Raw genomic sequence first — 57,671 nt, 5'->3', positions numbered from 1 at the left:
AGTTCAGGACATTGGGCACCGACGTCTGCGGCTCCACACACACCGCGTCCTCGGGTACGGAGAACACCGTCGCACATGGCGCACTCGACTCCATGCGCATCGTCACCTCATCCCAGTCGATGCGGCAGGACATGCCCGAGTCGAAACCGAAGCAATCATCCCAAGGCTCGGGCTGGGGTGGAATGCGAACCCCGGTGGGCAGCCCGTTCGCACCGCGCTGAGCCTGCCATGCGGGCGTCATCGTCATCCGAGCCGCGCCGTCCGCCTCGTCCTCGTCAATATGACGGCGGAACCACGGGTGCAGGCCCAACTGGGCGGGGAAGGACTGCGGGCCGGCCGTCACGGTCTGCGTGAGGCGCACCGTAGCGCCATCGACCGCGACGCGGAATCCCGCCGTTGCCGGCCACGGCCACCATTCCCCCAAATCACATCCGAACCCGCCATTGTCGAGGACGGTCCACGAGCCGAAGCAACCGAATCCGTGAAGGGCATGCGGGGCGTTATTGACGGGCATCTGATAGGTGCGGCCCTGCCAATAGAGCAGGCCCCCGCCCAGTCTCCCGACCCACGGCACCATGGGGAATGCGCCATATTGGTAGACGGCCCGGCCCGGACTCCACTGGCGCAGCAACTCGCGGCCGAAGGCGCGCAAGGAGACGATTCGGCAGCCGTCGGCGGGACAGACCTCGACGGCGACGGGTCCCTCGCCGCCGAAATGCACACGCTGCCCGCGCGGGCCATCCCACGGCGTCATGACGTGGATGGGAACTGATTCATAGCCGGTGGATGTCGTCATCACTGGTCCTCCTTGGCCTGTCATGGCGATTGTCCCGCGTCATTTTGTCGCCTCCAATCGGCAGAATCTCAGGCAAAGAACCAGCCGTCCCACGGGGAGCCGTGATCTTGATGACAAAATTGGGGTCATTTTTGTCAGGTCAGAACAGCAGAAAAAGAAGTCCATACATTGAACGCCATGGTGACAGGGAAGTCGCAGCAAGCGATCGAGCGCATTCACGAGGCAGAGATCATCTGCGCCCTCGCGAATGCCGGGGAGGTGTCGCGGGCAGAGCTGGCGGAACGCGCCGGACTCGGACGCTCGACCGTCTCCCAGGTGCTGGCGACCCTCATCGAGCGCGGCACCGTCGGTGCCGGCGAACACCAGAAACAAGGCGGACGCGGGCGGCCCAGCGAACTCGTCAGCCTGGATCGAGACGCAGTGAGCGCCATCGGCATCGACCTGGCACACGCATGGGTGCACATCACGGCCCTCAATATCCTCGGCGACGTCATCGCCACCACCGGGCGCCCCGTCGAGGATGCGGCACCGTGGCCCGAACGCATCGCCGTCGCGCAGTCCCTGCTGGCGGACCTGGACGTGACGCCGGAGCAGATGCGCCCCCTGCGCGCGCTTGCGGTCGGGCTGTTCGGGCCCATCCATATCGACCACCAGTGGGTGCATGCGGGTGAATCCGGCAACGGCCCATCGGCCTACGCCGACGAACCCTGGTACCCCTACGTCGAGGGTCTCTCCGCCCGCTACGCCTGCCCCGTCATGATCGACAACACCATCCGCTTCGCCGCCTACGCCGAACACCTCGCCATGGTCCAACACCCCGGCGACGCCACCCTCCACGTGCGACTTTTCCACGGGGTGGGCGGCGCCGTCGTCGGACCTGAGGGCATTGAGCGCGGGGCCTCGGGCATGGGCGGCGAGATCGGGCACATGACCGTGGAACGTGACGGAGACTTGTGCCGCTGCGGGCGACGCGGATGCCTGGAGACCTTCGCCTCCACCTCCGCGGTGCTGCGCGCCTGCCGATGCTCCGGCCTGGCCGTCGATACGGTCGCGGACCTCCGGATCGCCGTACAGGCAGATGATCCGCGGGCGATCAACGTATTGACGAGGGCGGGCCGTGCCCTTGGGGAAGCCCTCATCGAGGCCTCCATCCTGGTCGACCCGGCGCGCATCATCGTCTCCGGTGACATCGTCCAACTGGACGACACTGTGCTTCGGGTGGCCAGCGAGACCTGCCGAGCGGGCCTTGGCCCGCGCTTCACCCCAGCTCCCGTTACGCGCGGAGTCCTCGGGGAGGTGGCCGCCTCCCGCGGGGGCGCACTCGCCGTCATCCGCCAGGAGCTCCCAGCACTTGATTCATTGCGAGTAGACGGGGCCGGTGACACAGCTGTACCGGACCCGGATCCCTATGAGGAAGGACACCTCTGACAATGTCAGTGTCAACCACGTCGGCGAAGATGCACCCTGCCGTGCGTCGGGCCCGCCACCGAGCAGTTTGGGCCTCGGTCGTTGCATCCATCTCGGGCCTGATGTTCGGCTGGGACGCCATGGCGCTCAACGTCATCAAGAACGCCCTGGCCTACCACACGAAGGCCGGCAATGGCCTCATCGGATTCGCTGTCGCCTTCGGTGTTCTCACCGCCGTGCTCGGCGCATTCATCGCCGGTCGGCTCTCCGACAAGATCGGCCGCAAGATCATCATGGAGATCGCGGCCATCCTCTTCATCATCTCCTCGGTGGGCACTGCCTTCATCGGATCCTCGATGGGGCTCTTCTTCTTCTGGAGGTTCTTCTCCGGCCTGGCGATGGGCGCCGCAATGACCATCGCTCCGGCCTACATCTCTGAGATCGCACCAGCCGATCTGCGTGGAACACTGGTGTCCCTGCGTCAGTTCATGCTCATCATCGGCCTGTTCGTCTGCGGCCTGTTGGGTGACAACCTGCTGGCCGCAGCAGCCGAACCCAGCGGCGACGCCCCCAAGTCCACCAGTGTCCTCCACTTCATGGGGATCGGCCTGGAGGTCTGGCAGTGGGCCTTCCTCTCCGTGGCCGTCGGCGGCATCATCTACTTCATCTCCGCACAGTTCATCCCCGAGTCCCCGCGCTACCTCATCTCCGTGGGCAAGCTCGACGAGGCTCACAAGGTCCTCTCCGACACCATCGGTGATGTCGACGGATCCGTGGATGTGCGCGTGGAGGAAATCCACAAGTCCTTGGGAAGCGACGACCATCGAGGCTTCGAGGTCCTGCTGAACAAGTCGGGGCGCAACCTGCAGCGAGTCGTGTGGATCGGCGTCATCCTCGCCGCCCTCCAGCAGTTCGTCGGCATCAACGCGATCTTCTACTACTCGACGACCATCTTCGCGACTCTCGGATTCGGTGAGGCAGCTGCCCTTCAGCAGACTCTCATCCTCACCGGCTGCAAGGTCGCAGCCATCATCCTCGGCATGATCCTGGTCGACCGCGTCGGACGCCGGCCCCTCCTCCTCTTCGGATCCATCTCCATGTTCCTGGCGCTCCTCGCCACCGCGGCCATCATGCTGAGCGCCCCCAAGGTCACCGGCGCCGACGGCTCCACCACCCCCGATCTGGCCAGCCACCCCGGACTCGCGGTCCTCGCCCTCATCGCGCTGTGCCTCTACGTGTTCTCCTACGCCGGAACCTGGGGCCCGATCATGTGGGTCCTCATCGGTGAGATGTTCCCCAACCGCATCCGCGGGGCCGCGACCTCCGTGGCCGGTGCCGCCGAGTGGATGTCCAACTTCGTCGTCACCCTGACCTTTCCGGTGCTTGCAGCCTGGTCGATCGGCACCACCTACGCGATCTACGCGGTCGTCGCATTCGTCTCCATCATCTTCGTCCTCAAGGTCGTGCCCGAGACCAAGAACATGGAGCTTGAAGAGATGGACAAACTCGGGAACTGAGTCCCGAGATCGTCCTTTCGTCCTCGTTTATCTACCCACCAAGGAGGCACTCATGCCCGCAACAGGGGCCGACGCCGTCGCGCCGGACAAGAAAATGAACATCCTCATGCTGATGACCGATCAGCATCGCGCCGACACCTTGGGCTGCTACGGCAACCCCATCTGCCAGACCCCCACCATCGACTCGATCGCGGAGAACGGCACCCGCTTCTCGCAGTGGTACACACCCACCGCCATCTGCACGCCTGCGCGCGCCTCTCTGTTCACCGGCTACGCGCCCTTCCGGCACAAGCTGCTGGCCAACCAGGAACGCAATGTCGGATACATCGAAGACCTGCCTGCCGACCAGTGGACCTTCACCCAGGAGCTGCGCGACAACGGCTGGAACTGCGGACTGGTCGGCAAATGGCACGCCGGCACCGTGCGCACCGCCAACGACTTCGGCATGGACGGGCTGAACTACCCCGGATGGCACAACGCCATCGACCACCCCGACTACCTCAAGTACCTCGAGGACAACGGGTTCCCGCCCTACGAGATCACCGACCGCTACCGCGGGACCTTCCCGAACGGGGAGACCGGCAACCTACTGGCCGCCCGCCTCCAGCAGCCCGTCGAGGCGACCTTCGAGCACTACCTGGCCAACAAGACCATCGAGATGATGGAGAAATACGCTGCCGACCGTAAAACCACAGGTCAGCCGTTCTTCCTGCTGGCCTCCTACTCCGGCCCGCACCTGCCCTACGTCATCCCCGACGAGTACTTCGACATGTACGACCCTGCGGACATCCGACTGCCCGCCTCGGTGGCCGAGGACTTCTCGGACAAGCCGGCCATCCAGCGCAACTACTCCCAGCACTGGGCCTTCGACACCATGAGCGAGGAGCAAGACCGCAAGCTCATCGCCATCTACTGGGGCTACGTCACCATGGTCGACATGGAGTTCGGTCGCATTATGGACGCCATGAGGCGCCTGGGACTGGCCGACGAGACCGCTGTCGTGTTCAGTTCCGACCACGGCGAGTTCACCGGGTCCCACCGCCTGCACGACAAGGGCCCAGCCATGTACGACGATATCTACCACACCGGTGGCATCATCCATGTCCCCGGATGCGCGCCCCAGGTGCGCGACGAGTTCGTGACGCTGCTGGACCTGCCCGCCACCTTCCTGGACTTGGCCGGATTGGATCCCTCCCCGGCTGTCGACTCCCGGTCGCTGATGCCGATCGCGCGTGGCGAAGACGTCGAGTGGGATCCCTACGTGTTGGCGGAGTTCCACGGACACCACTTCCCGGTCGCCCAGCGCATGCTGCGTGGACGCAAGTACAAGCTGGTCGTCAACCCCGAGTCCCGCAACGAGTTCTACGACCTCGAAGCCGACCCGAACGAGCTGCAGAACCGCTATGAGGACCCGCTGCTGCGGAGGCCGCGCAACGAGATGCTGCACATCCTGTACACGCGGCTACGCGACCGCGGTGACAACTTCTATCACTGGATGTCTTCCATGTATGAGGTGGGGGACCTTGACTACGACCCGACCATGTCAGGCCTGGATGAGTCGACCTATCACCACGACGAGGACGGGGCTCAACTTGGGGCTGGGGATGAACCTGGAGCCTTCTGAGTCGAAAGTGATGTGAATATGAAGGTGTGAGGCCCGCTGTGCTGGCTTGAGATCTGTACCCGCCCGGGTGAGTGTGTGCTCGGGCGGGCATCGAGCCTGTCAGGCATGTTGCATGCAGCGCGTTGCATGGGCGGAAGGGTGGGCACATGTCCTGACATACTTACAATTCGTGTGTCTGAAGGGGAGAAGCGACGTGAGGAGAACCTCGGTATGAAGGACGCTGTTGTCGACGATGACGCGGAAAAGGCACCCAACGCTGCAGTGGGGTCCGTTCCCGCATCGGACAATACCGCGCCCGTGCCGGATTCTCAGCCGAAGAAGCGGACCCCGCGCTGGATCTTCGCCAATGGCAAGGAACCCGACCCGCGATTCTCCCTGGCCAACGAACGCACCTTCCTGGCGTGGATCCGCACGGCTGTTGCATTGATCGCCGCAGCTGTCGCAATCCACGCGGTGACGCTCCCGATTCCCGACTGGGTGCAGATGGCGGTGTCCATCGTGCTGCTCGCCGCGGGCGCACTCATTCCGGTGGGTGCCTGGCTGGGACGCTGCGTGGCGGAACGCGCCATGCGTGTCAGTGACCCGCTGCCCAACACCTTGATCGCAGAGGCCATTCTCGCGGTCGCGTTGATCGCCGTCGTCATGCTTTTCGCCCTCGGTCTGTCGCTGGAGTGAGTCGCATGAGTAACCGAGTGAGCGACACGTCCGATATGACAGAGGCCGAGATGCCAGTGAACCATGTCGGCGAGCCTGGCCTCGTCGACGACGGCCTCCAGATTGAGCGGACGACTTTGTCCTGGCGACGCACCTGCCTGTCAGGAGTCGTGCTTCTCTTGGGTGTCCTCAAGGTGACGGTCAAGCTCTCGATCCTGCGCACCATCGTGGTGGCCGTTGTCGCCTTCGCCGTGATCGCCGCGATCGCGGTTCTCGTCGCGCGCTCGCGGGCTCGGGTCGCCGGACGTTTCGTATCTGTGGATGCTCAGCGTGAGGACAACGTCGATTGCTCCGGGGCACTGGGGGTTCTCAGTGTCGGATGGGGGCTGGCCGTCACGCTGCTTGTCGCGGGCGCTGCAGTTGTCGCGCTGATCACGGTCATCCTCGACCAATTGCCGTGAGCTCCTGCAGAGTCTTCGATCCCCAGACCGCGGTTGTTCTGTACTCGCTGGTTCGTTCCCGGTGCGGCGTCAATTCACCCCACCGCAGCGCTAATCCTCGGCCTCTCAACAGCGACCTGCGAAAACGGATCGACCGGGGTGTTGCCACGTCGATAAGTGCTGCGGCGGGGTGGCTCGGGTCGCTACATCGTTGCGAAGAAGAGAGCGGTGACAATAGGCGGCGCCATCACGGCGACGATCGCGGCAACAAGGTCCTGGTCGAAAGATCGGCCCACACGCCGACGGGCGACCATAACCGCCCGAGCTTCAGGGTTCTCAGCTTGCTCCGCCTTGCGCATCCACCTGCGCAGGCACGACTCAGCGATACCGAAGTCCCTGGCAACCTGACGCAACGGGGCATCCCTGGTCGGGCCGCGCGGATGACGTCCTCGCGGAACTCTTTGGGAGAGGCCTTAGGCATGGTGATCATCCTTCCAGAACGCACCCACGTGCGCTCACATCAGGTGCCACCAATCCCCGCACCAGACCCCGGTACTGGGCCGTGAACCTCCGACACCGCCTCAGCGTCTTCTCGTTCCCTGCACCCATGACAACACCTCTCCCGCAGGACGATCCGGCCCCACCACATCAGGTGCCCGAAACAACAGGGCAAGCCCAGCCTGGCATCATTCTTCTCGACGACAGCTCGCGGTTCCGCCGGGTCGGGCGGGGCGGGCGCCCCGATCTGGCTGATGATAATGTTTCTCAATAGTGGGCGGATGGGACGGAGCGAGACGATGAGCGATCGGCGGGTGCCGGTGGTCGCGGTGACGGGTTTCCTCGGAGCGGGCAAGACGAGCCTGCTCAACCACCTCCTACGTCGCCCCGGCGCGCGGCTGGGCGTCGTCGTCAACGACTTCGGGGCGATCAACGTCGACGCGGCGCTCGTGGGCGGGCAGGTCGAGCAGGCGGCGGCGATCACCGGCGGGTGCCTGTGCTGCCTCCCCGACGCCGGCGGCCTCGACGACGCCCTGGCGCGCCTCGCGCGTCCCCGGCTGCGGCTCGACGCGATCCTCGTCGAGGCCTCCGGGGTGGCCGACCCCCTGACCGTCGCCCGGCTGATCCGCGCGAGCCGGGCGCGGCGCGTCCGGCCCGGCGGGCTCATCGAGGTGATCGACGCCCTCGAGTACTTCGCGACGGTGGACCGGTGGCCGCAGCCCCCCGCCCGTTTCGCCGCCGCGACTCTCGTCGTCATCGGGAAGACGGACCTCCTGGCCCCACAGGAGCGGGAGGAGACGGCGGCACGCATCCGCGCGCGCGTGGCGCGGCGCAACCCGAGGGTCCCGGTCCTCATCGCCCGGCGCGGCGGGATCGATCCCGCCCTGATCTTCGACATCGCGGCCGCAGAGGACCCCGCCGACGAGTTGCCGATCGCGCGCCTGATGCGAGAGGAGCACGGCGACCGCCACGAGCACGCCCAGTCCGTCAGCCTCCCCCTGGACGCCCCGGTGGCACCGGGCCCGCTGGTCGACCTGCTCGAGGATCCCCCCGAAGGCGTCTACCGTCTCAAGGGCAGGGTCCGGACGCGCGGCCCGAGGGCGCAGCACGGGTGGCTCGTGGACACCGTCGGTCCCCAGATCCACGTCGCCGCGTTGCCGGCGCCGCCGCCGGTCGGCGAACTCGTCGCGGTCGGCGCGCACCTCGACCGCGCAGAGGTACGGCGCCGCCTGCTGCACGTGGCGCGTGCCGCCCCGGACCGGGCCGACCCGGCCGGGATGGGGCGGCTGCGCCGCCACGCCCGGCTCAGCTCGGGCAGCGGACAGCCGGTTTCCAGTGAGCTGGCGCACAGGGAGGACTAGGCTCGGGACCGACTGATCGACCGACCGGGGGGAGGACGCCGTGACGCTGTCGGTGCGGCCGCCCGCGGTCGCGGGAATGTTCTATCCGGCGCGCGCCCCGGAGATCGTGGCGGAGGCGGACCGCCTTCTCGAGGCCGCCGAGCGCAGGCTTGCGGACATGCCCGACCGGCCCCACCCCAAGGCGCTGATCGTCCCCCACGCGGGATGGATGTGGTCGGGAGACCTCGCGGCGCTCGGCTGGCAGACCCTGGCCCCGCGCGCCGGCGGCATCGGCCGCGTCGTCCTGTTGGGCCCGACCCACCGGGTCGCGATCCGAGGCGCCGCCCTGCCCGGGGTCGACCTCTTCGCCACCCCAGCGGGAGCGCTGCGCATCCCGGCGGACGAGGTCCTGGAGGCGACAACGCCGCTCGCCCGCCCGGTGGGCGTCGACCCGCTCACCCATGCCGAGGAGCACGCCCTGGAGGTCCAGGTGCCTTTCATCCAGAGGGTCCTCGGCGATGTCGACCTGGTCCCCCTCAATGTCGGGCTGGCGCGTCCCGACGAGGTCGCCGACATCATCGACGCCCTGTGGGACGGGTCCGGCACCGTTGTCGCGGTCTCCTCCGACCTCTCGCACTACCACACGTCGGAGCGGGCGCGGGAGGTGGACCGGGCCACGATCCGGCAGATCGTCGACCTCGACGGACCCATCCCCGCGGACCGCGCCTGCGGGGCCAGCCCCCTGAACGGCCTGCTCACCTGCTGCGCGCGCCGGGGCCTGCGCCCCAGGCTGCTCGGCGCCCACAACTCCGGCGACGTCGCCGGTGACCATGACCGCGTCGTCGGGTACGCGGCGCTGACTGTCGAGGAGACCCGCTCATGACACTTCCCACCGATGCCGGTGACCTGCTGCTGCCGATCGCCCGGAGCGCCGTCGAAGCGCGTCTGGCGGGGACGCGCACGGGGCAGATCCCCGTCGCCGATCTCGCGGCGCGCGGGTCGCGTCCGGACTGGCTGGCCGGCCCTGGAGCCAGCTTCGTCACCCTGGAGGCGCTCGGGCGCCTGCGCGGATGCATCGGGACGCTGACCCCGCACCGCCCCCTGGGCGAGGACGTCGCGCACAACGCGATCGCCGCCGCCTTCCACGACCCCCGCTTCGATCCCCTCGCCGAGGCGGAGTTCGACGGCGTCCTCATCGAGGTGTCGGTGCTCTCCGAGAGGACGCCCCTGCCGTACTCCTCGGAGCGGTCCGTGAGCGACGCGCTGCGACCGGGGGTCGACGGAGTGGTCCTGGAGGCGGGACCGTTCAACCGGGCGACGTTCCTCCCACAGGTGTGGGACGAGCTGCCGGACCCCGCCGACTTCCTGCTCCACCTCAAGCGCAAGGCCGGCCTGCCGGACGGCTGGTGGTCCGATGACGCCCGGTTCGAGACCTACACCGTCGAGTCCTGGCGGGAGGGGCCCGACCGGCGATGAGCGCGACGGCGTCCCCTAGGCGCGCGGCGCGCGCGTGCACGGGCCGGTGGCAGCACTTGCTCGCCGACGGGCGCCTCCAATGCGATCTGTGCCCCCGGGCCTGCCGCCTGCGCGAGGGCCAGCGGGGCTTCTGCTTCGTGCGGGAGCGCCGAGGGCGCTCGATCGTGTCCACCACCTGGGGAAGGAGCTCGGGGTTCTGCCTGGACCCCATCGAGAAGAAACCGCTCCACCACTTCCACCCTGGCACGCCCGTGCTGTCCTTCGGCACGGCCGGATGCAACCTGGGGTGCCGTTTCTGCCAGAACTGGGACATCTCGGCCGCGCGCGAGTGGGACCGTCTGGGCGCCTCCGCCACGCCCGAGCGCATCGCGTGGACGGCGCAGCGCTGGGGCGTCCCCCAGGTCGCCTTCACCTACAACGATCCCGTGGTCTACGCGGAGTACGCCATCGACACGGCGCGCGCCTGCCATGACGCGGGCGTGCGCGCCGTGGCCGTGACGGCCGGCTACGTGGCGCCTGCCGCGCGCGCCGACTTCTTCGCCCCGATGGATGCGGCCAACATCGATCTCAAGGGGTTCACGGAGGACTTCTACTGGCACACCACCGGCGCGCATCTGGCCGACGTGCTGGACACGATCGCCTGGACCGTCGCCGAGGGATCGACCTGGGTGGAGCTGACGACCCTGCTGATCCCGGGACGCAACGACGCGGAGCGTGACATCCGCCGCGAATGCCGGTGGATCCGGCGGGAACTGGGGCCCGACGTGCCGCTCCACCTCTCCGCCTTCCACCCCGCCTTCAAGATGCCCGACGTGCCCCCGACGCCGCCGGAGACTCTGCGCCGAGCCCGGGAGATCGCCCTGGAGGAGGGCCTCCACTTCGCCTACACGGGGAACATCCGCGATCCGGCGGGGGAGACGACCTCGTGCCCGGGGTGCGGAGCGGCGCTCATCCGCCGCGATTGGTACCGCATCCTCGATTATCGGATCACTCCGCGCGGCACCTGCCCGCAGTGCGGGCAGGGCGTGCCGGGGCGGTTCGACGCTCAAGCCGGCGCCTTCGGCGCCCGCTCCGTCCCGGTGAGGGTGTGAGTCTCCGCGCGGCGTCGGGGCTCCGGCCGGATGAGGCGTCCACCACGTGGCCGCGGTGACAGGATCCGGCGCCGTGGTCTAGGTTGGCCCCATGTGGACGGAGCGCCTGCTGCTTCTGTGCCGCGACGGGGCCTGACAGGCCGGATCCTCGTCGCGGCGCTCGTCATGCCCGGCCGATGCAGGCCAGACGCACAGGAACCAGAGGCGAGACCATGAAGACCACCGCACACGTCCCCACACCCGCGACGAGCCCGATGCCGGCCCACAAGTACCGGGCCTTCCTCGACACGAACCCGATCTCCCTGCCCGACCGCCGGTGGCCGGACCGGCGCATCACACGTGCCCCCAGATGGCTGTCCACGGACCTCCGCGACGGCAACCAGGCCCTCATCGAGCCCATGGACCCCGCCCGGAAGCGCGCGATGTTCGACCTGCTGGTGCGCATGGGCTACAAGGAGATCGAGATCGGCTTCCCCGCGGCCTCCCAGACCGACTTCGACTTCGTCCGCTCCCTGGTCGAGACGGACGCGGTGCCGCAAGACGTCACCGTCTCCGTGCTCACCCAGTCGCGCGCCGACCTCATCCAGCGCACGGTCGAGGCCGTCGTCGGGTTCCCGCGCGCCACGGTCCACCTGTACAACGCGACCTCCCCCCTGTTCCGGCGCCTGGTCTTCCGCGCGGATCGGGCACAGACCGTGGACCTGGCCGTCTCCGGCACCCGCGAGGTCATCGCGCAGGCGGAGAAGATCCTCGACGACGACACGGTCTTCGGCCTGGAGTACTCCCCGGAGATCTTCGTCGACACCGAGCTCGACTTCGCTCTGGAGGTCTGCGAGTCCGTCATGGACGTCTGGGAGCCGGGGGAGGGCCGGGAGATCGTCCTTAACCTGCCGGCCACCGTCGAACGCGCCACCCCGAACGTCTACGCCGATCAGATCGAGTGGATGTCACGGCACCTCTCGCACAGGGAGCACATCGCCCTGTCCGTCCACCCCCACAACGACCGGGGCACCGGGGTCGCCACCGCAGAGCTCGCCGTGCTCGCGGGCGCCGACCGCGTCGAGGGCTGCCTCCTGGGCCAGGGGGAGCGCACCGGCAACGTCGACCTCGTCACGCTGGGCCTCAACCTGTTCAGCCAGGGCGTGGACCCGGGGATCGACTTCTCCGACATCGACGCCGTGCGCCGCACCGTGGAGCACTGCACCTCGATGCCGACGCCTCCGCGCACGCCCTATGTCGGGGACCTCGTTTTCACCTCCTTCTCCGGCTCCCACCAGGATGCGATCAAGAAGGGGTTCTCCGCCCGGAAGAAGGCGGTCGCCGAGGCCGGCTCCGAGGACGACGTCATCTGGGAGCTCCCGTACCTGCCCATCGACCCGCACGACGTCGGGCGGTCCTATGAGGCGGTCGTGCGCGTGAACTCCCAGTCGGGCAAGGGCGGCGTCGCCTACCTCATGTCGACCGTCCACCACCTCGAGCTGCCCAGGCGCCTCCAGATCGAGTTCTCGCGCATCGTCCAGCGCCACACCGACTCCTTCGGCGGGGAGATCGACGCGGACAAGCTGTGGACGATCTTCGCCGACGAGTACCTCCCCACCTCCGCTGCCGAGGGACTCACCCCGTGGGGCCGCTTCGAGCTCGGGGCGACGAAGGTCTCCAGCCACGGGGACGACGAGCATGTCGACCTCCACGCGATCCTGCGCGACCACGGGGAGCCTGTCGAGATCGACGCGGAGGGCTCGGGCCCCATCGACGCCTTCGTCGGGGCGCTCGGCCAGTTCGGGGTCGACGTGCGCGTCCTGGACTACTCCGAGCATGCGATGAGCCAGGGGCGCGACGCCCTGGCGGCCTCCTACGTCGAGGCCGCCGTCGACGGCCAGATCGTGTGGGGGGTGGGCATCGACCCCTCGATCGCGCGTGCCACCTACAAGGCGGTGATCTCCGCCGTGAACCGCGCGCTCCGCGCGCGCTGACGGCCCGCCCGGCGCCGCGGCGCCGGGCGGGCCCCTCCGGGCAGCGGGGCCGCTCGGTGGGACAATGACTCCATGCTGAGGACCTACCGGGACGAGGCGGTCGTGCTGCGCACCCACAAACTGGGTGAGGCCGACCGCATCATCACGCTGCTGACCAGCGGGAACGGGCAGGTTCGGGCGGTCGCCAAGGGAGTTCGGCGAACCTCGTCGAAGCTGGGGGCCCGCGTCGAGCCGTTCAGCGTGGTCGACGTCCAGCTCCACCGGGGACGCACGCTGGACGTCATCACTCAGGCGGAGACGATTGCCTCCCACGGCCGGGATCTCGCTCGCGACTACGACCTCTTCACCCCGGCGACCGTCATGGCGGAGACCGCGGAGAGGCTGACGGCGGACTCCCCTGAGGGCGCGCACGCCCAGTACCTGCTGTTGGTCGGCGCCCTGTTCGCGATGTCCCACCGGCGCCACGATCCGATGCTGGTCCTCGACTCCTACCTGCTGAGGGCCCTGGCGATCGCGGGCTGGGCGCCGTCGTGCTTCGACTGCGCGGTGTGCGGGGCCCCAGGCCCCCACCGGGCCTTCTCCATCCCCGAGGGCGGGGCCGTGTGCGAGGCCTGCCGGCCGGCGGGCTCCGCCGCTCCCGCGCCGGGCGCCCTGGCCCTCATGGGCGACCTGCTGTCGGGGGACTGGGAGGCCGCCGACGCGTCGGAGGGCTACTGCCGGGGGGAGGCCGCGGGCCTCGTGTCCGCGTACACGCAGTGGCATCTGGAGCGCCGTCTGCGCTCGCTGGGCGTCCTGGAGGACGCGCTCGCGGCGGGGGCCGCTCGGTGAGCGGGCCGGGGACGCCCTCGTCGGGCGCGGGGGGGCGGCCGACGCCGTTTGACCGGGCCCCGGCCGATCCCCGCGCCCCGCTGCCCGGACCCGGCGACCCGCGATGGACGCCGCCCTCGTTCGGGAGGGGGGACGTACCCGCCCACGTCGCCCTGGTCATGGACGGGAACGGGAGGTGGGCGAACGCGCGCGGCCTGCCCCGTACGGAGGGCCACCGCGCCGGCGAGTACGCGCTGATGGACACCATCGCGGGCGCCATCGACGCCGGGGTGCGCTACCTCTCCGTGTACACGTTCTCCACGGAGAACTGGCGGCGCTCGCCGGCGGAGGTCCGCTTCATCATGGGGTACGCCTCGGGTGTGCTGGGGCGGCGGACCCCGCAGCTCGACGACTGGGGCGTCCGGGTGCGCTGGTCCGGCCGCCGGCCCCGCCTGTGGAAGTCCGTGATCCACGCGCTCGAGCGCGCCGAGGAGCGCACGCAGGACAATGACACGCTCGATCTCGTGATGTGCGTGAACTACGGCGGGCGCGCGGAGATCGCCGACGCCGCGCGCCGGATCGCCCGCGACGCCGCGGAAGGGCGGCTCTCGCCGGAGGGCGTCACCGAGCGGACCTTCGCCCGCCACCTCTACCTGCCCGATGTCCCCGACGTGGACCTCATGGTGAGGACCTCCGGGGAGAAGCGGCTGTCGAATTATCTCCTGTGGGAGTTGGCCTACGCCGAACTCATGTTCGTCGACACGCCGTGGCCGGCCTTCGACCGCCAGGAATTGTGGGACTGCCTGCTGGAGTTCGCGGGCAGGGAGCGGCGCTTTGGCAGGGCGCGGGACGAGGTCAAAGGTTTTTGAGCAGAGATTCTCATCGGTGGACGGGGACCTCCGAGGGCGATAGGGTGGCGAGGTATTTGCCCGTCTTTGACATTGAGGAGAAGGAATCCCGGACCGCTGGACGTGCACGGACGCCGTCCACGGGCCTGGATCTGATACGTATCCATGACTGGACCACACGGGACCCCCGAAGCCACCTGCACCGATGCGTCGACGTCGACGCCCGACGCGAGGGGAGGTGAACAGGGAACCGGGCTGGACCGATGGGTGTTCGGCGTCGCAGGAGCCGTCGTGGTCGCCTTCCTGGCCTGGGGGATCGCCGACGCCGAGGGGCTCGGCGCCTTCGCCGCGGCCGCGTTGGACGTCGTCATCACGGACTTCGGCTGGCTCTTCGTCATCGCTGCCACCGTCTTCGTCGCGTTCGTGCTGGTCGTCGCCTTCAGCAGGTTCGGACGCATCCCTCTGGGATCGGACGACGACGTCCCGCGGTACTCGACGTGGTCGTGGGTGTCGATGATGTTCGCCGCCGGGATGGGCATCGGGCTGATGTTCTACGGCGTCGCCGAGCCGCTGTTCTTCTACGTCTCCCCGCCGCCGGGCACAGCGATCCCGGAGTCCGCCACGGCGGTGCGCACCGCCATGGGCACGGCGATGTTCCACTGGACCCTCTACCCGTGGGCGATGTACGCGATCGTCGGGCTCGGCATGGCCTACGGGACCTACCGGCTGGGACGCGCCCAGTTGTTCTCCTCGATGTTCGCCGGGCTGCTGGGACAACGGGCCGTCCGAGGAGTCGGCGGACGCCTCATCAACATCCTCGCGATCGTCGCCACCCTGTTCGGCTCCGCCTGCTCCCTGGGATTGGGCGCCCTGCAGATCGGCGGCGGCCTGGAGCACAGCGGCGTCATCGGCCAGGTGGGCTCGCCCCTGCTCATCGGCATCATCGCGGTGCTGACCTGCTGTTTCATCGCCTCAGCGGTCTCCGGCATCGAACGCGGCATCCAGTGGCTGTCGAACATCAACATGGCGCTGGCCGTGCTGCTGGCCCTCGTCGTCTTCGCGGCCGGGCCCACGCTGTTCATCCTCAACATCATCCCGACGTCGATCGGGACGTTCATCGCGGATCTGCCCGAGATGGCCTCGCGCACCGCGGCCGCGGGCGACGACTCCATGGCCGAGTGGATGTCCTCGTGGACGATCTTCTACTGGGCCTGGTGGGTGTCGTGGAGCCCCTTCGTCGGCATGTTCATCGGACGCATCTCCCGCGGGCGGACGATCCGCCAGTTCGTCACCGGCGTGCTCCTGGTGCCGTCGATGGTCTCCGTCCTGTGGTTCGGCATCTTCGGCGGCGGGGCGATCGGCGTTCTCGAGCGCGCCCGCTCCGCGGGCGGCGGCGCGGCCGGCCTGGTCGCCGACCAGCCCGACGGATCGGTCGCCGTGGACTTCGACACCGTGCTGTTCCAGTACCTGGGATCCCTCCCGGTGCCCGCCTGGCTGTCCCTCGCCCTCGTGGGCCTGTGCGTCGTCCTGGTGGCGATCTTCTTCGTCACCGGCGCCGACTCCGCCTCCATCGTCATGGCGGGCCTGGCCGAGGACGGGGCCGGGGAGCCCTCGCGATGGAACGTCGTGTTCTGGGGCGCGGCGACGGGAGGCGTCGCCGCGATCATGCTGCTGGCCGGCGGGGACCATCCCGACACGGCGCTCAACGGACTGAAGAACGTCACGATCGTGACGGCCCTCCCCTTCGTCGTCGTCATGCTGGCGCTGTGCGTGTCGATCTGGCGGGACCTCTCACGCGATCCGCTGGTCATCCAGAACCGGCTCGCCCGCGAGGTCCTGGAGAAGAGCGTGGCCTCCGGCATGGAACGCCACGACGGCCCCTTCGAGCTGAGGACCGGTCCCGCCCAGGCGGACGGGACCGGACGGGAGGACCCGGAGAGCCGGGCGGGCGGTCAGGCCTGCACCGCCTCCGAGCCGTCGGGCGACCCGTCGGCGGGGGAGTGACGCCGGCGGCGGCGCACCGTGAGGACCACGCCCGCCACGACGGCGGCCAGGACGAGCCAGGCCCAGGGATTGCCGGCGGCCGCCTGCAGCACGGCCATCCAGATGGCGAGCATCCCGGCTCCGTAGAGCAGCGCCCAGGCCACGCATCCCGGAATCATCGCCAGGGTATACGTCCGCCAGCGCAGGCGGACCAGTCCGGCGCCGGCGTTGACGGCGGTCTGGATGCCCACGGTGAGGAAGCACAGGGGGATGAGGATCAGTCCCCAGTGCTCCAGCAGAGCCGCTCCCTTGCGGGGAACGGGGCCGGCGAACCACCGGGCCAACCCTCCCCGCCAGCCGTCGCTCCCACTGCCGGCGAGGGCACCGGCGGCTGCGGCGCGACCGAGCCAGTACGTGCCCTGTGCCCGGGAGAGGACGACGCAGAAGAGGAAGATGAACAATGGCGGGCCGGAGGCAGCCCAATCCGGAGTCGGCACGGGAGGTCCTTTCTGATGTCGCGTCTCCGGACAGCGTAGGAGCGGGCGCGGGGGCGCCCGCGTCACAGGGTGTCAGGAAACGGCCGCGCTGGACCGGGGCGAGCCGGCCCCCTCGTCGCCCAGCTCGGCGGTGCAGGCCTCGCACAGCCCGAACAACTCCATGGAGTGCTCGACGGCCGTGTAGCGGTGGCTGCGGGCGACCTCAGCGACCCAGGACTCGATCGCGTCCATGGAGATCTCCTCCGTGTGCCCGCAGTTGCGGCACACGAGGTGGTGATGGTGGCCGCGGCCGGTGCACAGGCGGTACAGGGACTCGCCGTCGCCCGAGCGCAGCACGTCGACGTCGCCGGACTCGCTGAGGGACTGGAGGTTGCGGTAGACGGTGGCGAGGCCCACGCGGTGCCCCTGGCGCTGGAGGTCGTCGAAGATCTGCTGGGCCGAGCGGAAGTCGTCGAGGCGTTCGAGCTCCTCGAACACGGACTGGCGCTGGCGCGTCATGCGCTGCACGGTTCCTCCCCTCCCCGGCGTGCCCTTGCGGTCGCCGGGCCGGGCCGCCCCGTTCGGGGCCTCCCGCGACTGGCCCGCGGGCGTGAGAGCCACGTCACTGCGGGCGGCCGGCCACCAGTCTACACAGGCCATCCTTCGTCGTCCGTGTGAGTAGAGGCACGCGGGGCGTCCGGGTTCGGGGTGGGGAGCGCGAGGCTTTTGACAATGCTTCTCATTATGAATAGGCTGCCGAGCGTCTCGGGCGTCGATCGGCGGCCCGATCCATCGGAAGAGGTATCGATGAACACACGTTTCCTTCCCGCCCTGGCTGCCGTCGGCGCGCTGGCCCTCGGCCTATCCGCCTGCTCCGACTCTTCCGACGCCCAGTCGGCGAGCGGGGGGTCCGACGGCGCCAGCGCCTCCGGCTCCTCCGCGGCCATCGAGGTGGTCGCCTCCACGAACGTCTGGGGCGACATCGCCTCCACGATCGGCGGGGACCAGGTCGAGGTCACGAGCATCATCTCCGACCCCGGCCAGGATCCCCATGAGTACCAGGCGAGCTCGCGCAACCAGCTGGCCCTGTCCTCGGCGAGGGTCGTCATCGAGAACGGCGGCGGCTACGACGACTTCGTCGACACGATGCTCTCAGCCTCGGGGAACTCCTCGGCCACGGTCATCAACGCGGTCGACGTCTCCGGGTACTCGGCGAGCGCCGGAGACGAGCTCAACGAGCACGTCTGGTACGACTACGCCACCGTCGGGAAGGTCGCCGACGCCATCGCGGAGGCTTTGGGCGAAGCCGACCCGGCCAACGCCGAGACCTTCACCGGCAACGCCTCGGCGTTCAAGGAGGGCCTCGACACGCTGAACGCCTCGGTCGCGACCATCAAGGAGGACCACTCCGGCACCGGAGTCGCGATCACCGAGCCCGTCCCGCTCTACCTCCTGGACGACATGGGCCTCGACAACAAGACCCCCGAGGAATTCTCGGAGGCCATCGAGGAGGAGACGGACGTTCCCGCCGACGTCCTCAAGGAGACGACCGATCTGTTCGCCGACCACGCGGTCTCCCTGCTCGTCTACAACGAGCAGACCTCCGGCCCGCAGTCGGACGCGGTTCTCGCGGCCGCCCAGGACGCGGGCGTCCCAGTGGTCCCCGTCCAGGAGACCCTGCCCGAGGGGACGGACTATCTCGGGTGGCAGACGTCGATCATCGACAGCATCTCGAAGGCTCTCCAGGGCTGATCCACTAGCATGACGGAGCGGAGGCCGCAGCCGCCATCGGCTGCGGCCTCCGCGGTCGTGCCCGTCCCAGGAGGTTGTGTGTCCGACACCGGTCATCTCTCGACGCGCGTCCCGCCATCGCGCCCATCTCAGCCCGATGGGGGCGGGACTCCCGTCCTCGCTCTCAGGGGGGCGACGCTCAGCCTGGGCGGCCGCACCCTGTGGTCCGACCTCGACCTGGAGGTCGCCCCGGGGGAGTTCATCGCGGTCCTCGGCGCGAACGGGACGGGGAAGACGAGCCTGCTGCGCGCCGTCCTCGGGGAGCACGACCTCGACTCCGGCTCCATCCGCCTGCTGGGCCAGCCCCTCCGCCGCGGCGACCGGCGGATCGGATACGTCCCCCAGCAACGGCTCATCGACCCGTCGGTGCCCGTGCGGGCGCGCGACCTCGTCGCGATGGGGATCGACGGACACCGATGGGGAACAGGACTCCCCTCCGCACGTCGGCGGGAGCGCGTCGACCGGCTCCTCGACTCGGTGGGCGCCCTGCCCCTGGCGGACACCCGGATCGGCCTGCTCTCCGGAGGCGAGCAGCAGCGGGTGAGAATGGCCCAGGCGCTGGCGGGGGACCCGCGGCTGGTCCTCGCCGACGAGCCCTTCCTCTCCCTCGACCTGCGCCGCCAGGCGGAGATCAGCGCCCTCATCGACGAGATGCGCCGCCGCCTGGGATTCGCGATCCTGCTGGTCACCCACGATATCAACCCGATCCTCGACGTCGTCGACCGCGTGCTCTACCTCGCCGGGGGCAGCGCCAGGCTCGGAGCCCCCGACGAGGTGCTCCGCTCCGATGTGCTCAGCGAGCTCTACCGCTCGCCGGTCGAGGTCATCCGCTCCTCCGGACGCGTCCTCGTCGTGGGGGTCCCCGAGACGCCCGAGGACGCCCGCGCCCACCACGTGGAGGCACATCGATGACCACACTGCTCGCTCCGGCCTCGGACGCTTGGTGGAACCAGATCGTCGACTTCTCCGACTACGGAGAGCTCGTCGTCCTGCTGCGCAACTCGATCCTCGCGGGCGTCGTCCTCGCCCTCATCGGCGGACTCATCGCCGTCTTCGTCGTCCAACGCGACATGGCCTTCGCCGTGCACGGGATCTCCGAACTGTCCTTCTCGGGCGGCGCCGCCGGGCTTCTGATCGGGATCGGCGTCGTCCCCGGCGCCCTCCTCGGGTCCATGATCGCGGCCCTCCTCATCGGGTTCATGGGGACCCGCGAACGCGAACGCAACTCCGCCATCGCCGTCCTCATGCCCTTCGGCCTGGGGCTCGGGATCCTCTTCCTCTCGCTTGCGCCGGGACGGACGGCGAACAAATTCGGCCTGCTCACCGGCCAGATCGTCGCGATCGACGACCCACAGCTCGGGGCTTTGTCGGCGATCGGCGCCGTGGCGCTGATCGGGATCCTCCTGATCTGGCGGCCGTTGTCCTTCGCCAGCCTCGACCCGGAGGTCGCGCGGGCCCGCGGACTGCCGATGCGGGGGCTGTCCCTGGCGTTCATGGCCCTGCTGGGGCTCACGGTCGCCGTCAGCGTGCAGATCGTGGGCGCGCTGCTCGTCATGTCGGTCCTCGTGACCCCGGCGGCGGCCGCGATGCGCCTCTCCGCCTCTCCCGTGGTGGTGCCCGTGCTCTCCGTCGCCTTCGCACTGGTCTCGGTGGTCGGCGGCATCATGGTCGCGCTGGGCTCGGCGGTCCCCATCAGCCCCTTCGTCACGACCATCTCCTTCCTCATCTACCTGGGCGCCCGCCTCGTCGAATGGATGCGCGGGGACGTCCGGCACTGAGCCGCGCGGCGGCTGGGCGGCCGGGAGCGTCGTTCGGACGCCGGCGGGCGCGAGCGGGGAGCGCCGCTAGAATCGCTCCCGATGCGCCGCGCCAGCCAGACGCGGCGCCCGGCCCTAGGAGCGTCACGTGGCACAGGGAGCCTCCCGCCTCGATTCCGTCATCAGCCTGGCCAAGCGCCGCGGTTTCGTCTTCCCCTCCGGCGAGATCTACGGGGGGACCCGGTCGGCCTGGGACTACGGTCCGCTCGGCGTCGAGCTCAAGGAGAACATCAAGCGCCAGTGGTGGAACCGCGTCGTGCGCTCGCGCCAGGACGTCGTCGGCGTCGACACCGCGGTCATCCTGCCCCGCCAGGTGTGGGAGGCCTCCGGCCACGTCACCGCCTTCACCGATCCGCTCGTGGAGTCCCTGCACACTCACAAGCGCTACCGCGCCGACCAGCTCCTGGAGGCCTACGAGGAGAAGCACGGCCACCCCGCCCCGCGCGGCCTGGCCGACGTCAACGACCCTGTCACCGGCCAGCCCGGCGCGTGGACGGAGCCGCGCGCCTTCTCCGGCCTGCTCAAGACCTACCTGGGTCCCGTCGACGACGAGTCCGGGCTGCATTACCTGCGCCCCGAGACGGCCCAGGGCATCTTCACCCAGTTCGCGAACGTCATGTCGACCTCCCGCATGAAGCCGCCCTTCGGCATCGGCCAGATCGGCAAGTCATTCCGCAACGAGATCACGCCCGGCAACTTCATCTTCCGCACGCGCGAGTTCGAGCAGATGGAGCTCGAGTTCTTCGTCAAGCCCGGCACGGACGAGGAATGGCACCAGTACTGGATCGACGAGCGCTTCGCCTGGTACACCGATCTGGGCATCGACCCCTCCCACCTGCGCCTGTACGAGCACCCGAAGGAGAAGCTGTCCCACTACTCCAAGCGCACCGTCGACATCGAGTACACCTTCGGTTTCCAGGGCGCGCAGTGGGGGGAGCTGGAGGGCATCGCGAACCGCACCGACTACGACCTCACGGTCCACTCCGAGGCCTCGGGCGCGAAGCTCGACTACTACGACCAGGTGACGAAGGAGCGGTGGACCCCCTACGTCATCGAGCCCTCGGCCGGCCTCACCCGCTCGCTCATGGCCTTCCTGGTGGAGGCCTACACCGAGGACGAGGCGCCCAACGCGAAGGGCGGCGTGGACACGCGCACGGTGCTGCGCCTGGACCCGCGCCTGTCCCCGGTCAAGGCGGCCGTCTTCCCGCTCTCCCGCAAAGACGAGCTGACCGGGCCCACCCGCGAGCTCGCCCAGGAGCTGCGCGGCATCTGGAACGTCGACTACGACGACGCGGGCGCCGTGGGCCGGCGCTACCGCCGACAGGACGAGATCGGCACCCCCTTCTGCCTCACCTACGACTTCGACTCGGTCACCGACCATGCGGTCACAGTGCGCGAGCGGGACACGATGGAGCAGGTCCGAATCCCGGTCACGGAGGTCCGCTCCTGGCTCGTCGAGCGGCTAGGGGCCTGCTGAGGTGAGCGCGCCGCCCGCTGCGCCCGCGCCTCGCGCGGTCGAGGTCGGGCCGTTGCGCCTGTGGTCGCCCGTCGTCCTGGCCCCCATGGCCGGGGTGACGGATGCGCCTTTCAGGCGCCTATGCCGCCGCTTCGGCGAGTCCGGTCTGCCGCCGGAACTTCGCTCCGCCGGGGTGGACGCGGAGCGCGGGGACGAGGACGGCGCCGCACGGAGGCGGCCCGTGCGCGGCGTGGACGCCCCCGCCGGACTCTACGTCACGGAGATGGTCACCTCGCGCGCCCTCGTGGAGGGCAATGAGGAGACCTGGCGCATGGTGCGCCCCGACCCGGAGGAACGGGTGCGCTCCGTTCAGCTGTACGGGGTCGACCCGGCGACAATGGCGCGGGCGGCGCGGATCCTGGTCGAACGCGGCCTCGTCGACCACATCGACCTCAACTTCGGGTGCCCGGTGCCCAAGGTCACCCGCAAGGGCGGGGGAGCGGCGCTGCCGTGGAAACGCGACCTGTTCGCCGACCTGGTGTCCGCGGTGGTCCGCGCCGCCGCGGACGTGCCCGTGACGGTCAAGATGCGCATCGGCATCGACGACGCCCACGTCACCTACCTCGACGCCTCCCAGATCGCGGTGGATGCCGGGGTCGCGGGGATCGGGCTGCATGCGCGCACGCAGATGCAGCACTACTCGGGGCAGGCTGACTGGTCGAGCATCGCCCGGCTGAGGGACGCCGTGCCGGAGCGCGTGGCCGTCCTCGGGAACGGGGACGTGTTCTCGGGCGAGGACGCGGTGCGGATGGTGGAGACCACCGGGTGCGACGCGGTCGTCGTCGGACGCGGCTGCCAGGGGCGGCCCTGGCTTTTCCGCGACATCGTGCGCGCCCTCCACGGGCTTCCGGCTCTCGAGGGCCCGACCCTGGGCGAGGTGGCGGAGGTCGTCGAGCGCCACGCGCGATGGACCGTTCTGGACCAGGGCGACGAACGCCGGGCGATGCGCGAGATGCGCAAGCACGTCGGCTGGTACCTGCGCGGATTCGCGGTCGGGGGGACCGCGCGGCGCGACCTCAACCTGGTGTCCTCGCTGGAGGAGCTGCACGAGCGCCTCCAGGCGCTGGACCTCGATCAGCCCTTCCCGCGGGCCGGCGAGGGCCGCCGCGGGCGCGCGGGCGGGGAGAAGGCCCCGCACCTGCCCGACGGGTGGCTGGACTCCCCGCGCCTGAGCGAGGCCGAGCGCGCCCAGCTGCACCTGGCCGAGATCGGGGTCTCCGGTGGGTGAGCGCGCGGTCAGCATCGGCCGCGACCCGTCGGGCCCGCGCGGCGCGGTCGTCGTCGGGGGACCCCACGGCGCCGCGCCGTGCCGCATCATCGTGCCCGTGTCGGCCCCGGGGCCGCAGACGCTCGCAGAGGAGGTCCGGGCGCTGGCGGGCCATCCCGTCGACCTCATCGAATGGCGGGTCGACGCCTTGGCCTCCATGGCTCCGGACGAGATCGCGCGCGCCTGCGCGGTCGTGCTCGGCGAGGCGCGCCGGCCCGTCCTGGCCACGGTCCGCACGGCGGGCGAGGGCGGCGCCGCCTCCCTCTCCGACACCGGCTACGCCCGGCTGGTCGCCTGGCTCGCCCGGCGGGCGGACGCCGTCGATGCGGAGGTCGCCCGCGGCGACGGCCTCGAGGGCGGGGCCGCCGCGCTGATCGCCCGCATCCACGAGGCGGGCGCCGTCGCCGTGGGCTCCCACCACGACTTCAGCGGGACCGCGCCCGAGCCGCGCATCATCGACGTCCTGCGAGCGGAGGCGGAGGCGGGGGCGGACATCGCGAAGATCGCCTACGCCGCCAGAGGCCCGCTGGACCTGCTCCAGGTCATGGACGCCCAGATGTGGGCCCGCACCGGGATCGGCCCTCCGGTCATCGCGATCTCGATGGGCAGGGCCGGCGCGATCAGCCGGATCGCGGGCGCGCCGCTGGGATCGGCCGCCACCTTCGCGACCGTCGGCGCCCCGTCCGCCCCCGGCCAGTTCCGTGCGGAGCAGGTCCGGGAGGCCCTCGACGTCATGGAGGCCTGACGCCGGCCCCATCCGCCCGGCATCGCGCGCGCCACGGCGGGCGGAACAAGGGGCGCGTCAGTCGTGGACCTCGACGGGCGCCGGCTGGACGCGCGCGGTGTCGAACCAGGCGCAGGCATCGGGGCCGATCCGCGTGGGCTCGTCGGCCGCCGCCGCGGCCGAGGCGTCCGAGCACAGGAGGAGACGGTGCTCGGCGGGTACCAGCACCGGGGCGTCTGAGGTGTTGAGGACCACCATGACGCCGGCGCAGATATGGACGGCGACCTCGGGCGGGGCCCAGGAAAGCCCATCGACGAAAGCCAGGGAGCCGGTTCCCATCAGGCGCTCGGCGCGCACCCGCGTCGCGCGGGCCAGCAGGCGCGCCTCCCCGGCCGCCTGCGGGGACGCCCCCCACGTGCGGTGGTAACGATCGACCTCCCGCGCGCCGGGAGCGGACGAGGCGCAGGGGAGGGCGTGCGTGCGCCCTCCCAGATGGCAGAACGGGACGTAGGCCGCCCCGGGCAGCGTCAGCGAGTACAGCGCCATCGCCGTCCGCCTCGCCTCGGAGGAGCCATACTCCCAAGAGCCCTCTGGAACGTGGGAGGAGTCGTGGACCACGCGGGTGTGCGACCAGTGCCACGCCGCGACCTGCCCGAGCCGATCCCTCTCCGACAGGGAGGAGCGGACCCGCCGTCGCAACGCGCCCGCCTCCCAGGGGGCGGTCACCAGAGCGTCGTCGCGCAGATGGTGGAACCAGTCCTCCTCCAGGTGGCGGCGGAACGCGGACTCGTCGCCCAGCAGGGCCTCCGCCGTGAGGATCGGCATCGGGTCGAAGTCGGCCAGCTCGGCGTGGAGGATCCGGACCAGGTGGGTGAAACGCCCGGCATCGGCCTCATCCCGGGCCGGGCCGCCCTCGTCGATGATGCCCAGATCGATGCCGTCCGCACCGGCCTTCAGCGCGGCCCGCGCGCGCACGACCAGCGTGGACACGCCGTCCTCGAGATCGGTGAAGGCGCCGCCCGCGTCCTCCGGGTCCCCGGGGGCGCGCGCGCCCGAGAGGCGCACCAGGACCTTGAGGCCGGCGCGGTGGGCGCGGGTGGCGAAGCCCGCCAGCGCGGACCCGTCCAGGGCGATGTCGGAGCGCGCGGGACGGATGAGGATGGCAGAGAAGCCGGCGCGGGAGATGTCCAGGAGGAGGCCGCCGACCTCGGCCATCTCCGCGTCGCCCACGCTGCCGGCGACGTCGCAGACCACGGCGTGGCTCCACCAGGGGGCGTCGCCGCGGTGGACACGGTGGACGAGCAGGGTCGTCACGGCGGAATCGACGGAAGAGATCTCGGTCACGGCTCCATTGTCTCCCTCCGGCCACGCCCGCGCGGCCCGGGACCGCGGAGGCGGTTCCGGCGGGCGGGTGACGCCCGGGAGCGGGAGCTAGGCTGTCCGCGTGAACACCGGCGCCCCCTACTCGGCCTCCGATCGCGCCCGGTTCGTGGCGGAGAGCCCGAAGAACCCCGCCCGCACGGACTTCGAACGCGACCGGGCGCGCGTGGTGCACTCCTCGGCCCTGCGCCGTCTGGGTGAGAAGACGCAGGTCCTCGGGCCGTCCTCGAACGACTTCGTGCGCACCCGCCTCACCCACTCGCTGGAGGTCGCCCAGGTGGGCCGCGAGCTGGGCAAGGAGCTAGGGGCCGATCCCGACATCGTCGACGCCGCCTGCCTCGCCCACGATCTGGGGCACCCCCCGTTCGGGCACAACGGGGAGAAGGTCCTGGACGAGCTGGCGGCCGACGCCGGCGGCTTCGAGGGCAACGCGCAGACCTTCCGCCTGCTGGTCCGCCTGGAGCCGAAGGTCCTCACCCCCGACGGGCGCCCCGCGGGCCTCAACCTCACGCGGGCGACCCTCGACGCCGTGGCGAAGTACCCCTGGCAGCGCGGCCAGGGACCGGACCCCGAGCGCTCCCGGCGCAAGTACTCCGTCTACGACGACGACGCCGCCGTCTTCGCATGGGTGCGCGGCACGGACGGGGACGGCCCCGGCGCGTCCGCCCCGGCGGGGCACCGCTGTCTGGAAGCGCAGGTGATGGACCTGTCCGATGACATCGCCTACTCCGTCCACGATGTCGAGGACGCTGTCGCCACCGGGAAGATGGATCTGTCGGTCATGGGGCGCGGCGCCACGGAGGACGGCGTCCTCGCCTCCACCCTGGACTGGTATGGGGCGGGAGTGTCGGCCGGCGACCTTGAACGCGCCTACCGCCGGCTGACGGCCCTGCCGGTGTGGATGGACTCCTACACCGGCTCCTACGCGGACCGCGCGCACCTCAAGGACCTCACGAGCCAGCTCATCGGACGTTTCTGCAACGCGACGGTGCGCGCCACACGCGAGCGCTTCGGCGGGGGGCCGCTCGTGCGCCACGGGGCGGACCTCGTCGTCCCCGAGGAGACGCGCGCGGAGATCCGGGTCCTCAAGGGCATGGCGGTCCACTACGTCATGAGCCCGAGGGAGAGCGAACCGATCTACTACCAGCAGCGCACCTTGCTGATGGACCTGGTCGACGCCCTCTACCAGGCCGGTCCCGGCGAGCTGGAGGAGCCCTTCGCCTCCGCTTGGCGGGAGGCCGGGGTGGGCCCCGGCAGCGAGGGCGGGCATATCCGCGCCGTCATCGACCAGGTCGCCAGCCTCACGGACCCCTCGGCTGGGCGGTGGCACGCCCGCCTGTGCGGGATGCTGTCCACCCTGATGTGAGGAGCGCAGACATGATCCTCCTCAACGACCCGCGCGTGCGCGAGGTGCCGCTGCGGGAGACGGGCGAGCCGATGGTCTCCGTCGACGGACTGGACCCCCGGATCGCCGTCGACTGGTCCCGCAGCGAGATCGCGAGCACGTCCGACAGGTTCTGCCTCGCACGCGAAGGTGTGGCGCGGATGCTCGTGCGGGCCGCGGATCTGCTGCCGCGGGGCACGCGCCTGCTGATCAAGGAGGTCTACCGGCCCTACTCGCGCCAGGTCCGCTCGTTCGAGGAGGGGATCGAGTCCTACCGGCAGGCGAATCCGGGGCTCGACGGCGAGGCGGTGCGCGAACTGGCCTGCCAGTACGTCGCGCCGCCGGAGGTCGCCGGCCACCCCACGGGCGGGGCCGTCGACGCGGTCCTCGTGCGCGACGGCGCGGGCGATGGAGGGCGCCGGTTTCGTCAATCACCCGGCGGAGTGGTGGCACTGGTCCTACGGCGACCCGTACTGGGGCCTCATCACCGGGCACCCCGCGCTCTACGGTCCGCTCGGGGACGGCTTCGCGATCTGAGGCCCGTGGCGGACCCGGGACGCCCTCGTCCCCAGGCCGGCCCCTCCCCGGGGAGTTCAGGGCGCGCCAGCCTACACTGGACGGCATGGCCGGCCTGATTCGACGCGAGGACATCGCCGCCGTGCGCGACGCCTCCCGCATCGAGGACATCGTCGGCGAGCACGTGGCGCTCAAGCCCGCGGGCGTGGGGTCGCTCAAGGGCCTGTGCCCCTTCCACGACGAGCGCACGCCCTCCTTCCACGTGCGCCCCCAGGTCGGCCTGTGGCACTGCTTCGGGTGCGGCGAGGGCGGCGACGTCATCAGCTTCGTCCAGAAGATCGACCATCTGGGTTTCTCCGAGGCCGTGGAGATGCTCGCCCAGCGCTCCGGCATCACCCTGCACTACGAGGAGGGCGGACGCCAGGTCCGCCAGGAGGAGCCGGGCAGGCGCCAGAGGCTCCTCGACGCCCACCGGGTCGCCGAGGAGTACTACCGCGAGCAGCTGCTCGCACCCGAGGCGCACGCCGGGCGCGCCTTCCTCTCGGGGAGAGGGTTCACCCAGGCGATGAGCGACCACTTCGGGGTCGGCTACTCGCCCCAGGGGTGGGACCACCTCACCCGCCACCTGCGCGGGCGCGGGTTCACGGATGCGGAGATCCAGGCCGCGGGGCTGGGCACGCAGGGCAGCCGCGGGACCTACGACCGCTTCCGGGGACGGCTGATGTGGCCGATCCGCGACATCACGGGCGCGACCATCGGGTTCGGCGCGCGCAGGCTCGACGACGACCCGGAGTCCCCGAAGTACCTCAACACCCCCGAGACCGCGATCTACAAGAAGTCTCAGGTCCTCTATGGACTGGACCTGGCCAAACGCGACATCGCGCGCCGTCGCCGCATCGTCATCGTCGAGGGGTACACGGATGTCATGGCCGCCCACGTCGCCGGGGAGACCTGCGCCGTCGCCACGTGCGGCACCGCCTTCGGATCCGACCATGTGCGCGTCGTGCGGCGCCTCCTGGGCGATGCCGCGGACCCGGCCGCCGGTGTCGTCCTGTCCTCCGGGCGCGCGCACGGGGGCGAGGTGATCTTCACCTTCGACGGCGACGCCGCGGGGCAGAAGGCCGCGATCCGGGCCTTCCACGAGGACCAGAACTTCGCTTCCCAGACCTTCGTCGCCGTCGAGAGGTCCGGCATGGATCCCTGCGATCTGCGCCTAGCGCGCGGCGACCAGGCGGTGCTCACTCTGGTCAGCTCGCGCACGCCCCTGTTCGAGTTCGTCATCCGCTCGATCCTGCGCCAGTGCGACCTCGGGACCGTCGAGGGCAGGGTCGCGGCGCTGCGGGGGGCTGCCCCCGTGGTCGCCGGCATCAAGGACCGCGCGCTGCGCCACGAGTACACGCGCGAGCTCGCCGGGTGGCTCGGCATGGAGGTCTCAGAGGTCTCGCGCGCCGTCCGCTCCGCGGAGTCGGCCGCGCGTCGGGGCGCCGCGGACGAGGGCGGGCGCGCGTCGCCGGGACGCCGCGACGCGCAGACGGCGGTGCCGATGGCCGGGGCGGGGCGGCCGGGACCGGCTCCGCGCCGCGGTCCCGAGGACCCGGTGTCACGCGTCGAACGCGAGGCCCTGGAGGCACTGCTCCAACGGCCGGCCGATCTCATCGGGTCCGGGTTCGAGGAGTTGGAAGGCGCATCCTTCTCGGTTCCCTCCTACCGTGCCGTCCATGACGCCGTGCGGGCGGTCGGAGGCCTGGACGGATTCGTCCAGATGCTCCAGGAGGCCGAGGCGCGACTCGGGGTCGGCGAGGACGCCGGGCGCGCGGCGACGCGCGCCTTCGACGAGGCGGTTCGCGAGATGGCCGGCGATGTCGTCGGGGCCGTGGTCACCGAACTCGCGGTGGCGCCTCTGCCCCAGGACCGTCCCGAAGGGCTGCGCGCCTACGCGCGCGGCGTCATGGCGGCGCTCGTGCGCATGGACCTCACACGCCGGACGGCCGAGGCGCGGGCCTCCCTGCAGCGCATGGAGCCCGACGACCCGGGGTACGCGGAGGCCTTCCAGGACCTCATGCGCCTCGAACAGCGTCGGCGCACCTACGCCGAGATCGGGAGATGAGGGTGTGGCCGGCCGGACAATGCTGTTGCGGTATCTGTATCCGGACGGCCGGCTGCAGGCGGCCCTGCCCATGCGCGTGGTCGAGGACTCGGGTGGCACAGTCGTGGCGTGGCTGGCCGCGGGCACCCAGATCGAGTACTGGGCGACTGCCGGCGGCTTGGCGGATCCCCGTACCGTGCCGCTGCCGCAGCGTTTCCGCCAGGCCCTGGGCCATGCTCCCCGACGTTGGGAGGGAAGCGGCGTCCTGCGGGTCATCTCCCTGGGTGAGCACTGGCAGGTCCTGCGCTTCTGGGATCCGCAGAGCAGCCGGTTCTCGGGATGGTACGTCAATCTGGAATCGGCGAAGCTGCGCCACGGGAACGTCATCGATGCCGTCGACTGGCATCTCGACCTCCTGATCTCGCCCTCGTTCGACGTGACGTGGAAGGACGAGGACGAGGCCCTGGCCGCCTGCGGGACGGAGTACCTGCGCAGCCGGGACCTGGAGTCGGCGCGGCAGGTCGGCGAGCGGATCGCACAGGATCCCCGCGGATTCCTCGCCTCGATCGGGGACTGGCGCGCCTTTGTCCCGGACAGCGGATGGGGTCCCCTGCGACTCCCGGACGGGTGGGACCGGAACCCCACCGGGTGACCTGGCCCGGGGCCGATGGCGTGTCGCCCCGTTGGGGGGTCGCCCGAGCCCAGGCGTCGTATGGGGCCGGGACCGAGCTGCTGGTAGAGTGGCCGCGTGCATCATCTCCTGTGTTGTCGCTGTCGCTGACCTCCCCGGTCAGGTGGCCCGCTATGTCGCGGGCCGCGCGGCAGGACCGGGGAGCCGCCCCCGGCGCACGGTCTGCGGGGGCGCTCGATCCCTCCGACAACACCCCGCAGGAGATTCCCCATGTCCACGTCTGCACCTTTGGCTTCGTCCGCCTCCATGCCTGAGACGTCCGCGCGACCCCGTCCGATGGCCTACGCCGATCACGTCACCGAGCTCATCGGGAACACCCCCCTGGTCCGCCTCGCCCGCGTGAGCGAAGGGCTGGCGGCGACCGTCCTCGCGAAGGTCGAATACCTCAACCCCGGCGGCTCCGCGAAGGACCGCATCGCGGGACGCATCATCGAGGCGGCCGAGCGGGAGGGACGTCTGCGCCCGGGCGGCACGATCGTGGAACCGACCTCGGGCAACACCGGCGTCGGTCTGGCGCTGTTCGCGGGACGGCGCGGATACCGCACCGTCTTCGTCGTCCCCGACAAGGTCGGCGTGGAGAAGCGCAACGTCCTGCGGGCCTACGGCGCCCAGGTCGTCGTCACCCCCACGGCGGTCGCTCCCGACGATCCGCGCTCCTATTACTCCGTCGCCCGCATGCTCGAGGCCGCGATCCCGGGGGCCTACGTGCCCAACCAGTACGACAACCCGAACGGCCCGGCGGCCCATTACGCGACGACCGGCCCGGAGATCTGGCGTGACACGGCGGGGCAGGTCACCCATCTCGTCGCCGGGATCGGCACCGGCGGGACCATCACGGGGGCGGGACGCTACCTCAAGGACGTCTCCCGCGGCTCGGTGCGCGTCGTCGGCGCGGACCCGGAGGGCTCGATCTACTCGGGTGGGCCGGTCCACGTCTACGACGTCGAGGGCGTGGGAGAGGACTTCTGGCCAGGCACATACGACCCGGGAGTCCCCGATTCGGTCGAACGGGTCGACGACGCGGAGTCCTTCGCGATGACGCGCCGGCTGGCCCGGGAGGAGGGCCTGCTGGTCGGCGGGTCCTCGGGGATGGCGGTCGCCGCGGCCCTGCGGGTGGCCAGGCAGGCGGAGGAGGACGCGGTGATCGTCGTCATCCTGCCGGACTCCGGGCGCGGTTACCTCGACAAGATCTTCTCCGATGGGTGGATGCGCGAGCGCGGGCACCTCGGCCGGCCGGCGGAGGAGACCGGATGGATGCCCTGGGAGGCGCTCGACGCCCTGGACCTTCCCGCCCAATGAGCCGGGCGGGCCGGCCTCCCCGCCGGGCGTCAGCCCGCCAGGCCGGCCAGAGCCTGCGCGATCGGCACCGAGCCGGTGTTGAATGCGATCGCGCGGCGCACGGTGGCAGGCTCATCGAGCGAGGCGACGATCACGGCGGCGACGTCGCCGCGGGCGACGGTCGCCGGCTCCGTCGCGGTGACGTCGATGAGTCCGGTCGACGCGCCGAGCGTCAGCCCGCTGGGCGCGAGGATCGTCCAGTCCAGGCCGCTGGCGCGCAGGTGGGCGTCGGCGGCGGCCTTCGCCTCCGCGTAGGCGTGGAAGGGGTCGGCGGGCGGCACACCGTGGTCGGGCCCGGCCCCGAAGTAGGAGACCATGACGAACCGGCCGATGCCCGCGGCCGCTGCGGCGTCGATCGCGCGGATCGCGGCGTCGCGGTCCACGGCGCGGGTCCGCGCCGGGTCCCCGCCGCCGGCTCCGGCCGACCAGATCACCGCATCGTGGCCCGCCAGCTTCTCGGCGAGGCCGTCCCGGTCGAGGTGCTCGACATCCGCCACGACGGGGACGGAGCCGGTGCGGGCGACATCCCCGGCGTGGTCGGGGTTGCGGATGAGGGCGTCGACCTCATGCCCGGCGGAGACGAGCAGAGGCTCCGCGAGGAGCGCGACCTTGCCGTGTCCTCCGATGAGCGCGATCCGTGCCATGGGTCCTCCTCGAGGCGGTGCGGGCGATGACATCCCTCACGCTACGGCCTCGGGAGCGGCGTGGCGCGGTGAGGCGCGGTGAGGCGCGGAGGAGCCAGCTCCCTCACACCCGGCCCGCCGCCAGGGCCTCCCTCAGGCGGACCCGCGGGCCGACGTTGAGCAGGGATCGCCGGTAGATCCGAGCGGCCACCGCGATGGCCGCGGTCGCCGATACCGCCAGCACCGCGAGGGACACCAGCGGCTCCCACCATGCGGCATCCCCTGTGAACAGCCGCACCGGCATGGCGACGGGCGCGGAGAAGGGGAAGTACGACGCGACGACCATCACCAGGCGGTTCTCCGGGAACAGGATGACGATGAAGTAGGGGAGCATCGTCAGCATCATCGCCGGCATGAGGACGCTGCCCGAGTCCTCGATACGCGAGACCAGAGAGGCGCTCGCGGCGAAGATGGCGGCCAGCAGCACGAAGCCCACGATGAAGAACAGGATGAACCACAGCAGCGGCGCCCCGAGCAAGGACAGGAGATCATCCTGGCCGGTGGCCATCAGGCCGATGACGGACACGGCGGCCACCGCGGCCGTCTGGCCCAGTGCCAGGGCGCTGTTGCCCAGGATCTTGCCCGCCAGCAGCGCCCTGGCGGGCACGGCGGCGAGGAGGATCTCGACGGTGCGCGTCTGCTTCTCGACGATCGTGTTGTTCGCGATGGTCGCCCCGAACCCGATGGCGGACATCATGAAAACGGCTCCGAACAGCGCGGATACCAAGTAACGCATGCCGTCGCCGGAGGTCTGGGGCTCCAGGAGGTCCACAGGCGGCGCGACCGTGAAGGCGGCGACCACGTCGGAGGGCTGGGAGTCCAGGGACAGGATGCGGATCCCCAAGGGCGAGGCGCCGGTGGCATCGGGGACGATCGCCGCGTCGACGGAGCCGTCGCGGACCGCGGCGCGCGCGGCGTCCTCGTCGGCGACCTCGACGGGCTCCAGGGGCGAGCCCTCCGCCACGGCGGCGAGCGCGCCGGCGACCTCGGGGGTCGCGGCGACGGGGACGGGATCGGGATCGCGTCCGGCGAGGAGGCCGCCGACGACGACGGAGGCGAGGACCGCCACCAGCAGGATCGCGGTCGAGACGACGAAGGACTTCGTGCGCACCTGGGAGGTGATCTCGCGGGCGGCGACCAGCCCGGTCGCGCCCCAGAAGCTCAGGGGGGCGTGCGCCCCCGGTGTCGTGGTGGTCATGCGGCGTGCTCCTCGGTGCGGGCCGGGTCGGTGTCCGGGGCGGCGGTGTCGGCGACGACGTCGCGGAAGATCTCGGCGAGTCGGGGGACCTCGGGGGTGAAGGCGTGGACGGGCCCGCGGTCCAGGGACTCCCGGAGCACCCGCTGCGCTGTCGCCTCGGCGTCGGTCTCGAAGATCGCCCGGTCCCCGGACAGCTCGGTGACGACCACGCCGGGCACGCCTCGCAGCCACCCCATGTCCGTGCCCGCATCGATGTGGTAGCGGCGTCCGGAGTGCCGGGCGCGCAACTCGTCGATGCCGCCGCGGGCGCGGATCCTGCCTCGGGAGATGATGACGAGGTCATCGCACAGGCGCTCGACGACGTCCAGCTGGTGGGAGGAGAGCAGGATGGGGATCCCTCGGGCCGCCCTCTCGGAGAGGACGGTGACGATCGTGTCCACCGCCAGGGGATCCAGCCCGGAGAAGGGCTCATCCAGGACCAGTGCCGTCGGCTCGTGCACGAGGGCCACGGCGATCTGGGCGCGCTGCTGGTTGCCCAGCGACAGTTTCTCGATAGGGTCCTTCGCGCGTTCGGTGAGGCCGAGCGCCTCGACCAACTCCTCCGCGTTGCGCGCGGCCCGGGTCCGGGACAGGCCGTGGAGACGGGCGAAGTAGACGAGCTGCTCCAGCAGGGGCATCTTCGGGTAGAGCCCGCGCTCTTCGGGCATGTAGCCGAACCCTCGCCGGGCGGCGGGGTCGAGAGGACGGCCCTGCCAGGTGATCTGGCCGCCGTCGGCGGCCAACACCCCCAGGATGATGCGCATCGTCGTGGTCTTGCCGGCGCCGTTTCCGCCGACGAACCCGGTGAGCCGGCCGGGGACGATGGTGAAGGAGGCGTCGTCGACGGCGGTGCGCCCGCCGAAGGTGCGGGTGATGTGCTCGACGGCCAGGGCCATGAGTTCCGTCCTCTCGTGGGGTGACGGGATCACGGTAGGCGGTGACCGGGAGAGGGGGCCTCCCCCTGGCGGGGGAATTCCCCGGATCCTCCCCGCGGGGGACGGGGGCGGCTCCTCAGCGGGCGAGGCCGTGACGGTGCGCCCACACGACCGCCTGCACGCGGTCGCGCACGCCGAGCTTCATGAGGACGTTGGAGACGTGGGTCTTGACGGTGGCGCGCCCCACGACCATGCGCGCAGCGATCTCCCCATTGGACAATCCCTCCGCCATGAGGCGGAGGACGTCCGTCTCGCGCGGGGTGAGCTCGACGCCCGGGGAGACCTCCACCGGGTCGTCCGGGCCAGCGGCGAGGCTCGGCTCCGCCGCGTCTCCGGACGGGGCCTGACCGCTCAGTGCCCGTCTGATGAGGGCCCCGGTCAGCTCGGGGGCGACGAGGGCGTCGCCGGCGGCCGCCGAGTGGACGGCCGCGATGAGACGCTCGGGCGGGGTGTTCTTCAGCAGGTAGCCGCAGGCGCCGGCCCTCAGGGAGGCGACCAGGTACTCCTCGCGCTGGAACGTGGTGAGCATCAGGACGGCGCAGCGGAGACCAGGGTCGGAGGTGAGCCGGCGCGTGGCCTCCAGCCCGTCGACGCCGGGCATCTCGACGTCCATGCACACCAGGTCCGGGTGCGTGCGTCGGGCCTCCGCGACGCCGGAGGCTCCGTCGGCGGCCGTGGCCACGACCCGGATGCCGGGGTCGGTCTCCAGGATCATCCGGATGCCGGCGGTCATCAACGGCTGGTCGTCGACCAGGACCACGCGCACAGGCCTCCGGGGCGCCGTTCCGTCCTGGCCGGCAGCGACGCCCTCGTCCCTCATGACTCGGTCCCGCGTGAGAGGGGGACGCGGGCGCGGACGACCCAGCCGCCGGAGGACAGGGGGCCGGCCTCGAACCGCCCGCCGTCGGACTCGACGCGCTCGCGCATCCCGACGAGCCCCAGACCCGAGGGCCCGGACATCGGGCGGGCGAGGCGGCGCGCAGGGCGGGTGTTCGCGATCTCCAGTTCCACCCAGCCCTCCCCGTGGCGCAGGCGGACATCGGCCGTCGTCCCGGGGCCGTCGTGGCGGCGGACGTTCGTCAGAGCCTCCTGAGCGACGCGGTAGAGGTTGAGAGAGACGAGTGGCGGGACGGGGAGAGGGGCTCCGATCTCGGTGAACGTCGTGGGGACGCCGGTGGCGGCGGACTCGACGGCGAGCTCGGGCAGACGGTCGACGCCGAGAGAGGCAGTGGGGTGCGCGGCGTCGTCGGCGCCGGCCTCGAGCACCCCGGCGGGCCCGTCCCCGCCGCCCCGGCGCAGGGCGTGGAGGATGGAGTGCATGTCGTCGACGGCGGAGCGTGAGGCGTCCTCGATACGGACCAGCGCCTCGCGGGCCACGCGGGCGCCGTCGGGCCGGGCCTCCAGGGCGAGCCGGGCGGCTCCGGCCTGGACGCCGATCAGCGACACATGGTGGGCGACGGCGTCGTGGAGCTCGCGGGCGATGCGTACCCGCTCCAGGGCGACCGCCTGCTGCTCGGCGTGGCGGCGCTGGGCGGACAGCTCGCGCGCCAGGTCCTCCAGCCGCGCGCGGTCGCACGCGGAGGCCCACGCCCTCTCCCCGAACCACCAGGCGCCGCCGAAGTACAGGACGTTCGTCAGGAGCTGGATGAGCATGTAGGCGACCAAGGGGGACAACGACCAGCCGGAGGCGTCCAGCGGCAGGGCGTCGAGGACGTCGGGATCCGTGGTCGCGCGGAACAGGGACACGAGCAGCCACACGGACATCGCCGCGACGACGAGGCCGCGCACCCACACCGCCCGCCGTCGGTCGGGGTCCCACGCCCCCTCGGAGTACAGCCCAGTGAACAGGGAGATCTGGGTGATGAGGTACTCCGGGACCCCGACGCCGCCCGCCAGGCCGAACCCGAGCGCCACCAGCGCGACGCACAGCCACGGGCGTGAGCGCCGCAGCGCCAGGGGCAGGACCGCCAGGGCCAGCAGGGCCAGCGATGCCGCCGGCCCGGGGACTTGCGGGTACAGCCCGGTCATCCTCGTCAGCGCCATGGTGAGGACCGACGTCAGGAAGAGGGCCACGGCGGCCAGCGCATCGGACCTGATCGCGGCCGGTCCGGGCGCGGGACGCGCCGCCAGGGGTCTCTCGGATTGCGGATCCACGCGACCACGGTAGCAACCGGCATCGGCGCCGGGACCGCGGAGGCCCGTCCGGCCCGCCGCCGCCGTCCCCGTTACGCTGGGCGTATGGCGAAACGACCGTCCCTGCCCCCGAAGCTCTCCCGGTTCGTGTCCGGTCCGCAGTCGCTGGGCCCCGCCGAGGAGCTCTCCGACGGGAGCTGGGCGGTCGCGGGGCGTGACGCTCTGGTGGTGGTCGGCCCCGGCGGCGTGACAGATTCCGCGATGTGGTACCAGGTGCAGTACGCGCGGTGGGACGCGGCGACGCGCGGACTCACGATCGTGTGGGTGGATCCGGCGCGCCCGCCTCTGACCGCCACGACGGTCTCCGAGGATCCGGGCGGCTTCATGGCGGAGGTCTCTGCGAATGTCACTCATGCGCTGGTCGTCCAGAAGACCGCGGTCACCGGCAGCGGGACGCGGATCACGGCCTCCGTGCGGCGCCGCGAGGACGGCCGGCTGTTCTCGGCGCTGGTCGCCGACGGCCCGCTGGACAAGCCCGGGCAGTCAGCGGCCGATGCCCTGGAACGCGAGGTCCGCGAGGGCGTCGGGCTGGACTGAGGAGAGCCCCGGGCCGGCGCGCCGGCTGAGTCGTGCGCCACGTCGCCGTGATTTGCCGCGGTCAGCCGGACCTCGCTAGTATCGTCCGTGCACCACGCGATCCGGCGTAGCTCAACGGCAGAGCATCCGACTGTTAATCGGACGGTTACTGGTTCGAATCCAGTCGCCGGAGCGAACGGCTGCCCCCGGTCTTCCAGACCGGGGGCTTTGTCGTCGTGTCGTGGGACGAGGCCGCCCCTGCGGAGTTGCCGGGAGCCCGCCCGCGAGCCGGTACCCTGAGAGGGCCCCGATAGCTCAGTCGGTCAGAGCAGCGGACTCATAATCCGTCGGTCGTCGGTTCAAGCCCGACTCGGGGCACCGCGCGACGGCCTCCGGCGCCGAGCGCGAGGTTCGGCGCGATCTGAGGGTCTTTACGAGTCTGTTTCGGCGTCGAACCTCGGGTCCGGCGCCCAGCGCGCACGCGAACCACGCTCTCAGCGCAGCCGGCGGGGCGCCGGCCCGAACAGGGCTCACACGCCGGCCCGCCGCCTCTTCCTCTCGACCCGGTCGCTCAGACGGGCGCGGACCCCGGGCCATTCCCCAGCCGTGATCGAGAACATCGCCGTGTCTCGCGGGACGCCGTCCTCGCCATCGGCCTGCGAGGGCTGCCAGGCGCGCAGGACACCCTCGAACCGCCCCCCGACCGCGGCGATGCCGGCCCGTGCCCGCTCGTTGCGGGCGTCCGTCTTGATGTCGAGGCGCGCGACATCCCAGTCCTCGAAGGCGTGGGCGAACAGCACCAGCTTTGAGGCCGAGTTCAGCGCCGTGCCGCGCGCCGCCGGCGCCAGCCAGGAGCTGCCGACCTCGACGGCCAGGAGCCGCCCGTCGGCGAAGAACCGGGGCGACAGGTAGGCGGTGTGCCCGACGATCCGCCCGCTGGCGAGATCGATCTGGGCGAAGGGCACGTACTGTCCGTCCTCAGCGCGGGCGAGGCTGCGGGCGACGAACGCCTCGATCGTCCCCGGCGTCGGGACGTCGGCCATCGAGGGCCGGTCCCGGGCGCCCACCGCCGCCTCCCGCAGGCCGGGCAGATGACCGGGGTCGAGCGGTTCCAGCCGGAGGAGGTCGTGGGCGAGGACCTGTCCGGCGATCCGGCGGGGAGGGGAAGCGACCATAGCAGAACGCTAGACCAGCCGCTCCGTCCCCGGCCGGACCCTCTCAGGGAACCTGGACCCCGGGCACGGCCTCCAGACCGGCGTCGCCCGTGGCCTCCCACTCGAGCACATCCTGGGAGGCCATCTGGGCGCCGATACCGCGCACGGTGGGAGAATCGGAGGCGAGAAGGTCCAGATCCGCGCCCAGGACCAGGGCGTCCACGCCCGCCAGATCCACGTCGTCGGCGAGCGCGCAGCGCTGCTCGCGCGCATCGGACACGCCCATCGCCAGCACCGCGGCGGCGCGGGCGAGCAGCGCGTCGGCGCGAGCGGAGGCGTCATCGAGCGCCCCCTCCACCACCTGCAGACGAGGGAGGGCCTGAGCCGCGCAATCCCACACGCGCACGGCCTGGGCCAGATCCTCAGAGCTCTGGGCGTCCGCGCTGTCGGAGGGCAGCGGCGAGGCGCTGGGCTGAGGATCCGGGACTCCCTCGTCGGCGAAGGACCATCCGCGCCAGCCCTGGCCGCCGGCCGTCATCGCGACCTCGAGTCGGGCCTGGAGGGAGTCCACCTCCGCCGTCCCCTCGCTCAGGGCGACCCCGTAGGCGTCGGCGAGGCGCTGCGCGGAGGCCAGCCGTCCCACGGCCACCGCGCCCAGAGTGCGGGCGTCCTCACCGGAGACCTCCGTGTCCCCCGAGACCTCCTCCAGGTCGCGGCGGGCGGTGGCGGCCAGCCAGGTGGCCAGGGCCTGCGGGTCCATCGGGGCGTCGGCGACGGGCTCGGGCGAGGTGGCGCCCTCGGGCGTGGCCCCGTTCCACGGATCCCACACGCCTCCCAGCGTCTGCACGCGGGCGTCTGAGGCGGCGGCCAGGGCGTCGAGCGACTCCCGGCACGAGGAGCAGGCCGTGGCCTTCGCGGAGAGCGCCCGGGCCTGATCCGCGGCCGCGGCGTCCGCGCGCACGCTCGTGTCGCGGACGAGGGCGATGCCGGTCAGCGCGGGCAGCGCCCCCGGGGAAGCCTCCAGATGGATGCCGCATCCCGTCGCCGTCCCCGCGACGGCCAGCGCGGCCGCGACGGCCAGCGACGCCCTCGCCGCCCGGGTCCCGGACGGGAGAGCGCGGTGGGGACGCGGGGAGGGCGGGTGCGACGGCGACTGGATCACCCCCCGATCATCCCATGTCCCCACGGGTAGGATGGACCTCTGGCCCATGTCGTGGGGCTGATGGCGAAGAACACCTGGGAGGGACCGTGGCCGCACACGAATCCGCAGACCTGCGGGGGCTGCTCGAGGGCGTGGTCGCCGAGACGGGGCTGGTCCTGGAGTCCGTGCGCGAGCTCCAGCGCGGCGGGACGCCCGTCGTCATGGTCGTCGTCGACGCGGCGGACGGCGTGCGGGGCGTGGACTCGGACACGTTGGCGGAGGTCTCGCGCGCCGTCTCGAAGGAGATGGACCGCGCCGATCCCATCGACGGCGAGTACGTGCTGGAGGTCTCGACACCGGGCGCGGAGCGCGAACTCACCGAGACGCGCCATTGGAGGCGTGAGATCGGCCGCGTGATCCGCGTGTGCCTGCGCGACCGTTCGGAGGTCACGGGCCGCCTCGTCGCCGCGGGCGAGGAGTCGGCGACGCTCGACGTGGACGGCGAGGCGGTTACGATCTCCTACGCACAGGTGAAGAAGGCGCGTCCGCGCGTCGAGTTCGGCTCTGAGGAGTGAGGCGACCGTGGAAATCGACATGACGGCACTGCGCATGGTGGAGCAGGAGAAGGGCGTCGACCTGGAGACGCTCGTCGACGCGATCGAGGAGGCCCTGCTCAAGGCGTACCACAACATGCCGGGCGCCATCTCCCGCGCGCGCATCGAGATCGACAGGCGCACCGGCCGCGTCACCGTGATGGCCACGGAGGAGGACGAGGACGGGAACCCCATCGGCGAGTTCGATGACACGCCCTCCAACTTCGGGCGGATCGCCCAGTCGACCGCGCGGTCGGTGATCATGCAGCGCCTGCGCGACGCGGACGACGCCCGGGTCCTGGGCGATTTCGCCTCGAAGACGGGCCAGATCGTCACCGGCATCGTCCAGCAGGCCCGTGAGGGGCGGGTGACGCTGGTCAAGCTCGCCGACGACTTCGAGGCCGTCCTGCCCGACGCCGAGAAGGTCCCCGGGGAACGCTACCGGCACGGCGACCGCATCCGCGCCTACATCGTCGCGGTGGAGCGCACGGACAAGGGGGCGCGCATCACGCTGTCGCGCACCCACCCGGGGCTGGTGCTCGGCCTGTTCGAGCGCGAGGTCCCCGAGGTGCAGCAGGGCCTCGTCCAGATCAAGGCGGTCGCCCGCGAAGCCGGGCACCGAACGAAGATCGCGGTGGCCGCCACGCGCGACGGCATCAACGCCAAGGGCGCCTGCATCGGCCCGATGGGGGCCCGCGTGCGCACGGTCATGACGGAACTGGGCGGGGAGAAGATCGACATCGTCGACTGGTCGGGAGACCCGGGGCGCTTCGTGGCAAACGCGCTGTCACCCGCCCGCGTCTCGCGTGTCATCGTGCACTCCGTGGAGCAGCGCACGGCCACGGCCATTGTGCCGGACTTCCAATTGTCCCTGGCCATCGGCAAGGAGGGGCAGAACGCCCGACTCGCCGCGCGCCTGACCGGCTACCACATCGACATCCACTCCGACGCGGAGACCGGGGACACCGCCCGGGCGTCGCGATCGTCGATGTCCGACACGGTCGTCGAAGCCGGGGCCGCCCCCGTCGCGGAGACGTCGGCCCCGCCCGACGTGACCAGTCGCTCACAGGCGCCCGGCGTGGACTCGGACACGCTCGGCTAGACTGGGGAGGCTGTTGCTGCACATGGACGCTGGTCGGACACCGGGGGGAGCCCCGGGCCCGGTCCGCACCTGCGTGGGGTGCGGCGAACGGGCCCCGCGGGCGGATCTCATCCGCGTGCGAGCGGCCCCCGACGGATCCGCCTCGGTGGATCCGTATGGCGATCGTCCCGGCCGGGGCGCCTGGGTCCATCCGGATCCGGGCTGTATCGGCCGTGCCCGCTCCCGGCGGGCGCTGACGCGCTCCCTCAGGCTCACCCGCGGGGCGGGGGACCAGGTGTGGGCGGATCTGCTGGAGATCGCCGGCCATTCAGCGGCGCGCCTGGCGCGCCGGACCTCGAGTGATGGAAGCGGGTTGGAAGCCGATGGGCACCCGATGAGTACCCAGCGATGAGCTGCCAGCAAGACCAGTAGAGGCGCCTCCTGTCCGGGGGCGCGTCCGAACAGGAGAGATGTGGCAAAGTTGCGTGTCCACGAGCTCGCGAAGGAGCTCGGAATCACCAGCAAGGACCTCTTGACGTACCTGCGCAGCAGCGGGGAGTTCGTCAAGGCGTCCAGTTCCGCGTTGGAGCCGCCAGTCGTGCGGTCCGCGCGTGAGCACTACCAGTCGGTGTCCCCCCGCAAGGCCGAGGGGACGGCCGACGCGAGGAAGCAGGGGTCGGGTCCGGCCCGGCCCGGCGGCGCCCGTTCCTCGGGCCAGCGGTCGGGCGGGGACCATACGGGTCCGCACCCCACGCCCGGGCCTCGGGCACCTCGCTCCGGCTCGGCCCAGGAGCCGGCCCGCTCGCACGGCGGGCACGAGGCGCCGCACCGTCCGGAGCATTCGAGCACGACCCATGCCGCCCCCCATCCCGGGCCCTCCCAGTCCGAGCACCAGGGGTCCCGTCCGGCGCCCAGCGCGAGGTCGGGCCACGGCGCGGGACAAGGACGCCAGGAGCACTCGGGCGCGCCCCGTCAGGGGGCCCCTCGTCCCGGCCCCCGGCCGGCCGGTCCGCGCCCAGGCAACAACCCGTATGCCTCGAGCCAGGGCATGCCCCGGCCGGGCGGCAGCGGCGGCCCGCGTCCGGGACCTCGTCCCGGAGCCCGGCATCAGGGCCAGCCCGGATCGGAGCGCTCCGGACGCCCGGGCGCCGCAGGCAGCGGCGGTCCGCGCCCCGGCGCCCGTCCCGGGCGTCCCGGGCCGGGTGGGAACCGCCCGAACCCCGGCATGATGCCGGGGCACGCGAACTTCGCGCGGCCCGGTGATCGCCCCGCGCGCCCCGGCGGCGGTCGCGGCGGGAGGGGCGGCGGTCCCCGCACGGGCGGCGGGCCCGGGACCGGCGTCGGCACCGGCGCGCCCGCTGGAGGCTTCGGCGGCGGCCCGCGCGGCGGTCGCGGCGGGCGGGGCTCCACACCGGGAGCCTTCGGACGCGGCGGCGGCCGGTCCCAGCGGGGACGGAAGTCGAAGCGCGCGAAGCGCCAGGAGTTCGAGCAGCAGAGCGCGCCGACGATCGGCGGCGTGTCGATCCCGCGCGGCAACGGGCAGGAGATCCACATCCGCCAGGGGGCCTCGCTGGCCGATCTCGCGGACAAGATCAACGTCAACCCCGCGGCACTGGTCACGGTGCTCTTCCACCTGGGCGAGATGGCCACGGCCACCCAGTCCCTGGACCAGGACACCTTCGAGGCGCTGGGGGCCGAGCTCGGGTACGACCTCAAGGTCGTCTCCCCCGAGGACGAGGACCGCGAGCTTCTGGAGTCCTTCGACATCGACCTGGAGGCCGAGGAGGCGGACGACGAGGAGCATCTCAAGGCGCGTCCGCCGGTGGTCACCGTCATGGGCCATGTCGATCACGGCAAGACGAAGCTGCTGGACGCGATCCGCCACACGGATGTCGTCGACACCGAGCACGGCGGCATCACCCAGCACATCGGCGCCTACCAGGTGCGGGTCGACGTCGACGGGCAGGACCGCGCGATCACGTTCATCGACACTCCCGGGCACGAGGCCTTCACGGCCATGCGCGCCCGCGGCGCCCAGGTCACCGACATCGCGGTCCTGGTGGTCGCCGCCGACGACGGCGTCATGCCGCAGACGGTCGAGGCGATCAACCACGCCCAGGCGGCCGACGTGCCGATCGTCGTGGCGGTGAACAAGATCGACAAGGAGGGTGCGAACCCTCAGAAGATCCGTTCCCAGCTCACCGAGTACGGCCTGGTGGCAGAGGAGTACGGCGGCGACGTCATGTTCGTCGACGTCTCCGCCAAGCAGCGCATCGGGATCAAGGAGCTGCTGGAGGCGGTCCTGTTGACGGCCGACGCGGCCCTGGACCTGCGGGCGAACCCCGACACGGACGCCCGCGGCGTCGCGATCGAGGCCAACCTGGACAGGGGACGCGGCGCGGTGGCGACGATGCTCGTCCAGCGCGGCACGCTGCACGTGGGGGACGCGGTGGTCGTGGGCTCCGCCCACGGCCGGGTCCGCGCCATGTTCGACGAGTACGGCAAGGAGGTGCCCGCGGCCCTTCCGTCGCGCCCGGTGCAGGTCATCGGCCTGACGTCCGTGCCGCGCGCCGGCGACTCGTTCCTGGTGGCCTCCGATGACCGCACGGCCCGCCAGATCGCGGACAAGCGCGAGGCCGCCGAGCGGGCCGCCCTGCTGGCCAAGCGCCGCAAGCGCGTCTCCCTGGAGGACTTCGACAAGGTCCTCAAGGAGGGCGAGGTCGACACCCTCAACCTCATCATCAAGGGCGACGTCTCCGGCGCGGTCGAGGCCCTGGAGGACTCGCTGCTGCGCATCGACGTGGGCGACGAGGTCCAGCTCCGGATCATCCACCGAGGCGTGGGCGCCATCACGCAGAACGACGTCAACCTGGCCACGGTCGACAACGCGGTCATCATCGCGTTCAACGTCCGCCCGGCGGAGCGCGTGGCGGAGTTGGCGGAGTCCGAGGGCGTGGAGATCAAGTACTACAACGTGATCTATGCGGCCATCGACGATGTCGAGGCGGCTCTGAAGGGCATGCTCAAGCCGATCTACGAGGAGGTGGCCCTGGGCTCGGCGGAGATCCGCCAGGTCTTCCACTCCGGCAAGTTCGGCAACATCGCGGGCTCCCTGGTCCGCTCGGGCGTCATCCGCCGCGGGGCCAAGGCGCGCCTGGTGCGAGATGGCGTCGTGGTCGCGGACAACCTGGAGATCCAGTCGCTGCGCCGCGAGAAGGACGATGTCACCGAGGTGCGCGAGGGCTACGAGTGCGGCATCACACTCGGGTACAAGGACATCGCCGAGGGCGACGTCGTCGAGACCTGGGAGATGCGCGAGAAGGCGCGCGACTGAGCCGCCGGATCGCTGCGCACGCACCGCGCCCTCGGGGATGTCGATGACGTCCCCGAGGGCGCGGTGCCGCGCGGTGACCACGTACCATGGAGGGCCGTGAGCTCGGGAGCGTCCGGGCCGGGACAGCGCCGATATCAGGAGGAGGCCGCATGGCGGACCAGACACGCGTTCACAAGGTCGAGGACCGGATCCAGCAGACCGTCGCGCGCCTGTTGGGACGCCGCGTCAAGGATCCGCGGCTCGCGCCGGTGACGATCACGGACGTCCGGGTGACCGGCGACCTCCAGCATGCCTCCGTGTTCTACACGGTCCTGGGCGACGGGCCGGAGCGCGAGGCCGCGGCGCGGGCCTTCTCCTCGGCGGCCGGCATCCTGCGCTCCGAGGTGGGCCGCGCCCTGGGCATCCGGCTCACCCCGACGCTCGAGTTCATCCCCGATGCGCTCCCGCAGGCCGCCGCCTCCCTGGAGGAGGCGCTGGAGGCCGCGCGGGCCCGCGACGAGGAGATCGCGCGGCGCTCGCAGGGCGCTGCCTTCGCAGGGGACCCGGACCCGTACCGTCGCGACGAGGACGGCCCCGCTCCCGACGAATCCGGGGAGAGCGGGGGCATCCGCTGAGATGACCGGGAGCGAAGCGCCGCGCACGCCCTCGGGGCTGCTGGTCGTCGACAAGGACGCGGGGCTCACCAGCCACGACGTGGTCGCCCGAGTGCGGCGCCTGGCGCGGACCCGCCGGGTGGGCCACGCCGGCACGCTCGACCCGATGGCCACCGGCGTGCTGGTCGTCGGGATCGACCGGGCGACGCGGCTGCTGAGGTGGCTGACAGCGGACTCGAAGACCTACGAGGCCACGATGCGGCTGGGCCAGACCACCTCCACGGACGACGCCGACGGTGAGACCGTCGGGCTCCGGGGCTGCTCCGGACTCTCCGACGAGGCGCTCGAAGCGGCGATCGCCCCGCTGCGGGGCGACATCTGGCAGATCCCATCCGCGGTCTCCGCCATCAAGATCGGGGGGCGGCGCGCCTACGCGCTCGCGCGCGAGGGAGTCGAGGTCGACATCCCCGCCCGTCCCGTCCGCGTCGGCAGGCTCGATGTCGTCGGCGTGCCGCGGGAGCAGACGATCGCCCCGGAGGCGCGGCCCGTTCCGGTCACGGATGTCGACCTGCATGTCGAGTGCTCCTCGGGGACGTACGTGCGTGCGCTCGCCCGCGACATCGGGTCGGCGCTCGGCACGGGCGCCCACCTCACGCGCCTGCGCCGCACCGAGGTCGGGTCTTTCACGCTCAGCGATGCGGAGACGCTGGCGGAGCTCACGGCCCGCGTCGAGCGCGGGGAGGCGCTGCCCCTCATCGGGCTGGACACCGCGGTCCGGGCGATGTTCCCGGACCTCGTGCTCGACGAGGACGAGGCCATCCGTTTCTCCCACGGCCAGGCGCCGCGTCGCGACCCGGCGGCCCTGGAGGCGCTGCGCGGATCGGCGGGGGAGGGGCCGGTGGGCGTCCTCGCCCCGGACGGGGCCACTGTGCTGGGACTGGCCCGGATCGAGGGCCCGGAGGGCGGGGCGGGCGCGCTGAGGACGGTCCTGGTCTTCTGACCGGGGCGGCGCCACACAGAGAAGGGGACTGCGCGTGAAGATCTGGACCGAACTGGAACAGGTGCCCGGCGACGAGCGCTCGGTGGTGACGATCGGCAACTTCGACGGGATGCACCGAGGGCACCGCAGCATCATCGGGACATGCGTCGGGCACGCGCGTCGCAAGGGGGTGGATGCGGTGGCCTGCACCTTCGACCCCCACCCCTCCCAGGTGCATCATCCCGAGGCGGGGATCCAGCTGATCACCCCCCTCAGCGACCGGCTCGACGCGATGGCCGGGGCGGGACTGGACGCGACGCTCGTCGTCCACTACGACGCCTCGGTGTACACGCTGGAGCCCGAGGAGTTCGCGGTCCAGTACCTCGTCGAGCGCTTGGGCGCCCTCGAGGTCGTGGTGGGGGAGGACTTCCGCTTCGGGCGCCACAACGCCGGCGACGTCGACACCCTGCGGGCGATCGGGCGCCGGCACGACTTCGACGTCGTGGTCGTCGCGGACATCCGCGACCAGGACGGCCGCAGGTGGTCCTCGTCATGGGTGCGCGAGCTGCTGTCCCAGGGCGACGTCGCCGGGGCAGCGCGCGTGCTCGGGCGCTTCCACCGCATCCGCGGCGTCGTCGAGCACGGGTTCAAGCGGGGGCGGGCGCTGGGGTTCCCCACCGCGAACCTCGGCTCGGGGATCGAGGGCGTGGTGCCCGCCGATGGGGTGTACGCCGGATGGGTCGTGCGCGAGGTGCCGGGCACGACGGCGCGTGAGTTCCTCCCGGCCTCGATCTCGGTGGGCTCGAACCCGCAGTTCGACGGGGTGAGGCGCACCGTGGAGGCCCATGTGCTGGGGCGCACGGATCTCAATCTGTACGGCGAGCGCATCGCCGTCCACTTCGTCGACCGGATCCGGGCGATGACGGCCTTCGACTCCGTGGAGCAGCTGCAGGACCAGATGGACGACGACCTGCGGCGCACGGCGGCGGTCCTGGGCGTCGCGGTGTCGGGCCGCGTCGACCCCGCACAGGTGAGCGCCCAGTAGGCGCGCGGCATGGGGCGTGCGGGATCTCACCCCGCCGGGCGCCGTGGGGCGGCTCACGGCGCCCGGATGCGCCAGAGCGCCGTGCTAGCCTGGGCACGCCGTTCGATCGGCCGCGGACAGTCATGCCCGGGGACAGCCCCGGTGCTCCGCGCAACGAGACATCAAGGAGCTCACGTGCCGCTGACCAAGGACGTCAAGGACCAGATCGTCGCCGAGTACGCCACCCATGAGGGCGATACGGGCTCCCCGGAGGTCCAGATCGCGCTGCTCACCCAGCGCATCAAGGATCTCACCGAGCACTTCAAGTCCCACCCGCACGACCACCACTCGCGTCGTGGTCTGATGCTGCTGGTCGGACGCCGCAAGCGCCTCCTCGGCTACCTGGCCGGCATCGATATCGAGCGCTATCGCTCGCTGATCGAGCGCCTCGGCCTGCGTCGCTGACCCACCCCGGCCCGGTTCCCCATGGTTCCGGGCCGGTTCCACAGCGGGCGCGGGGCCGACCGGCCCCGGCCCCATCCGGACACCGCGCTGCAGTGGGCGGTTTTCGACAGTGGCTCACGGACCCGGGCGGATCTCCCCGACCGCATGCCGTGGGCTTCGATCGAAGGCCGGCACCAGGCGCGATACCACCTCATCCAAGGAGAATCACGCCACATGATGGAAGGCCCTGACATCGTCGCCGCAGAGGCGACGATCGACAACGGTCGCTTCGGGAAGCGCACGGTGCGTTTCGAGACGGGGCGCCTGGCCCAGCAGGCCGCGGGATCCGCGGTCGCCTACCTGGACGACGAGACCATGGTGCTCTCGGCCACGACGGTCGGGAAGCACCCCAAGGACCAGTTCGACTTCTTCCCCCTGACGGTCGACGTCGAGGAGCGCGCCTACGCCGCGGGACGGATCCCCGGATCGTTCTTCCGCCGCGAGGGACGCCCCGGCACGGAGGCCATTCTGGCCGCCCGCCTCATCGACCGCCCCCTGCGCCCCGGATTCGTCAAGGGGCTGCGCAACGAGGTCCAGGTCGTGGAGACCGTCCTGTCGGTCCATCCCGATGACGCCTACGACGTCCTGGCCATCAACGCGGCCTCGATGTCCACCCAGATCGCGGGCCTGCCCTTCACCGGGCCGATCGGCGGCACCCGGCTGGCTCTCATCGACGGCCAGTGGGTCGCGTTCCCGCGCTGGTCCGAGATGGAGCGCTCGGTCTTCAACATCACCGTCGCGGGGCGCATCGTCGCCCACGAGGACGGAACCGACGACGTCGCGATCATGATGGTCGAGGCCGGCGGCGGCGAGAACGAGTGGGATCTCATCCAGGCCGGCGCCGTGGCGCCGACGGAGGACGTGGTGGCCGACGGCCTGGAGGCCGCGAAGCCCTTCATCCGCGCCCTGTGCCTCGCCCAGATGGAGATCGCGTCCAAGGCCTCCAAGGAGACCGTGGACTTCCCGCTGTTCCTCGACTACACCGACGAGCAGTACGCGGCGGTCGAGTCCTGGGTCGGCGACAAGGTGGCGAAGGCTCTTCTCACGGAGGGCAAGCTGGCCCGCGACGAGGCCGTCGACGCGGTGCGCGCCGAGATGCTCGAGGCGCTGCTGGCCGACCGCCCGGAGGAGGAGAAGGAGCTCAAGGCCGCCTTCCGCTCCCTGGAGAAGCAGACGATCCGCATGCGCACGCTGCGCGAGGGCGTCCGCATGGACGGGCGCACGCCCACCCAGATCCGGTCGCTGTCCGCCGAGGTCGAGGTCGTGCCCCGCGTGCACGGCTCCGCGCTCTTCCAGCGCGGCGAGACCCAGATCCTCGGCATCACGACGCTGGCCATGCTCCGCATGGAGCAGCAGCTCGACAACCTCTCCCCGGTCTCGGCGAAGCGCTACATGCACCAGTACAACTTCCCGCCCTTCTCCACCGGCGAGACGGGGCGCGTCGGCTCCCCGAAGCGCCGCGAGATCGGGCACGGGGACCTGGCCGAGCGCGCGCTCAAGCCGGTGCTGCCCAGCCGCGAGGACTTCCCCTACGCCATCCGCCAGGTCTCGGAGACGCTGGGGTCGAACGGCTCCTCGTCCATGGGGTCGGTGTGCGCCTCCACCCTGTCCCTGCTCCAGGCCGGCGTGCCGCTGCGCGCCCCGGTCGCGGGCATCGCGATGGGCCTGATGACCGGCGAGGTCGACGGGGAGAGGAAGTCTGTCACCCTCACCGACATCCTGGGCGCCGAGGACGGTTTCGGCGACATGGACTTCAAGGTCGCGGGCACGACGGACTTCGTCACCGCGCTCCAGCTGGACACGAAGCTCGACGGCATCGACTCCGACGTCCTGCGCGGCGCTCTGGCCCAGGCCCGCGACGCGCGGCTGGTGATCCTCAACCTCATCAACCAGGCGATCGACGGCCCCGACGAGATGTCGCCCACCGCGCCGCGCATCATCACGGTGCAGGTGCCGGTCGACAAGATCGGCGAGGTCATCGGTCCGAAGGGCAAGATGATCAACCAGATCCAGGAGGACACGGGCGCGGACCTCACGATCGAGGACGACGGCACCGTCTACATCGGGGCCTCGACCGGCGAGGCCGCCGAGGCGGCCCGGGCGCTCGTCAACCAGATCGCGAACCCGCAGATGCCCGAGGTCGGCGAGCGCTTCGTCGGCACGGTCGTCAAGACCACGTCCTTCGGCGCGTTCGTCTCGCTGACCCCCGGCAAGGACGGCCTCCTGCACATCTCGCAGGTGCGTCGCCTGGTCGGCGGCAAGCGCATCGACTCGGTGGACGACGTCCTCCAGGTCGGCCAGCAGGTCGAGGTCGAGATCGCCGAGATCGGCGATCGCGGCAAGCTGTCGCTGCACGCCGTCGTCGACGGGGAGGCGGGCGAGGCCGAGGAGTCCCACGAGGGCGGCCGTGAGCGCGCCCCGCGGGGCGAGCGGGCCGAACGCCGCGAGCGCCGCCCGCGTACCCGCTCGCGTCGTCACCATGACGATGAGGGCGAGGCGCCGGCGTCGGAGGAGAACGCCTCCGAGGACTGAGCGCGCGACCGATTGAGCCTCTGTGCTCTGCCGACGGGCCCGCAGCCATCTGGCTGCGGGCCCGTCGTTCGGGCGGCCGGGGCCCTACACTCGGAGGAGTTGCCCGATGAGTGCCCGATCCCAGATACCAGGAGGTGCGCACATGCGCCGCTTCACGGATTCCGTCCTGTTCCTGGCGTTGTTCGCCCTGGACGCCCTCGCCTGGCTGATCCTCGACCTCACCGGCGGCATCGAGGCCGCCGACCCGGGTCGGATCGCGCCGATGACCTTGGGCGCCGTCATCGTCATCGCGTGCCCGGCTCTGCTCGTCACCGGCGTCCTCGCCCTGGCGCGGGCGCTGACGGGCGCGGCCCCGCGCAGGTTCTACGTCTGGGCCCTCGGAGCGTCGGTGCTGGGGTCGGTCGTCGCCTGGGCCGCGGGCGTGACGGCCACCGCCCAGGGGATCGAGGTCGGCCTCAGCTGGATGGCCTGGTTCTTCGGCATCCAGGCGGTGGCCTGCGTCGTCGGCCTCCTCGTCGCCCTGACCGGCGGCATCGAGCGTCCGGCTAAGAAAGCTGCCGGCAGCGCCTCCGAACCGGAGAAGACGGCTGAGGCGCCCTCGTCGCCGGCGGCCGTCTCCGAGACCGAACCGGTCGGGGAGGACGAGGCCACGCCCGCCCCGCACGAGGGGCCGGAGCCGGGGATGCCGGATGGGGCGCCAGGCTCGGACGCGCCCGGTGACGCGGCGCGCCAGGCGGCGCCGACATGGACGGAGGACCGGCAGGCGTGACCCGCATCGCACCTCCCCAGGCCGATCCCCTCGACCTGCCGGTGGAGGGACCGGACCTCACCGCCTCCCTGGAGTTCGACGACGGGGACACGTGTGTGCGCCGCACCGTCCTGCCGGGAGGCGTGCGCGTCCTCAGCCAGGACGTGCCCGCCACGCACTCGGTCGGCGTGAGCCTGTGGGTGCCGGTGGGCTCCCGCGACGAGACCCCGGCGCACGCCGGATCCACCCACTTCCTCGAGCACCTCCTGTTCAAGGGGACCGCTCGGCGCTCCGCCCTGGACATCGCGGTCGCCTTCGACGCGGTGGGGGGCGAATCCAATGCGGAGACCGGCAAGGAGTCGACGAACTACTGGGCGAGGGTGCGGGACCAGGACCTCGGGATGGCGGTCGACGTCCTCACGGACATGGTGGCCGCCTCCCGGATCGACCCCGCGGACTTCGACCTGGAGCGCGGCGTCATCCTCGACGAGCTGGCGATGGCTGAGGACAGCCCCACCGAGGTCGTCCACGACGCCTTCGCCGCCGCAGCGATGGGGGACACGCCCCTGGGCCGGCCCGTCGGAGGGACGCCCGAGGCGATCCGCGCCATCGGACGCGACGACGTGTGGGAGCACTACCGCTCGGCCTACGGTCCGGGCACCCTGGTCGTCGCCGTGGCGGGGCACGTCGACCACGACCGGCTGCTCGACGAGGTCGCGGCTGCGCTGGAACGCGCCGGATGGGCCGGTGGCGCGGGCGGGCCGCGGCCGCGCCGGCCGGAGGACCCCGCCGAGCCGGTCGCCGGCGCGTCCCAGGCGCGCGAGATCGTGCGACGCCGCGAGGTCGAGCAGGCTCATGTCGTCGTCGGCTGCCCGTCCATGCGCGCGGGGGACCCCCGCCGTCGCGTGATGTCGGTGCTGCTCGGCGTCCTGGGAGGATCGATGTCCTCGCGGCTGTTCCAGGAGGTCCGCGAGAGGCGGGGGCTCGCCTACTCGACGTACGCCTTCGACTCGCCTTTCGCCGACACCGGTTTCTTCGGCATGTACGCGGGCACCGCGCCCGAGAAGGTCGGGCAGGTCGAGGACATCATGAGCGCCCAGCTGGAGTCCCTGGCGTCGGACGGCCCCACGGAGGAGGAGATGGCGCGCGTGCGCGGGCAGCTCCGCGGCGGGCTCGCGCTCGGGCTGGAGGACAACTGGTCCCGGATGGCGCGGCTGGGACGCGCCGAGATGCTCGGCCGCTACTACACGGTGGAGGCGACGCTCGCGGGGCTCGACGCCGTGGAGGCCGAGGATGTCAGGGGGCTGGCCGGCGAGCTGGCAGCCGGACCGCGCAGCCGCGCGCTCGTGCTGCCGGCGGAGCCGTGAGCCGGGATCGGCGTCGGCAGACGGAGGAGGACATATGGTGAAGGTGGCGGTCATCGGCGCAGCCGGGCGGATGGGCTCGACGGTGTGCGAGGCCGTGGAGGCCGCGCCCGACTTGGACCTGGTCGCGCGCATCGAAGCGGGCGACGCCCTGGACCCAGGAACGCTGGCGGGGGCGGACGTGGCGGTGGACTTCACACGTCCCGAGGTCACGGAGGCCAACGTCCACGCCTGCCTGGACGCTCGCATCCATGCGGTCGTGGGCACCACGGGCTGGGGGCCCGACGCCCTGGAGCGGGTGGGCGCCCACGCGCGGACGGCTGGGCGGTCGGTGCTGATCGCCCCCAACTTCGCGATGTCAGCGGTGCTGGCCATGCGCTTCGCCGCGATGGCGGCGCCCTACTTCGAGAGCGCCGAGGTCCTCGAGATGCACCATCCCGACAAGGTCGACGCCCCCTCCGGCACGGCGGCCGCCACCGCCCGGGGGATCGCGGCGGCTCGAGCGGAGGCCGGGATGGGCGCGATGCCCGACGCCACGCTCTCCGATCCCCTGGGAGCCCGCGGCGCCCGCATCGACGGCGTGCCGGTCCACGCCGTGCGCCTGCGCGGTCTCACCGCGCATGAGGAGATCCTCCTGGGCAACCCGGGCGAGCAGTTGGTCATCCGCACGGACTCCTTCGACCGCGTCTCCTTCATGCCGGGCGTCCTCTTCGCCGTGCGCCATGTCGGCGAGCGCCCCGGGCTGACGGTGGGGCTCGACGCCGCGATGGGGCTGGCATGACGGACCGGCGCCGCGTCGCGGCCCGTCCCGACCGGTCGGTGCGTCCGGCCGTGGCCGAGGACGCCGATGCGGTGGCGCGCATCCAGGTTCGCGGCATCCGGGCGGCCATCCAGGCGGGCCTGGGCCCGCAGGGCGAGGCGCCCGTCCTCTCCACCGGGGCCGTGCGCGAGCGGTGGAGGACGACGCTGGAGGCCGCGGCCCCGTCGGGCTGCCACACGCTTGTCGCGCTCCACGGCGGCGCGGTCGCAGGCTTCCTCTCCTGCGCGCCCGGTCCCGCCCTCGGCCCTGCGCCCGGGGACCAGGGGGACGTCCCGGCGGGCACGGACATCCTCGCCCTCGAGGTCCTCCCCGACTTCGCCCGGTCCGGCCATGCCTCGCGCCTGCTGTCCGCCCTGGTCGACATCGCCCGTCCGCACGTCCTGCGCGTGTGGGTCACCGCTGGGGACGACGCGCACACGCGCTTCTACCAGGGCGCCGGGTTCGCCCCGGCGGGCCTGCGCCGCCGCCTGGCAGTCGGAGGGCGGGCCGTCACCGAGCACCTGTGGTGGTCGAGGCTGTCCGGGTGAGGGCCCGCCGCACCGGGTCCCGGGCGATCGGGCGACCCCATGATGAACACCGCTCCCCGGGTTCGGGCGCGTCCTCTACGCTGACGGTCATGAGCACCGTCGCACCCACCGGGACCCCGGACCGCACTTTCGGCACGCTCGCGCCCGCGATGATCACCCCGTTCCACGCCGACGGGTCGCTGGACGCGGACACGGCGCAGGTCCTGGCCCGCCGGATGGTCGACCAGGGGTGCGACGCGATCCTGCTGTCGGGCACCACCGGGGAGTCGCCGACCACGCACCAGCCGGAGAAGGACGAGCTCACGCGCTCCGTCGTGGAGGCCGTGGGCGATCGGGCGTTCATCCTGTGCGGAGCGGGCTCCAACGACACGGCGCACGCCGTGCGCATCGCGCAGAACGCGCAGGCCTGCGGCGCAGACGGCCTGCTGGTCGTCTCCCCGTACTACAACCGGCCGTCCCAGGCCGGCCTGGTGGCCCACGTCCGCGCGATCGCGGAGGCCACGGACCTGCCGATCATGCTCTACGACATCCCGGGGCGCACGGGCCTCGCCTTCTCCGACGCGGCGCTCGACGAGCTGGCCACCCACCCGCGCATCCGCGCCGTGAAGGACGCCACCGGCCAGGTGAGCCGGGGCGGGGAACGGATGCGCCGAACGGGGCTCGCCTACTACTCGGGGGACGACGGGCTCAACCTCGCCTGGCTCGTCGAGGGGGCGTCGGGCTGCCTCTCGGTCGTCGCGCACGTGGCGGCCGCCCACTACCGGCGCCTCATCGACCTGGTCGACGCCGGGGAATGGCTCGAGGCCCGCGAGCTCGCCCGCACCCTGGCCCCCCTGGTCCGCGCGGTCATGGGAGGCGGCCAGGGCACGGTGATGGCCAAGTGCGCCCTGCATCTCCAGGGGGTCCTGCCCGATCCCGCCGTCCGGCTCCCGCTGGTGGCCCCCGCCCAGGAGGAGACCGCCGCTTTGAGGGAAGCGATGGAGGCCCTGGACCTGCTGTGACGTTCCGCCCGACGAGGGCGTCCCTGCGATCCGGGACCGGCGCGCGGCGCGCGTCGTGGCAGAATCGTCCCATGAGTCCCCTTTACGACAATCTGGCCGAGCCTGCCCCGCTGGCTGACGGCGCGCTGCGCGTGATCCCGCTGGGAGGCCTCGGAGAGGTCGGGCGCAACATGAACGTGCTCGAGCTCGACGGCCATCTGCTCATCGTCGACTGCGGCGTCCTCTTCCCCGAGGAGACCCAGCCCGGGGTCGACCTGATCCTCCCGGACTTCTCGTGGATCGAGGACCGCATGGACGATGTGGTCGGGCTGGTCCTCACCCACGGGCATGAGGACCACATCGGCGCCGTCCCCTACCTGCTGAAGCTGCGCGACGACATCCCGATCTACGGGTCGGACCTCACCCTGGGCTTCGTCGCCCCCAAGATCCGCGAGCACCGCCTTCCCGCGCCCGAGCTCCACGTCGTCGCCGAGCACGACCGCGTCCGCGTGGGGCCCTTCGACCTGGAATTCGTCGCCGTCACCCACTCGATCCCCGACGCCCTGGCCGTGTTCGTGCGCACCTCGGCCGGCAAGGTGCTGATCACCGGCGACTTCAAGATGGACCAGCTGCCGCTCGACCACCGCCTCACTGACCTGCGGTCCTTCGCCCGTTTCGGGGAGGAGGGCGTCGACCTGTTCATGGTCGACTCGACCAACGCGGAGGTCCCCGGTTTCATCGCCCCCGAACGGGAGATCGGACCGGTCCTGGACCGGACCTTCGGAGAGGCTCCGGGGCAGATCATCGTCGCCTCCTTCAGCTCCCACGTCCACCGGGTCCAGCAGGTCATCAACGCGGCCTCCCACCACGGGCGGCGCGTCGCCCTCATCGGGCGATCGATGGAGCGCAACATGCGCATCGCGGAGGAGAAGGGGTACCTCACGGTCCCTGAGGGCGTCCTCATCGAGTCCTCGAAGATCGGCGACCTGCCTCCCGAGAAACGGGTCTATATGGCGACCGGCTCCCAGGGGGAGCCCATGGCGGCCTTGTCCCGCATCGCGCGGGGCGACCACCGCTTCGTCCACATCGAGCCCGGCGACATGGTGGTGCTGGCGTCCTCGCTGATCCCCGGCAACGAGAACTCGGTGTACCGCGTCATCAACGACCTCACCCGCCTGGGGGCGCGCGTCGTCCACAAGGCCAACGCGAAGGTCCACGTCTCCGGCCACGCCGCGGCGGGCGAGCTCATCTACTGCTACAACATCGTGCAGCCGAAGAACGTCATGCCGATCCACGGCGAGGTCCGCCACTTGGTGGCCAACGGGCAGCTGGCCGTCAAGACCGGCGTGCCGCCGCAGAACGTCGTGCTGGCCGAGGATGGCGTCGTGGTGGATCTGGCCGACGGGCAGGCGCGTGTGGCGGGCGCCGTGCCCTGCGAGTACGTCTACGTCGACGGCCGCTCCATCGGGGAGATCTCCGAGGACGAGCTGGAGACCCGGCGCACGCTGGGCACAGAGGGGTTCGTCAGCGTCTACGCGGTGGTCGAGCACGACACGGGGACCGTCCTCGCCTCCCCGACGATCCGCGCCATCGGCATGGCCGAGGACGACTCCGTCTTCGACGAGGTGCTGCCCGACGTCGATGCGGCCCTCCGGGAGGCGGCCGCGCCCGGCGGGGTGGATCCCTACGTCCTCCAGCAGGCGATGCGCCGCGTCATCGGCCGGTGGGTGGCCCGCAGGCTGCGTCGCCGCCCGATGATCGTGCCCGTGGTCGTCGAGCAGTGACCCGGATCGCGGACGGTACGGTGGGGGCATGACCGGGCGTTTCATCTCGACCCACTCCGTCGTCCTCACCATCCCCCTGCACATCGACCATCTACCCGAGAGGGGCGCCTCCGAGCACGCGGACACGGCGACCTCGCAGCCTGGCGGGGGCTTCACCGCCCTGGCGGCCGTCGCGGCGCTCGGCGTGCCGGCCGCGATGGTGTCCCCCCTGGGGACGGGGCCCAACTCCTTCGCCGTGCGGCGCCAGCTGGTCGAGGCCGGCGTCGAGATCCTCACCGAGGAGCTGGTCGGCGACATCGGCGTGGCGATGACCCTGGTCGAGGCGGACGGCTCGACGACGTCCGTCGTCACCTCGGGGGTGGAGTCGGAGCCCTCCCGCCGGGTGCTGGACCGCGTCGAGCTGCGCCCGGGCGACCTGGTGCACGTCGCGGGGGCCGACCTCACCCGCGAGACCAGCGCCGAGGTGCTGTCCAGCTGGGCCGCCGGGCTCCCCGGCGAGGTCACGCTCGTGCTGTCCGTGTCCCCGGCTGTCGACCAGGTGCCGGTGTGGGCGTGGAAGAAGCTGCTGCGCCGCGCCGACGTCGTGACGATGAACATCCGCGAGGCCTCGACGCTGGGACGGATCCTCGCGTCCTCGGAGCCGGGAACGGGCGTGCGCCATGTGCTGCGCCCCGAGGCGGCTCTGGTGCGCCGCCTGGGGGTCATGGGGTGCGAGGTCCAGGCGGACGCCGCCCAGGCTCGCGTCCAGATCCCGGCCTTCGACTCCGTCGTCGTGGACACGGCGGGTGTGGGGGACACGCATATCGCCGTGATGTGCGCGGGGATCCTCGCCGGCATGGATTTGGTCGGCGCCTGCCGGATGGCCAACGCCGCGTCGGCGCTGACGATCTCGCACGAGTCCGCGCTCCCGGTGCCCACCCGCGATCAGATCGACCAGGTGCTGGCCGAGGGCGGAGTCACCTACTCCTACTGACCGGACCCGAGTCGCGGGCCCGGCGGCGCGCCAGACGCCCGCTCCTCCCGCGGCCGCGGTAGCGTCGAATCACCATGGCCCACACACCATCAGCGAAGAAGTCACGGACGGGCGGCGCAGCCTCGTCCGGAGCCCCGGTGCGCCCGGGAGCGCTCGCCCGTCTGTTCGCCGCCTCGGCCGCGGGAGCGCGGAGCGCCTGGGCGCGCTGGCGGAGCGTCGATCCGCAGGCGAAACGCGACTCCTGCGCCTTCCTATGCCTCGCCCTCGCCGTCGTCGTCGCCCTGCGCGAGTGGTTCGGGATCTCCGGGCAGGCGGGCGCCCTCATCCACCACGCGGTGGCCGGGGCGGTGGGCCTCTTCTCGGTCGTCGTGCCGCTGGCGCTCGTCATCCTGTCCGCGGACCTGTTCCGCGCCCGCGGCGGGGGCGAGTCCTACGCGGTGCCCCATCACGTCGCGGGGGGGACGGGAGCGGCGCTCGCCCTGACCGGATTGGTCCACGTCTCGGCCGGGAACCCGTCGCTGCGCCCCATCGGGGCG

53 protein-coding genes and 2 tRNA genes (2 of these 55 running past the window's edge) are annotated in these 57,671 nt (G+C 71.6%); 44 read left to right on the top strand and 11 right to left on the bottom strand.

Translation table 11 applies throughout. The features are described from left to right. Positions 1 to 796 carry the 5' portion of an aldose epimerase family protein gene (locus tag ACFQWG_RS06875; protein WP_380973552.1) on the bottom strand. 125 nt of this gene lie to the left of the window's left edge, so only the first 796 of its 921 coding nucleotides appear in the window; it begins with the start codon at positions 794 to 796; its stop codon lies off the left edge, out of view. A gap of 177 nt (positions 797 to 973) precedes the next feature. Between ACFQWG_RS06875 and ACFQWG_RS06870 the strand changes: the two genes are divergently transcribed. The 13 genes from ACFQWG_RS06870 (at position 974) to ACFQWG_RS06810 (ending at position 16,475) form a co-directional block, all read left to right on the top strand. Then, positions 974 to 2,224 carry an ROK family protein gene (locus ACFQWG_RS06870; protein WP_380973549.1) on the top strand — a complete coding sequence of 417 codons (1,251 nt, stop codon included), beginning with the start codon at positions 974 to 976 and terminating at the stop codon, positions 2,222 to 2,224. A 2-nt stretch (positions 2,225 to 2,226) separates the two neighbouring features. Then, entirely contained in the window at positions 2,227 to 3,720 is a 1,494-nt protein-coding gene (locus tag ACFQWG_RS06865; RefSeq protein WP_380973546.1) for a sugar porter family MFS transporter, read from the top strand. 52 nt (positions 3,721 to 3,772) lie between these two features. Continuing rightward, positions 3,773 to 5,344, top strand: a complete 1,572-nt coding sequence (locus ACFQWG_RS06860; RefSeq protein WP_380973543.1) for a sulfatase-like hydrolase/transferase — start codon at positions 3,773 to 3,775, stop codon at positions 5,342 to 5,344. 210 nt (positions 5,345 to 5,554) lie between these two features. Next, positions 5,555 to 6,019 carry a YidH family protein gene (locus ACFQWG_RS06855; protein ID WP_380973540.1) on the top strand — a complete coding sequence of 155 codons (465 nt, stop codon included), beginning with the start codon at positions 5,555 to 5,557 and terminating at the stop codon, positions 6,017 to 6,019. 17 nt (positions 6,020 to 6,036) lie between these two features. Further along, positions 6,037 to 6,459, top strand: coding sequence for a DUF202 domain-containing protein (locus ACFQWG_RS06850; protein WP_380973537.1), 423 nt, complete (start codon positions 6,037 to 6,039; stop codon positions 6,457 to 6,459). Positions 6,460 to 7,235: 776 nt separating this feature from the next. Further along, positions 7,236 to 8,297: a CobW family GTP-binding protein gene (locus tag ACFQWG_RS06845; RefSeq protein ID WP_380973534.1), complete on the top strand. Its 1,062-nt coding sequence runs from the start codon at positions 7,236 to 7,238 to the stop codon at positions 8,295 to 8,297. A gap of 40 nt (positions 8,298 to 8,337) precedes the next feature. Beyond that, positions 8,338 to 9,159, top strand: a complete 822-nt coding sequence (gene amrB / locus ACFQWG_RS06840) for an AmmeMemoRadiSam system protein B (protein ID WP_380973531.1) — start codon at positions 8,338 to 8,340, stop codon at positions 9,157 to 9,159. Beyond that, positions 9,156 to 9,752, top strand: a complete 597-nt coding sequence (gene amrA, locus ACFQWG_RS06835) for an AmmeMemoRadiSam system protein A (RefSeq protein ID WP_380973529.1) — start codon at positions 9,156 to 9,158, stop codon at positions 9,750 to 9,752. The genes amrB and amrA overlap by 4 nt, the downstream gene beginning before the upstream one ends. After that, positions 9,749 to 10,843, top strand: a complete 1,095-nt coding sequence (gene amrS, locus ACFQWG_RS06830) for an AmmeMemoRadiSam system radical SAM enzyme (RefSeq protein ID WP_380973526.1) — start codon at positions 9,749 to 9,751, stop codon at positions 10,841 to 10,843. The genes amrA and amrS overlap by 4 nt, the downstream gene beginning before the upstream one ends. Positions 10,844 to 11,055: 212 nt before the next feature. Then, complete coding sequence (gene leuA / locus ACFQWG_RS06825; protein WP_380973523.1) at positions 11,056 to 12,816, top strand: 2-isopropylmalate synthase; 1,761 nt, start codon at positions 11,056 to 11,058, stop codon at positions 12,814 to 12,816. 72 nt (positions 12,817 to 12,888) lie between these two features. Next, complete coding sequence (gene recO, locus ACFQWG_RS06820) at positions 12,889 to 13,644, top strand: DNA repair protein RecO (protein ID WP_291496947.1); 756 nt, start codon at positions 12,889 to 12,891, stop codon at positions 13,642 to 13,644. Further along, positions 13,641 to 14,492: an isoprenyl transferase gene (locus ACFQWG_RS06815; RefSeq protein WP_380973519.1), complete on the top strand. Its 852-nt coding sequence runs from the start codon at positions 13,641 to 13,643 to the stop codon at positions 14,490 to 14,492. Before recO ends, ACFQWG_RS06815 begins: the two co-directional genes overlap by 4 nt. Before the next feature lie 144 nt (positions 14,493 to 14,636). After that, positions 14,637 to 16,475 (top strand): BCCT family transporter, encoded by a 1,839-nt coding sequence (locus ACFQWG_RS06810; RefSeq protein ID WP_380973515.1) that lies wholly within the window; start codon positions 14,637 to 14,639, stop codon positions 16,473 to 16,475. On the opposite strand, the gene ACFQWG_RS06805 is transcribed toward ACFQWG_RS06810, so the two are convergent. Both ACFQWG_RS06805 and ACFQWG_RS06800 read right to left on the bottom strand, forming a co-directional pair. Further along, entirely contained in the window at positions 16,424 to 16,951 is a 528-nt protein-coding gene (locus tag ACFQWG_RS06805) for a hypothetical protein (RefSeq protein ID WP_380973512.1), read from the bottom strand. The two genes, ACFQWG_RS06810 and ACFQWG_RS06805, sit on opposite strands and share 52 nt — an antisense overlap. A 72-nt stretch (positions 16,952 to 17,023) precedes the next feature. Further along, positions 17,024 to 17,458, bottom strand: coding sequence for a Fur family transcriptional regulator (locus ACFQWG_RS06800; RefSeq protein WP_380976268.1), 435 nt, complete (start codon positions 17,456 to 17,458; stop codon positions 17,024 to 17,026). A gap of 279 nt (positions 17,459 to 17,737) precedes the next feature. On the opposite strand from ACFQWG_RS06800, the gene ACFQWG_RS06795 reads away from it, so the two are divergent. The 6 genes from ACFQWG_RS06795 to aroD all read left to right on the top strand — a co-directional run bounded on the left by ACFQWG_RS06795 (position 17,738) and on the right by aroD (position 24,066). Next, entirely contained in the window at positions 17,738 to 18,682 is a 945-nt protein-coding gene (locus ACFQWG_RS06795) for a metal ABC transporter solute-binding protein, Zn/Mn family (RefSeq protein ID WP_380973509.1), read from the top strand. Between the two features lie 78 nt (positions 18,683 to 18,760). After that, entirely contained in the window at positions 18,761 to 19,633 is an 873-nt protein-coding gene (locus ACFQWG_RS06790) for a metal ABC transporter ATP-binding protein (protein ID WP_380973506.1), read from the top strand. Next, the gene (locus ACFQWG_RS06785) at positions 19,630 to 20,499 is read left to right on the top strand and encodes a metal ABC transporter permease (RefSeq protein ID WP_380973503.1); all 870 of its coding nucleotides are present in this window, start codon (positions 19,630 to 19,632) and stop codon (positions 20,497 to 20,499) included. The genes ACFQWG_RS06790 and ACFQWG_RS06785 overlap by 4 nt, the downstream gene beginning before the upstream one ends. A 127-nt stretch (positions 20,500 to 20,626) precedes the next feature. Continuing rightward, positions 20,627 to 22,015, top strand: a complete 1,389-nt coding sequence (locus ACFQWG_RS06780) for a glycine--tRNA ligase (protein WP_380973500.1) — start codon at positions 20,627 to 20,629, stop codon at positions 22,013 to 22,015. 1 nt (position 22,016) lies between these two features. Beyond that, a complete protein-coding gene (gene dusB, locus ACFQWG_RS06775) occupies positions 22,017 to 23,282 on the top strand; it encodes a tRNA dihydrouridine synthase DusB (protein ID WP_380973498.1) in 1,266 nt (421 codons plus the stop codon). Continuing rightward, positions 23,275 to 24,066, top strand: coding sequence for a type I 3-dehydroquinate dehydratase (gene aroD / locus ACFQWG_RS06770; protein WP_380973495.1), 792 nt, complete (start codon positions 23,275 to 23,277; stop codon positions 24,064 to 24,066). Before dusB ends, aroD begins: the two co-directional genes overlap by 8 nt. 57 nt (positions 24,067 to 24,123) lie before the next feature. On the opposite strand, the gene ACFQWG_RS06765 is transcribed toward aroD, so the two are convergent. After that, positions 24,124 to 25,389 (bottom strand): hypothetical protein, encoded by a 1,266-nt coding sequence (locus tag ACFQWG_RS06765; RefSeq protein WP_380973493.1) that lies wholly within the window; start codon positions 25,387 to 25,389, stop codon positions 24,124 to 24,126. Positions 25,390 to 25,489: 100 nt separating this feature from the next. On the opposite strand from ACFQWG_RS06765, the gene ACFQWG_RS06760 reads away from it, so the two are divergent. From ACFQWG_RS06760 to ACFQWG_RS06740, 5 genes are all read left to right on the top strand, one after another. Continuing rightward, on the top strand, positions 25,490 to 26,791 hold the full coding sequence (locus ACFQWG_RS06760) for a deoxyguanosinetriphosphate triphosphohydrolase (RefSeq protein ID WP_380973490.1): 1,302 nt from the start codon (positions 25,490 to 25,492) through the stop codon (positions 26,789 to 26,791). 11 nt (positions 26,792 to 26,802) lie between these two features. Then, a complete protein-coding gene (locus ACFQWG_RS14290) occupies positions 26,803 to 27,444 on the top strand; it encodes a hypothetical protein (RefSeq protein WP_449329132.1) in 642 nt (213 codons plus the stop codon). Next, entirely contained in the window at positions 27,432 to 29,432 is a 2,001-nt protein-coding gene (dnaG, locus tag ACFQWG_RS06750) for a DNA primase (RefSeq protein ID WP_380973485.1), read from the top strand. Before ACFQWG_RS14290 ends, dnaG begins: the two co-directional genes overlap by 13 nt. A gap of 4 nt (positions 29,433 to 29,436) precedes the next feature. Continuing rightward, positions 29,437 to 30,063: a DUF402 domain-containing protein gene (locus ACFQWG_RS06745; RefSeq protein WP_380973482.1), complete on the top strand. Its 627-nt coding sequence runs from the start codon at positions 29,437 to 29,439 to the stop codon at positions 30,061 to 30,063. Between the two features lie 285 nt (positions 30,064 to 30,348). Beyond that, positions 30,349 to 31,401: a pyridoxal-phosphate dependent enzyme gene (locus ACFQWG_RS06740; protein WP_380973480.1), complete on the top strand. Its 1,053-nt coding sequence runs from the start codon at positions 30,349 to 30,351 to the stop codon at positions 31,399 to 31,401. Positions 31,402 to 31,430: 29 nt separating this feature from the next. On the opposite strand, the gene ACFQWG_RS06735 is transcribed toward ACFQWG_RS06740, so the two are convergent. From ACFQWG_RS06735 to ACFQWG_RS06715, 5 genes are all read right to left on the bottom strand, one after another. Further along, entirely contained in the window at positions 31,431 to 32,084 is a 654-nt protein-coding gene (locus tag ACFQWG_RS06735; protein WP_380973477.1) for an NAD(P)-binding oxidoreductase, read from the bottom strand. A 103-nt stretch (positions 32,085 to 32,187) separates the two neighbouring features. Continuing rightward, positions 32,188 to 33,321: an ABC transporter permease gene (locus ACFQWG_RS06730; RefSeq protein WP_380973474.1), complete on the bottom strand. Its 1,134-nt coding sequence runs from the start codon at positions 33,319 to 33,321 to the stop codon at positions 32,188 to 32,190. Continuing rightward, the gene (locus tag ACFQWG_RS06725; protein ID WP_380973471.1) at positions 33,318 to 34,256 is read right to left on the bottom strand and encodes an ABC transporter ATP-binding protein; all 939 of its coding nucleotides are present in this window, start codon (positions 34,254 to 34,256) and stop codon (positions 33,318 to 33,320) included. The genes ACFQWG_RS06730 and ACFQWG_RS06725 overlap by 4 nt, the downstream gene beginning before the upstream one ends. A 115-nt stretch (positions 34,257 to 34,371) precedes the next feature. Then, positions 34,372 to 35,115 carry a response regulator gene (locus ACFQWG_RS06720; protein ID WP_380973468.1) on the bottom strand — a complete coding sequence of 248 codons (744 nt, stop codon included), beginning with the start codon at positions 35,113 to 35,115 and terminating at the stop codon, positions 34,372 to 34,374. Then, positions 35,112 to 36,449 carry a sensor histidine kinase gene (locus ACFQWG_RS06715; RefSeq protein ID WP_380973466.1) on the bottom strand — a complete coding sequence of 446 codons (1,338 nt, stop codon included), beginning with the start codon at positions 36,447 to 36,449 and terminating at the stop codon, positions 35,112 to 35,114. Before ACFQWG_RS06715 ends, ACFQWG_RS06720 begins: the two co-directional genes overlap by 4 nt. 84 nt (positions 36,450 to 36,533) lie before the next feature. Between ACFQWG_RS06715 and ACFQWG_RS06710 the strand changes: the two genes are divergently transcribed. From ACFQWG_RS06710 to ACFQWG_RS06700, 3 genes are all read left to right on the top strand, one after another. Then, the gene (locus ACFQWG_RS06710) at positions 36,534 to 37,025 is read left to right on the top strand and encodes a hypothetical protein (protein ID WP_380973463.1); all 492 of its coding nucleotides are present in this window, start codon (positions 36,534 to 36,536) and stop codon (positions 37,023 to 37,025) included. 100 nt (positions 37,026 to 37,125) lie between these two features. After that, positions 37,126 to 37,197 (top strand) — tRNA-Asn (locus ACFQWG_RS06705). A 111-nt stretch (positions 37,198 to 37,308) separates the two neighbouring features. Next, positions 37,309 to 37,382 (top strand) — tRNA-Ile (locus ACFQWG_RS06700). A gap of 152 nt (positions 37,383 to 37,534) precedes the next feature. On the opposite strand, the gene ACFQWG_RS06695 is transcribed toward ACFQWG_RS06700, so the two are convergent. Both ACFQWG_RS06695 and ACFQWG_RS06690 read right to left on the bottom strand, forming a co-directional pair. Continuing rightward, positions 37,535 to 38,179, bottom strand: a complete 645-nt coding sequence (locus ACFQWG_RS06695) for a GNAT family N-acetyltransferase (RefSeq protein ID WP_380973460.1) — start codon at positions 38,177 to 38,179, stop codon at positions 37,535 to 37,537. A gap of 43 nt (positions 38,180 to 38,222) precedes the next feature. Continuing rightward, positions 38,223 to 39,320: a hypothetical protein gene (locus ACFQWG_RS06690; protein ID WP_380973457.1), complete on the bottom strand. Its 1,098-nt coding sequence runs from the start codon at positions 39,318 to 39,320 to the stop codon at positions 38,223 to 38,225. Between the two features lie 86 nt (positions 39,321 to 39,406). Between ACFQWG_RS06690 and ACFQWG_RS06685 the strand changes: the two genes are divergently transcribed. The 17 genes from ACFQWG_RS06685 to ACFQWG_RS06605 form a co-directional block, all read left to right on the top strand. After that, positions 39,407 to 39,874, top strand: a complete 468-nt coding sequence (locus ACFQWG_RS06685) for a ribosome maturation factor RimP (protein WP_380973454.1) — start codon at positions 39,407 to 39,409, stop codon at positions 39,872 to 39,874. A 7-nt stretch (positions 39,875 to 39,881) separates the two neighbouring features. Continuing rightward, positions 39,882 to 40,994, top strand: a complete 1,113-nt coding sequence (gene nusA / locus ACFQWG_RS06680; protein WP_380973451.1) for a transcription termination factor NusA — start codon at positions 39,882 to 39,884, stop codon at positions 40,992 to 40,994. Between the two features lie 22 nt (positions 40,995 to 41,016). Continuing rightward, the gene (locus ACFQWG_RS06675) at positions 41,017 to 41,385 is read left to right on the top strand and encodes a YlxR family protein (RefSeq protein WP_380973448.1); all 369 of its coding nucleotides are present in this window, start codon (positions 41,017 to 41,019) and stop codon (positions 41,383 to 41,385) included. A gap of 60 nt (positions 41,386 to 41,445) precedes the next feature. After that, positions 41,446 to 44,307, top strand: a complete 2,862-nt coding sequence (gene infB / locus ACFQWG_RS06670) for a translation initiation factor IF-2 (protein ID WP_380973445.1) — start codon at positions 41,446 to 41,448, stop codon at positions 44,305 to 44,307. Between the two features lie 149 nt (positions 44,308 to 44,456). Continuing rightward, entirely contained in the window at positions 44,457 to 44,921 is a 465-nt protein-coding gene (gene rbfA / locus ACFQWG_RS06665) for a 30S ribosome-binding factor RbfA (RefSeq protein ID WP_380973442.1), read from the top strand. Between the two features lies 1 nt (position 44,922). Then, positions 44,923 to 45,900, top strand: coding sequence for a tRNA pseudouridine(55) synthase TruB (gene truB / locus ACFQWG_RS06660; protein ID WP_380973439.1), 978 nt, complete (start codon positions 44,923 to 44,925; stop codon positions 45,898 to 45,900). Between the two features lie 34 nt (positions 45,901 to 45,934). Beyond that, a complete protein-coding gene (locus ACFQWG_RS06655) occupies positions 45,935 to 46,924 on the top strand; it encodes a bifunctional riboflavin kinase/FAD synthetase (protein ID WP_380973436.1) in 990 nt (329 codons plus the stop codon). 174 nt (positions 46,925 to 47,098) lie between these two features. After that, positions 47,099 to 47,368, top strand: a complete 270-nt coding sequence (rpsO, locus tag ACFQWG_RS06650) for a 30S ribosomal protein S15 (protein WP_291497007.1) — start codon at positions 47,099 to 47,101, stop codon at positions 47,366 to 47,368. Between the two features lie 213 nt (positions 47,369 to 47,581). After that, positions 47,582 to 49,939 (top strand): polyribonucleotide nucleotidyltransferase, encoded by a 2,358-nt coding sequence (locus ACFQWG_RS06645; RefSeq protein ID WP_291497009.1) that lies wholly within the window; start codon positions 47,582 to 47,584, stop codon positions 49,937 to 49,939. Between the two features lie 142 nt (positions 49,940 to 50,081). Next, entirely contained in the window at positions 50,082 to 50,708 is a 627-nt protein-coding gene (locus ACFQWG_RS06640; RefSeq protein WP_380973432.1) for a hypothetical protein, read from the top strand. Further along, positions 50,684 to 52,054, top strand: coding sequence for a M16 family metallopeptidase (locus ACFQWG_RS06635; RefSeq protein WP_380973429.1), 1,371 nt, complete (start codon positions 50,684 to 50,686; stop codon positions 52,052 to 52,054). The genes ACFQWG_RS06640 and ACFQWG_RS06635 overlap by 25 nt, the downstream gene beginning before the upstream one ends. Positions 52,055 to 52,088: 34 nt before the next feature. Then, on the top strand, positions 52,089 to 52,832 hold the full coding sequence (dapB, locus tag ACFQWG_RS06630; RefSeq protein ID WP_380973427.1) for a 4-hydroxy-tetrahydrodipicolinate reductase: 744 nt from the start codon (positions 52,089 to 52,091) through the stop codon (positions 52,830 to 52,832). Next, positions 52,829 to 53,398, top strand: coding sequence for a GNAT family N-acetyltransferase (locus tag ACFQWG_RS06625; RefSeq protein WP_380973424.1), 570 nt, complete (start codon positions 52,829 to 52,831; stop codon positions 53,396 to 53,398). The genes dapB and ACFQWG_RS06625 overlap by 4 nt, the downstream gene beginning before the upstream one ends. Positions 53,399 to 53,487: 89 nt before the next feature. Then, positions 53,488 to 54,399, top strand: a complete 912-nt coding sequence (gene dapA, locus ACFQWG_RS06620; protein WP_380973421.1) for a 4-hydroxy-tetrahydrodipicolinate synthase — start codon at positions 53,488 to 53,490, stop codon at positions 54,397 to 54,399. A 71-nt stretch (positions 54,400 to 54,470) separates the two neighbouring features. Further along, complete coding sequence (locus ACFQWG_RS06615; protein ID WP_380973418.1) at positions 54,471 to 56,162, top strand: ribonuclease J; 1,692 nt, start codon at positions 54,471 to 54,473, stop codon at positions 56,160 to 56,162. Between the two features lie 28 nt (positions 56,163 to 56,190). Beyond that, a complete protein-coding gene (locus ACFQWG_RS06610; protein ID WP_380973415.1) occupies positions 56,191 to 57,135 on the top strand; it encodes a PfkB family carbohydrate kinase in 945 nt (314 codons plus the stop codon). 74 nt (positions 57,136 to 57,209) lie between these two features. Beyond that, a protein-coding gene (locus ACFQWG_RS06605) for a DNA translocase FtsK (protein WP_380973412.1) crosses the window boundary here: on the top strand, positions 57,210 to 57,671 show its beginning. It continues 2,142 nt past the right edge of the window; the window shows 462 of its 2,604 coding nt (coding positions 1-462); its start codon is at positions 57,210 to 57,212; its stop codon lies beyond the right edge, outside the window.

Source organism: Schaalia naturae, from assembly GCF_042665795.1.
In the GTDB taxonomy this organism is placed as follows: domain Bacteria; phylum Actinomycetota; class Actinomycetes; order Actinomycetales; family Actinomycetaceae; genus Pauljensenia; species Pauljensenia naturae.
This window is presented reverse-complemented; position numbering and strand designations above follow the sequence as displayed.

Bases quoted from the DNA above. Each gene is read 5' to 3' on its own strand.
- ACFQWG_RS06675 (WP_380973448.1), top strand. From the start codon at position 41,017: ATGGACGCTGGTCGGACACCGGGGGGAGCCCCGGGCCCGGTCCGCACC.
- ACFQWG_RS06855 (WP_380973540.1), top strand. From the start codon at position 5,555: ATGAAGGACGCTGTTGTCGACGATGACGCGGAAAAGGCACCCAACGCT.
- ACFQWG_RS06610 (WP_380973415.1), top strand. From the start codon at position 56,191: ATGACCGGGCGTTTCATCTCGACCCACTCCGTCGTCCTCACCATCCCC.
- rbfA (WP_380973442.1), top strand. From the start codon at position 44,457: ATGGCGGACCAGACACGCGTTCACAAGGTCGAGGACCGGATCCAGCAG.
- ACFQWG_RS06870 (WP_380973549.1), top strand. From the start codon at position 974: ATGGTGACAGGGAAGTCGCAGCAAGCGATCGAGCGCATTCACGAGGCA.
- ACFQWG_RS06735 (WP_380973477.1), bottom strand. From the start codon at position 32,084: ATGGCACGGATCGCGCTCATCGGAGGACACGGCAAGGTCGCGCTCCTC.
- ACFQWG_RS06865 (WP_380973546.1), top strand. From the start codon at position 2,227: ATGTCAGTGTCAACCACGTCGGCGAAGATGCACCCTGCCGTGCGTCGG.
- dapB (WP_380973427.1), top strand. From the start codon at position 52,089: ATGGTGAAGGTGGCGGTCATCGGCGCAGCCGGGCGGATGGGCTCGACG.
- ACFQWG_RS06640 (WP_380973432.1), top strand. From the start codon at position 50,082: ATGCGCCGCTTCACGGATTCCGTCCTGTTCCTGGCGTTGTTCGCCCTG.
- ACFQWG_RS06710 (WP_380973463.1), top strand. From the start codon at position 36,534: ATGGCGAAACGACCGTCCCTGCCCCCGAAGCTCTCCCGGTTCGTGTCC.
- amrA (WP_380973529.1), top strand. From the start codon at position 9,156: ATGACACTTCCCACCGATGCCGGTGACCTGCTGCTGCCGATCGCCCGG.
- dnaG (WP_380973485.1), top strand. From the start codon at position 27,432: ATGGCCGGCCTGATTCGACGCGAGGACATCGCCGCCGTGCGCGACGCC.
- ACFQWG_RS06720 (WP_380973468.1), bottom strand. From the start codon at position 35,115: ATGAGGGACGAGGGCGTCGCTGCCGGCCAGGACGGAACGGCGCCCCGG.
- ACFQWG_RS06785 (WP_380973503.1), top strand. From the start codon at position 19,630: ATGACCACACTGCTCGCTCCGGCCTCGGACGCTTGGTGGAACCAGATC.
- ACFQWG_RS06625 (WP_380973424.1), top strand. From the start codon at position 52,829: ATGACGGACCGGCGCCGCGTCGCGGCCCGTCCCGACCGGTCGGTGCGT.
- ACFQWG_RS06645 (WP_291497009.1), top strand. From the start codon at position 47,582: ATGATGGAAGGCCCTGACATCGTCGCCGCAGAGGCGACGATCGACAAC.
- ACFQWG_RS06615 (WP_380973418.1), top strand. From the start codon at position 54,471: ATGAGTCCCCTTTACGACAATCTGGCCGAGCCTGCCCCGCTGGCTGAC.
- ACFQWG_RS06730 (WP_380973474.1), bottom strand. From the start codon at position 33,321: ATGACCACCACGACACCGGGGGCGCACGCCCCCCTGAGCTTCTGGGGC.
- truB (WP_380973439.1), top strand. From the start codon at position 44,923: ATGACCGGGAGCGAAGCGCCGCGCACGCCCTCGGGGCTGCTGGTCGTC.
- ACFQWG_RS06845 (WP_380973534.1), top strand. From the start codon at position 7,236: ATGAGCGATCGGCGGGTGCCGGTGGTCGCGGTGACGGGTTTCCTCGGA.
- ACFQWG_RS06635 (WP_380973429.1), top strand. From the start codon at position 50,684: ATGGACGGAGGACCGGCAGGCGTGACCCGCATCGCACCTCCCCAGGCC.
- ACFQWG_RS06860 (WP_380973543.1), top strand. From the start codon at position 3,773: ATGCCCGCAACAGGGGCCGACGCCGTCGCGCCGGACAAGAAAATGAAC.
- ACFQWG_RS06810 (WP_380973515.1), top strand. From the start codon at position 14,637: ATGACTGGACCACACGGGACCCCCGAAGCCACCTGCACCGATGCGTCG.
- amrS (WP_380973526.1), top strand. From the start codon at position 9,749: ATGAGCGCGACGGCGTCCCCTAGGCGCGCGGCGCGCGCGTGCACGGGC.
- leuA (WP_380973523.1), top strand. From the start codon at position 11,056: ATGAAGACCACCGCACACGTCCCCACACCCGCGACGAGCCCGATGCCG.
- ACFQWG_RS06725 (WP_380973471.1), bottom strand. From the start codon at position 34,256: ATGGCCCTGGCCGTCGAGCACATCACCCGCACCTTCGGCGGGCGCACC.
- ACFQWG_RS06795 (WP_380973509.1), top strand. From the start codon at position 17,738: ATGAACACACGTTTCCTTCCCGCCCTGGCTGCCGTCGGCGCGCTGGCC.
- ACFQWG_RS14290 (WP_449329132.1), top strand. From the start codon at position 26,803: ATGATCCTCCTCAACGACCCGCGCGTGCGCGAGGTGCCGCTGCGGGAG.
- ACFQWG_RS06695 (WP_380973460.1), bottom strand. From the start codon at position 38,179: ATGGTCGCTTCCCCTCCCCGCCGGATCGCCGGACAGGTCCTCGCCCAC.
- ACFQWG_RS06740 (WP_380973480.1), top strand. From the start codon at position 30,349: ATGCCTGAGACGTCCGCGCGACCCCGTCCGATGGCCTACGCCGATCAC.
- dapA (WP_380973421.1), top strand. From the start codon at position 53,488: ATGAGCACCGTCGCACCCACCGGGACCCCGGACCGCACTTTCGGCACG.
- recO (WP_291496947.1), top strand. From the start codon at position 12,889: ATGCTGAGGACCTACCGGGACGAGGCGGTCGTGCTGCGCACCCACAAA.